Source organism: Methylobacterium sp. 17Sr1-1 (genome assembly GCF_003173775.1).
Taxonomy (GTDB): domain Bacteria; phylum Pseudomonadota; class Alphaproteobacteria; order Rhizobiales; family Beijerinckiaceae; genus Methylobacterium.
The window spans coordinates 1,854,423-1,909,716 of sequence record NZ_CP029552.1 but is presented as its reverse complement, the minus strand read 5'-3'; the positions used below and the strand labels follow the sequence as shown (position 1 = coordinate 1,909,716).

General features: G+C 72.0%; 53 protein-coding genes, 1 tRNA gene and 1 riboswitch (1 of these 55 running past the window's edge). Of the genes, 29 read left to right on the top strand and 25 right to left on the bottom strand.

Annotated features, from left to right (window positions below):
- The first annotated feature begins 34 nt into the window (after positions 1 to 34).
- From DK412_RS30590 to map, 6 genes are all read left to right on the top strand, one after another.
- Complete coding sequence (locus DK412_RS30590) at positions 35 to 868, top strand: enoyl-CoA hydratase family protein (protein WP_204165594.1); 834 nt, start codon at positions 35 to 37, stop codon at positions 866 to 868.
- A gap of 214 nt (positions 869 to 1,082) precedes the next feature.
- The gene (locus DK412_RS08600) at positions 1,083 to 2,228 is read left to right on the top strand and encodes an acyl-CoA dehydrogenase family protein (protein WP_109971611.1); all 1,146 of its coding nucleotides are present in this window, start codon (positions 1,083 to 1,085) and stop codon (positions 2,226 to 2,228) included.
- 186 nt (positions 2,229 to 2,414) lie between these two features.
- Positions 2,415 to 4,001 (top strand): AMP-binding protein, encoded by a 1,587-nt coding sequence (locus DK412_RS08595; protein ID WP_245447720.1) that lies wholly within the window; start codon positions 2,415 to 2,417, stop codon positions 3,999 to 4,001.
- On the top strand, positions 3,998 to 4,441 hold the full coding sequence (locus tag DK412_RS08590) for a RidA family protein (RefSeq protein ID WP_109971609.1): 444 nt from the start codon (positions 3,998 to 4,000) through the stop codon (positions 4,439 to 4,441). Before DK412_RS08595 ends, DK412_RS08590 begins: the two co-directional genes overlap by 4 nt.
- Positions 4,441 to 5,283, top strand: coding sequence for an alpha/beta hydrolase (locus tag DK412_RS08585; protein ID WP_109971608.1), 843 nt, complete (start codon positions 4,441 to 4,443; stop codon positions 5,281 to 5,283). The genes DK412_RS08590 and DK412_RS08585 overlap by 1 nt, the downstream gene beginning before the upstream one ends.
- Before the next feature lie 69 nt (positions 5,284 to 5,352).
- Positions 5,353 to 6,105 carry a type I methionyl aminopeptidase gene (gene map / locus DK412_RS08580; protein ID WP_109975146.1) on the top strand — a complete coding sequence of 251 codons (753 nt, stop codon included), beginning with the start codon at positions 5,353 to 5,355 and terminating at the stop codon, positions 6,103 to 6,105.
- Positions 6,106 to 6,269: 164 nt separating this feature from the next.
- Here map and DK412_RS08575 read toward each other — a convergent pair whose 3' ends face one another.
- From DK412_RS08575 to DK412_RS08560, 4 genes are all read right to left on the bottom strand, one after another.
- A complete protein-coding gene (locus DK412_RS08575) occupies positions 6,270 to 7,196 on the bottom strand; it encodes a bestrophin family protein (protein WP_109971607.1) in 927 nt (308 codons plus the stop codon).
- An 88-nt stretch (positions 7,197 to 7,284) separates the two neighbouring features.
- A complete protein-coding gene (gene argE, locus DK412_RS08570; RefSeq protein ID WP_109971606.1) occupies positions 7,285 to 8,460 on the bottom strand; it encodes an acetylornithine deacetylase in 1,176 nt (391 codons plus the stop codon).
- A 223-nt stretch (positions 8,461 to 8,683) separates the two neighbouring features.
- Positions 8,684 to 9,025, bottom strand: a complete 342-nt coding sequence (locus DK412_RS08565; protein WP_093570852.1) for a DUF1491 family protein — start codon at positions 9,023 to 9,025, stop codon at positions 8,684 to 8,686.
- A 103-nt stretch (positions 9,026 to 9,128) separates the two neighbouring features.
- Positions 9,129 to 9,329, bottom strand: coding sequence for a hypothetical protein (locus DK412_RS08560; RefSeq protein ID WP_109971605.1), 201 nt, complete (start codon positions 9,327 to 9,329; stop codon positions 9,129 to 9,131).
- A gap of 446 nt (positions 9,330 to 9,775) precedes the next feature.
- Between DK412_RS08560 and DK412_RS08555 the strand changes: the two genes are divergently transcribed.
- On the top strand, positions 9,776 to 10,942 hold the full coding sequence (locus tag DK412_RS08555) for an MFS transporter (RefSeq protein WP_204165530.1): 1,167 nt from the start codon (positions 9,776 to 9,778) through the stop codon (positions 10,940 to 10,942).
- Positions 10,939 to 12,033, top strand: coding sequence for a spore photoproduct lyase family protein (locus tag DK412_RS08550; RefSeq protein ID WP_245447487.1), 1,095 nt, complete (start codon positions 10,939 to 10,941; stop codon positions 12,031 to 12,033). The genes DK412_RS08555 and DK412_RS08550 overlap by 4 nt, the downstream gene beginning before the upstream one ends.
- Before the next feature lie 16 nt (positions 12,034 to 12,049).
- Here DK412_RS08550 and DK412_RS08545 read toward each other — a convergent pair whose 3' ends face one another.
- Positions 12,050 to 12,358, bottom strand: a complete 309-nt coding sequence (locus DK412_RS08545; RefSeq protein WP_093570849.1) for an ETC complex I subunit — start codon at positions 12,356 to 12,358, stop codon at positions 12,050 to 12,052.
- Positions 12,359 to 12,382: 24 nt separating this feature from the next.
- Positions 12,383 to 12,459, bottom strand: a tRNA-Pro gene (locus DK412_RS08540).
- Positions 12,460 to 13,037: 578 nt separating this feature from the next.
- Here DK412_RS08540 and DK412_RS08535 point away from each other — a divergent pair.
- Both DK412_RS08535 and ruvA read left to right on the top strand, forming a co-directional pair.
- Positions 13,038 to 13,643, top strand: coding sequence for a PAS domain-containing protein (locus DK412_RS08535; protein ID WP_162596155.1), 606 nt, complete (start codon positions 13,038 to 13,040; stop codon positions 13,641 to 13,643).
- A gap of 109 nt (positions 13,644 to 13,752) precedes the next feature.
- Complete coding sequence (gene ruvA, locus DK412_RS08530; RefSeq protein WP_109971602.1) at positions 13,753 to 14,379, top strand: Holliday junction branch migration protein RuvA; 627 nt, start codon at positions 13,753 to 13,755, stop codon at positions 14,377 to 14,379.
- Between the two features lie 4 nt (positions 14,380 to 14,383).
- On the opposite strand, the gene DK412_RS08525 is transcribed toward ruvA, so the two are convergent.
- The 3 genes from DK412_RS08525 to DK412_RS08515 form a co-directional block, all read right to left on the bottom strand.
- A complete protein-coding gene (locus tag DK412_RS08525; RefSeq protein WP_109971601.1) occupies positions 14,384 to 14,983 on the bottom strand; it encodes a hypothetical protein in 600 nt (199 codons plus the stop codon).
- A 253-nt stretch (positions 14,984 to 15,236) separates the two neighbouring features.
- Positions 15,237 to 16,628 carry an ATP-binding protein gene (locus DK412_RS08520; protein WP_109971600.1) on the bottom strand — a complete coding sequence of 464 codons (1,392 nt, stop codon included), beginning with the start codon at positions 16,626 to 16,628 and terminating at the stop codon, positions 15,237 to 15,239.
- 13 nt (positions 16,629 to 16,641) lie between these two features.
- Positions 16,642 to 17,358: a response regulator gene (locus DK412_RS08515; RefSeq protein ID WP_109971599.1), complete on the bottom strand. Its 717-nt coding sequence runs from the start codon at positions 17,356 to 17,358 to the stop codon at positions 16,642 to 16,644.
- 222 nt (positions 17,359 to 17,580) lie between these two features.
- Between DK412_RS08515 and DK412_RS08510 the strand changes: the two genes are divergently transcribed.
- From DK412_RS08510 to DK412_RS08485, 7 genes are all read left to right on the top strand, one after another.
- Entirely contained in the window at positions 17,581 to 17,859 is a 279-nt protein-coding gene (locus DK412_RS08510) for an accessory factor UbiK family protein (protein ID WP_109971598.1), read from the top strand.
- A 280-nt stretch (positions 17,860 to 18,139) separates the two neighbouring features.
- Entirely contained in the window at positions 18,140 to 18,643 is a 504-nt protein-coding gene (locus tag DK412_RS30905; RefSeq protein WP_048466719.1) for a YbjN domain-containing protein, read from the top strand.
- The gene (gene proC / locus DK412_RS30900; protein WP_280953978.1) at positions 18,640 to 19,455 is read left to right on the top strand and encodes a pyrroline-5-carboxylate reductase; all 816 of its coding nucleotides are present in this window, start codon (positions 18,640 to 18,642) and stop codon (positions 19,453 to 19,455) included. Before DK412_RS30905 ends, proC begins: the two co-directional genes overlap by 4 nt.
- Positions 19,456 to 19,617: 162 nt before the next feature.
- Positions 19,618 to 20,430 (top strand): TetR/AcrR family transcriptional regulator, encoded by an 813-nt coding sequence (locus tag DK412_RS08500; protein WP_204165529.1) that lies wholly within the window; start codon positions 19,618 to 19,620, stop codon positions 20,428 to 20,430.
- Positions 20,431 to 20,549: 119 nt separating this feature from the next.
- Positions 20,550 to 21,128, top strand: coding sequence for a cytochrome b (locus DK412_RS08495; protein WP_109971596.1), 579 nt, complete (start codon positions 20,550 to 20,552; stop codon positions 21,126 to 21,128).
- A 19-nt stretch (positions 21,129 to 21,147) separates the two neighbouring features.
- Complete coding sequence (locus DK412_RS08490; protein ID WP_109975143.1) at positions 21,148 to 21,492, top strand: DUF3088 domain-containing protein; 345 nt, start codon at positions 21,148 to 21,150, stop codon at positions 21,490 to 21,492.
- Between the two features lie 127 nt (positions 21,493 to 21,619).
- Positions 21,620 to 23,101 (top strand): HWE histidine kinase domain-containing protein, encoded by a 1,482-nt coding sequence (locus tag DK412_RS08485; protein WP_109971595.1) that lies wholly within the window; start codon positions 21,620 to 21,622, stop codon positions 23,099 to 23,101.
- A gap of 262 nt (positions 23,102 to 23,363) precedes the next feature.
- Here DK412_RS08485 and DK412_RS08480 read toward each other — a convergent pair whose 3' ends face one another.
- Positions 23,364 to 23,771, bottom strand: coding sequence for a VOC family protein (locus tag DK412_RS08480; protein ID WP_109975142.1), 408 nt, complete (start codon positions 23,769 to 23,771; stop codon positions 23,364 to 23,366).
- Between the two features lie 91 nt (positions 23,772 to 23,862).
- Here DK412_RS08480 and DK412_RS08475 point away from each other — a divergent pair, with 91 nt between their 5' ends.
- Positions 23,863 to 24,564: a YafY family protein gene (locus DK412_RS08475; RefSeq protein WP_109971594.1), complete on the top strand. Its 702-nt coding sequence runs from the start codon at positions 23,863 to 23,865 to the stop codon at positions 24,562 to 24,564.
- 102 nt (positions 24,565 to 24,666) lie between these two features.
- On the opposite strand, the gene DK412_RS08470 is transcribed toward DK412_RS08475, so the two are convergent.
- A complete protein-coding gene (locus DK412_RS08470) occupies positions 24,667 to 25,578 on the bottom strand; it encodes a LysR family transcriptional regulator (RefSeq protein ID WP_109971593.1) in 912 nt (303 codons plus the stop codon).
- A 147-nt stretch (positions 25,579 to 25,725) separates the two neighbouring features.
- Between DK412_RS08470 and glyA the strand changes: the two genes are divergently transcribed.
- Positions 25,726 to 26,994 (top strand): serine hydroxymethyltransferase, encoded by a 1,269-nt coding sequence (glyA, locus tag DK412_RS08465; RefSeq protein ID WP_109971592.1) that lies wholly within the window; start codon positions 25,726 to 25,728, stop codon positions 26,992 to 26,994.
- Positions 26,995 to 27,198: 204 nt separating this feature from the next.
- On the opposite strand, the gene DK412_RS08460 is transcribed toward glyA, so the two are convergent.
- Positions 27,199 to 27,960, bottom strand: coding sequence for a 5-oxoprolinase subunit PxpA (locus DK412_RS08460; RefSeq protein ID WP_109971591.1), 762 nt, complete (start codon positions 27,958 to 27,960; stop codon positions 27,199 to 27,201).
- Positions 27,961 to 28,083: 123 nt separating this feature from the next.
- Complete coding sequence (locus DK412_RS08455) at positions 28,084 to 28,293, bottom strand: hypothetical protein (protein ID WP_245447485.1); 210 nt, start codon at positions 28,291 to 28,293, stop codon at positions 28,084 to 28,086.
- A 326-nt stretch (positions 28,294 to 28,619) separates the two neighbouring features.
- Here DK412_RS08455 and DK412_RS08450 point away from each other — a divergent pair, with 326 nt between their 5' ends.
- Positions 28,620 to 29,177, top strand: coding sequence for a hypothetical protein (locus DK412_RS08450; RefSeq protein WP_162596154.1), 558 nt, complete (start codon positions 28,620 to 28,622; stop codon positions 29,175 to 29,177).
- A gap of 7 nt (positions 29,178 to 29,184) precedes the next feature.
- On the opposite strand, the gene DK412_RS08445 is transcribed toward DK412_RS08450, so the two are convergent.
- The 6 genes from DK412_RS08445 to DK412_RS08420 form a co-directional block, all read right to left on the bottom strand.
- The gene (locus tag DK412_RS08445; RefSeq protein ID WP_245447483.1) at positions 29,185 to 29,949 is read right to left on the bottom strand and encodes a sulfite exporter TauE/SafE family protein; all 765 of its coding nucleotides are present in this window, start codon (positions 29,947 to 29,949) and stop codon (positions 29,185 to 29,187) included.
- Positions 29,950 to 29,970: 21 nt separating this feature from the next.
- Positions 29,971 to 30,234: a hypothetical protein gene (locus tag DK412_RS08440; RefSeq protein WP_109971589.1), complete on the bottom strand. Its 264-nt coding sequence runs from the start codon at positions 30,232 to 30,234 to the stop codon at positions 29,971 to 29,973.
- A 108-nt stretch (positions 30,235 to 30,342) separates the two neighbouring features.
- Positions 30,343 to 30,747 carry an ACT domain-containing protein gene (locus tag DK412_RS08435; RefSeq protein ID WP_109971588.1) on the bottom strand — a complete coding sequence of 135 codons (405 nt, stop codon included), beginning with the start codon at positions 30,745 to 30,747 and terminating at the stop codon, positions 30,343 to 30,345.
- Complete coding sequence (locus DK412_RS08430; protein WP_109971587.1) at positions 30,744 to 31,190, bottom strand: thioesterase family protein; 447 nt, start codon at positions 31,188 to 31,190, stop codon at positions 30,744 to 30,746. Before DK412_RS08430 ends, DK412_RS08435 begins: the two co-directional genes overlap by 4 nt.
- 91 nt (positions 31,191 to 31,281) lie before the next feature.
- Positions 31,282 to 32,109 (bottom strand): aldo/keto reductase, encoded by an 828-nt coding sequence (locus DK412_RS08425; RefSeq protein ID WP_109971586.1) that lies wholly within the window; start codon positions 32,107 to 32,109, stop codon positions 31,282 to 31,284.
- An 88-nt stretch (positions 32,110 to 32,197) separates the two neighbouring features.
- Positions 32,198 to 33,412 (bottom strand): ABC transporter substrate-binding protein, encoded by a 1,215-nt coding sequence (locus DK412_RS08420; RefSeq protein ID WP_109971585.1) that lies wholly within the window; start codon positions 33,410 to 33,412, stop codon positions 32,198 to 32,200.
- 428 nt (positions 33,413 to 33,840) lie between these two features.
- On the opposite strand from DK412_RS08420, the gene DK412_RS08415 reads away from it, so the two are divergent.
- The 4 genes from DK412_RS08415 (at position 33,841) to DK412_RS08400 (ending at position 42,210) form a co-directional block, all read left to right on the top strand.
- Positions 33,841 to 35,187: an IS4 family transposase gene (locus tag DK412_RS08415; RefSeq protein WP_109971307.1), complete on the top strand. Its 1,347-nt coding sequence runs from the start codon at positions 33,841 to 33,843 to the stop codon at positions 35,185 to 35,187.
- An 84-nt stretch (positions 35,188 to 35,271) separates the two neighbouring features.
- Positions 35,272 to 35,475: riboswitch (cobalamin riboswitch) on the top strand.
- A gap of 239 nt (positions 35,476 to 35,714) precedes the next feature.
- Entirely contained in the window at positions 35,715 to 37,853 is a 2,139-nt protein-coding gene (locus DK412_RS08410) for a TonB-dependent siderophore receptor (protein WP_109971584.1), read from the top strand.
- Entirely contained in the window at positions 37,853 to 39,271 is a 1,419-nt protein-coding gene (locus DK412_RS08405; protein WP_109971583.1) for a peptidase, read from the top strand. Before DK412_RS08410 ends, DK412_RS08405 begins: the two co-directional genes overlap by 1 nt.
- Positions 39,272 to 39,921: 650 nt before the next feature.
- The gene (locus tag DK412_RS08400) at positions 39,922 to 42,210 is read left to right on the top strand and encodes an EAL domain-containing protein (RefSeq protein WP_109971582.1); all 2,289 of its coding nucleotides are present in this window, start codon (positions 39,922 to 39,924) and stop codon (positions 42,208 to 42,210) included.
- A 248-nt stretch (positions 42,211 to 42,458) separates the two neighbouring features.
- Here DK412_RS08400 and DK412_RS08395 read toward each other — a convergent pair whose 3' ends face one another.
- Both DK412_RS08395 and DK412_RS08390 read right to left on the bottom strand, forming a co-directional pair.
- A complete protein-coding gene (locus DK412_RS08395) occupies positions 42,459 to 43,493 on the bottom strand; it encodes a DMT family transporter (protein ID WP_109971581.1) in 1,035 nt (344 codons plus the stop codon).
- A gap of 122 nt (positions 43,494 to 43,615) precedes the next feature.
- Positions 43,616 to 44,326 carry a hypothetical protein gene (locus DK412_RS08390; RefSeq protein ID WP_162596153.1) on the bottom strand — a complete coding sequence of 237 codons (711 nt, stop codon included), beginning with the start codon at positions 44,324 to 44,326 and terminating at the stop codon, positions 43,616 to 43,618.
- A 465-nt stretch (positions 44,327 to 44,791) separates the two neighbouring features.
- Between DK412_RS08390 and DK412_RS08385 the strand changes: the two genes are divergently transcribed.
- The 4 genes from DK412_RS08385 to DK412_RS08370 all read left to right on the top strand — a co-directional run bounded on the left by DK412_RS08385 (position 44,792) and on the right by DK412_RS08370 (position 51,065).
- Positions 44,792 to 45,616, top strand: coding sequence for an FAD binding domain-containing protein (locus DK412_RS08385; RefSeq protein ID WP_109971579.1), 825 nt, complete (start codon positions 44,792 to 44,794; stop codon positions 45,614 to 45,616).
- Positions 45,613 to 48,342 carry a molybdopterin cofactor-binding domain-containing protein gene (locus tag DK412_RS08380; RefSeq protein ID WP_109971578.1) on the top strand — a complete coding sequence of 910 codons (2,730 nt, stop codon included), beginning with the start codon at positions 45,613 to 45,615 and terminating at the stop codon, positions 48,340 to 48,342. The genes DK412_RS08385 and DK412_RS08380 overlap by 4 nt, the downstream gene beginning before the upstream one ends.
- Complete coding sequence (locus DK412_RS08375) at positions 48,333 to 49,688, top strand: NCS2 family permease (RefSeq protein ID WP_109971577.1); 1,356 nt, start codon at positions 48,333 to 48,335, stop codon at positions 49,686 to 49,688. Before DK412_RS08380 ends, DK412_RS08375 begins: the two co-directional genes overlap by 10 nt.
- Before the next feature lie 192 nt (positions 49,689 to 49,880).
- Positions 49,881 to 51,065, top strand: a complete 1,185-nt coding sequence (locus DK412_RS08370; protein WP_109971576.1) for a cupin domain-containing protein — start codon at positions 49,881 to 49,883, stop codon at positions 51,063 to 51,065.
- Positions 51,066 to 51,139: 74 nt separating this feature from the next.
- Here DK412_RS08370 and lexA read toward each other — a convergent pair whose 3' ends face one another.
- The 4 genes from lexA to rpsT all read right to left on the bottom strand — a co-directional run bounded on the left by lexA (position 51,140) and on the right by rpsT (position 54,881).
- Entirely contained in the window at positions 51,140 to 51,907 is a 768-nt protein-coding gene (gene lexA / locus DK412_RS08365) for a transcriptional repressor LexA (protein WP_109971575.1), read from the bottom strand.
- 188 nt (positions 51,908 to 52,095) lie between these two features.
- The gene (locus DK412_RS08360; RefSeq protein ID WP_109971574.1) at positions 52,096 to 52,374 is read right to left on the bottom strand and encodes a hypothetical protein; all 279 of its coding nucleotides are present in this window, start codon (positions 52,372 to 52,374) and stop codon (positions 52,096 to 52,098) included.
- Between the two features lie 298 nt (positions 52,375 to 52,672).
- On the bottom strand, positions 52,673 to 53,842 hold the full coding sequence (locus DK412_RS08355) for a tlde1 domain-containing protein (RefSeq protein ID WP_245447481.1): 1,170 nt from the start codon (positions 53,840 to 53,842) through the stop codon (positions 52,673 to 52,675).
- A gap of 763 nt (positions 53,843 to 54,605) precedes the next feature.
- On the bottom strand, positions 54,606 to 54,881 hold the full coding sequence (rpsT, locus tag DK412_RS08350) for a 30S ribosomal protein S20 (RefSeq protein WP_093567557.1): 276 nt from the start codon (positions 54,879 to 54,881) through the stop codon (positions 54,606 to 54,608).
- A 229-nt stretch (positions 54,882 to 55,110) separates the two neighbouring features.
- Between rpsT and DK412_RS08345 the strand changes: the two genes are divergently transcribed.
- On the top strand, positions 55,111 to 55,294 hold the 5' portion of the coding sequence (locus tag DK412_RS08345; RefSeq protein WP_093567558.1) for a hypothetical protein. 32 nt of this gene lie beyond the right edge of the window; only the first 184 of its 216 coding nucleotides appear in the window; its start codon is at positions 55,111 to 55,113; the stop codon falls past the right edge of the window.

Genomic DNA, 55,294 nt, shown 5'->3' with positions numbered 1-55,294 from the left:
GGCCAAACCCAAACCGAAACGCCAGGGAGGCACCATGAGGCGCCAGAACGCCATCGCGGCCCCGCTCGAAAGATTCACGCCGCAGCATTTCGGCTTCGCGATCCAGGACGGCATCGCGACCGTGACGCTGAACCGGCCGGAGAAGAAGAACCCGCTCACCTTCGAGAGCTACGCGGAACTGCGCGACACCTTCCGGGCCCTGCGCTTCGAGGAGACCGTGACGGCCGTCGTCGTCACGGGCGCGGGCGGCAATTTTTCCAGCGGTGGCGACGTGTTCGAGATCATCGAGCCCTTGACCACGATGGGTGCCGCCGACCTCCACGCCTTCACGACGATGACCGGCGACCTCGTCAAGGAGATGCGGGCCTGCCCGCAGCCGGTGGTGGCGGCGGTCGAGGGCGTCTGCGCGGGGGCGGGCGCGATCATCGCCATGGCCTCCGACCTGCGGGTGGCGGGCGCGGGCGCCAAGGTGGCGTTCCTGTTCAACCGGGTCGGCCTCGCCGGCTGCGACATGGGCGCCTGCGCGATCCTGCCCCGGATCGTCGGCCAGGGCCGGGCCTCCGAGCTCCTCTACACCGGCCGCTTCATGAGCGCCGAGGAGGGCGAGCGCTGGGGCTTCTTCAACCGCCTGGTGCCGGCGGGCGAGTCCCTGACCGCGGCCCGCGAGACCGCCCGGGCGCTCGTGCAGGGCCCGGCCTACGCCAACGGCCTGACCAAGCGGATGCTGCACATGGAATGGGCGATGGGGGTGGACGCCGCCATCGACGCCGAGGCGATGGCGCAGGCGCTCTGCATGAAGACCCAGGATTTCCGCCGCGCCTTCGAGGCCTTCGCCGGCAAGACGAAGCCGGTCTTCGAGGGGAATTGAGGGATGATCCTCGCCGTCCCCACTCCTCCCACCCGCGACCTCATCCTGAGGTGCCGGCCGATTGAAGATCGGTTGGCCTCGAAGGAGGCCTCCAGGGATCTCAGGGCCATCTGGAGCCCTCCTTCGAGGCTCCCTCCGGTCGCCCCTCAGGATGAGGGTGTGGGTGGGACGGGTGAAGCTGCGGGCCAGTCAGCTCAGGCGGGAGGTCGCTGACATGCCGGACCAAACCTTCCTCGACTGGCCGTTCTTCGAGCCCCGCCACCGCGACCTCGCGGCGGAGGCCGAGGCCTGGGCCGCCCGCACGGTCCCGGACCTCGTCGATCACCACGACGTCGACGGCTCGTGCCGGCGCCTCGTTTCGGCGCTGGGCGAGGCGGGGTTCCTGCGCTTCGCCGCCCCCGAGGACGGGGTGTTCGACGTGCGCGCCCTGTGCCTCCTGCGCGAGACCTTCGCCCGCCACGACGGCCTCGCCGACTTCGCCTTCGCCATGCAGGGCCTCGGCACCGGGGCGCTGACGCTCGAAGGCACGGCGGCGCAGCGCGAGGCGGTGCTGCCCGGGGTGCGCGCCGGGCGCCGCATCGCCGCCTTCGCGCTGACCGAGCCGGAGGCCGGCTCGGACGTCGCCGAGATCGCGCTTGCAGCGGTGCCGGCCGACGGCGGCATGGTGCGGCTCGACGGCGAGAAGACCTGGATCTCGAATGGCGGCATCGCCGACACCTACGTCGTCTTCGCCCGCAGCGGCGAGGCGCCGGGGGCACGGGGCCTCTCGGCCTACCTCGTGCCGGCCGATACGCCCGGCCTGACGATACCTGAGCGTCTCGACACCATCGCCCCCCACCCGCTCGCGCGCCTGCGCTTCGAGGATTGCCGCGTGCCGGCGGAGAACCGCATCGGCGCGGCCGGGGCCGGGTTCAAGGTCGCGATGGCGACGCTCGACGTCTTCCGCGCGACCGTCGGCGCCGCGGCTTTGGGCTTTGCCCGCCGCGCCCTCGACGCCTCGCTCCGGCGGGCGCAATCGCGAAACCTGTTCGGCGCGCCGCTTTCCGCGATGCAGCTGACCCAGACCAGCCTCGCCGAGATGGCGACGGCGATCGATACCGCGGCGCTCCACGTCTACCGCGCCGCCTGGACCCGCGATTCGGGGGCGCCCCGCATCACCCGCGAGGCCGCGATGGCCAAGATGGTGGCGACGGAAGCCGCGCAGGGGGTGATCGACCGGGCGGTGCAACTCCATGGCGGCGAGGGCGTCCGCTCCGGCTCGGTGCCGGAGACGCTCTACCGCGAGATCCGCGCGCTGCGGATCTACGAGGGCGCCACCGAGGTCCAGAAGCTCGTCATCGCCCGCCAGATTCTCGCCTGAGGGCCGGGTCCCGCCTGAGAGGAGTGTCCGATGGAGGCTGCCGTGTCGAAGACCCAGGACATCCCGGTATCCGAGGCTCCCGTACCGGGGATCGTCGCGGTTCCGGCTCCCGCCGGGGCCGGGGCCAGCCCGTGGGCGCGGGCTCCCGACACCTTCGTGCGGGACAACCTGCCGCCGCCGGACCGGATGCCGGACTTCGTCAACCTCGACCGGCTCGGCTATCCCGAGCACCTGAACGCTACCGTCGAGCTGGTCGACCGCCACGTCGCGGAGGGGCGCGGCGACCGGGTGGCCCTCGTCGGCGAGCACGTCACCTGGACCTATGCCGCGCTGAAGCGGCAGATCGACCGGATGGCGAACGTCCTCGTCGACCGCCTCGGCCTGGTGCCGGGGGGCCGGGTGCTGCTGCGCTCGGCCAACAACCCGACCAAGGTCGCTTTGTACCTCGCCATCATCAAGGCCGGCGGGATCGTGGTGGCGACGATGCCGCTCTTGCGGGCGCGCGAGCTGACCCAGATCCTCGACAAGGCCCGCATCCCGCTCGCGCTCTGCGATGCCGGGCTGATCGACGAGATGGCGAAAGCCGTCGACGGCCGGGCCGAGCCGGTGCGGGTCGTCACCTGGCGCGGCACCGCCGGGGGCGAGCTCGGCGACCTCCTCGACGGCGCCTCCGACCGGTTCGAGCCGCCCCCGACCCGGGCCGACGATCCGTGCCTCCTCGGCTTCACCTCCGGCACCACCGGCCTGCCGAAGGCGACGATCCATTACCAGCGCGACCTCCTGGTGATCTGCGACTGCTACGCCCGCGAGGTCCTGCGGGCGAACGAGGACGACGTGTTCATCGGCTCGCCGCCGCTCGCCTTCACCTTCGGCCTCGGGGGGCTGGTGCTGTTCCCGTTCCGGGTCGGCGCCCGGGCGGTTCTGCTCGAGAAGGCCGGGCCGGCGGACCTCGCCGCCGCGATCACCCGCCACCGCGCCACGATCCTGTTCACGGCGCCGACCGCCTACCGGGCGATGCTCGGGCTGATCGGGCAAGCCGACCTGTCGTCCTTGCGAAAATGCGTCTCGGCCGGCGAGACCCTGCCGGCGCCGACCTTCCATGCCTGGTTGAAGGCGACCGGCCTGAAGCTCATGGACGGCATCGGCGCGACCGAGATGCTGCACATCTTCATCGCTTCGCCCGAGGGCGAGATCCGCCCCGGCGCCACCGGCAAGCCGGTGCCGGGCTACGAGGCAAGGGTGATCGACGAGGCCGGCCGGCCCTGCCCGCCCGGCGTGCCGGGGCGCCTCGCGGTGCGCGGGCCGATCGGCTGCCGCTACCTCGCCGACGAGCGCCAGACCGTCTACGTGCAGGACGGCTGGAACGTCACCGGCGACACCTACCTCCAGGACGAGGACGGGTATTTCTGGTTCCAGGCCCGCAACGACGACATGATCGTCTCGGCCGGCTACAACATCGCCGGGCCGGAGGTGGAGGCGAGCCTGCTCGCCCACCCGGCGGTGGCCGAATGCGGCGTCGTCGCGGCGCCCTGCCCGGAGCGCGGCCGCATCGTCACGGCCTACGTGGTGCTGAATGCAGGCTTCACCGGCGACGCGGCGATGACGAAGGCGTTGCAGGAGCACGTGAAGCACGACCTCGCGCCCTATAAGTATCCGCGGGCGGTACACTACGTGCCGGCCCTGCCGAAGACCGAATCCGGCAAGCTGCAACGCTTCGCCCTGCGCCGGCAGGCCGAGGCGGAGGCGGCGACCGTCCAGGGAGACTCTGCATGACCGCCAGCCCGATCCCGCTCCGCCCCGACACCGAGGCGCCTGCCCTGACCACCCTCCAGCCGCCGAGCTGGAAGAAGCCGAAGGGCTACGCCAACGGCATGGCCGGCCGCGGCACCGTGGTGATGACCGGCGGTCTGATCGGCTGGGACGCGGACGAGGTGCTGGCCGAGGGTTTCGTGCCCCAGGTCGAGCAGATTCTTCGCAATATCCTCGCCGTGCTCGCCGAGGCCGGCGCCGGGCCGGAGCACGTCGCCCGGCTGACCTGGTACGTGCGCAGCGTCGACACCTACCGCGCGTCGCTCGCCGAACTCGGCCCGGTCTACCGCCGGGTGATGGGCCGGCACTTTCCCGCCATGGCCCTCGTCGGGGTCGCCGACCTCGTCGAGCCGGGCGCGCTGGTCGAGATCGAGGCGACCGCGATCGTGCCGGACGAAGCGTGATGCGACCGGCATCCTGGACCACCGGCGACGCCCTCGGGGATATCGACCGCGCCTACGACAATGTCGGGGCGATCCCCGATGCCAAGAGCTATCCGGCCCGCTGGAGCGAGGCGGCGGCCGCCTTCCGCGCGCGGCTGTCGGGGCAGGGCCGCGCCCGTCTCGGCCTGCCCTACGGCACCGGGCCGCGCCACGCCTACGACCTGTTCCTGCCCGAGGGCGCGCCGCGGGGCCTCGCGGTGTTCGTTCATGGCGGCTACTGGAAGGCGTTCGACCGTTCGGTCTGGTCGCACCTTGCCGCGGGCCCCCTCGCTCACGGCCTCGCCGTCGCGCTGCCGAGCTACACGCTCTGCCCGGAGGCGCGCATCGCCGGCATCACCGCCGAGATCGCCGCCTTCCTCGACTGCGCGAGCGCCGAGGTGGCGGGGCCGATCCATCTCTCCGGCCACTCCGCCGGCGGCCACCTCGTCAGCCGGATGCTGTGCGCCGACGTCGCCCTCGCCTGCGCGGATCGCCTCGCCCGGACGGTGTCGATCAGCGGCGTCCACGACCTGCGCCCGCTCCTCGGCACGGGGATGAACGAGACCCTGCGCCTCGATCCCGCCGAGGCCCGGGCCGAGAGCCCCGCCCTCCTCGCCCCGCGCCCGGGCGCCCGGCTGGTCGCCGTCGCAGGGGGCGACGAATTGCCGGAATTCCTGCGCCAGAACCTGCTGCTGCCGACGGTCTGGCACGGGCTGGAGGCCGAGACGCGGGCGTTCGAGATCGCCGGGCGCCACCATTTCAGCGTCATCGAGGACCTGACCGATCCCGGAAGCGCCCTGACGCGGGCCCTGGCCGGCGTCTGACGCTTGGCCGCGACCCCGCCGCGATGGCACAAGCACCCCCGCAAGGGGCCCGCGGCGAAGGACGACGAGATGACGGTTTCGAGCGACGACGAGCTGGAGGGCCTGCGCCGGATCGGGCGCATCGTCGCCGAGGCGCTGGAGGCGATGGGCCGGGCGATCGAGCCCGGCATGACCACCCTCGACCTCGACGCGATCGGGCGGGACGTCCTGGAGCGGGCGGGCGCCCGGCCGGCGCCCGAGATGGTCTACGGCTTTCCCGGCGCGACCTGCATCAGCGTCAACGAGGAGGTCGCGCACGGCATCCCGGGCGAGCGCCGGATCGCCCCCGGCGACCTCGTCAACATCGACGTCTCGGCGGAGAAGGACGGCTGGTTCTCCGATACCGGCGCCTCCTTCGCGGTGCCGCCGGTGACCCGCGCGGTCGAGCGGCTGTGCCGCGACGGGCGCCGGGCGATGTGGACGGGCCTGCGCCAGGTCGGGGCCGGCAAGCCGCTCTCCGGCATCGGCCGGGCGGTCGGCGCCTTCGCCAAGAAGAACGGCTACACCCTGGTGCGCAACCTCGCGAGCCACGGCGTCGGCGCCGCGCTGCACGAGGAGCCGACCGAGATCGCGACCTGGCCCGACGCTTCCGAGCGCCGGATCATGGCCGAGGGGCTGGTCTTCACCGTCGAGCCTTTCCTGTCGCTCGGCGCCGACTATGCCGAGAACGGCGACGATCCCTGGACCCTCTACAGCCGGCCGCGGGCGCTAACAGTGCAGTACGAGCACACGGTGGTGGCGACCCGCAACGGGCCGCTCGTCCTCACCGTGCCGGGGCAGTAATACCAACGGTCGTTGAAGACGACCTTTGGTGCCGTTCTCGAATTTTTGCCAAGCCTCTGGCTTGGGGTCGGAAATGCGAAATGGGTCAACGGCCTCGCCGGTCTCGGGCCTGCCCGAGATCGACGTTGATGCGTCAGCATCTTGGGCCGTTGGTATAACGTCGTTCAGCGCAGCCAGTAGCGCTCCGGCGCCAGCGGCGGCGGCACCGGCGCGCCGAGGGCGTCCTGCACCACGCCGTCGACGGTGCGCAGGAGCGCGTCGAGGGGCAGGTCGTTGGCGGCCGAGCCGAACGGCTCCTCCAGCTCGTCGCCGAGCGCGTCGAGGCCGAAGAAGGTGTAGGCGACGAGCGCCGTCGCCACCGGCGTGCCCCAGCCGAGGGAGGCCGCGAGCCCGAAGGGCAGCAGCAGGCAGTAGAGCCACGCGGTGCGGTAGAGGAGCAGCGTGTAGGCGAACGGCAGGGGCGTGCCCTGGATGCGCTCGCAGGCCGCCTGCACCCCCGACAACCCGGCGAGCTTCTGCTCGAACAGGCCGAACGACACGTCGCTCAAGGTCCCCTCCCGGAGCGCCGCCCCGAGATCGGCGGCGAGGTTCGACAACGCCGCATCCACCGGGCTGGCGCAGGCCGGCAGCCGCCCGCGCTCGGCTTCCGGCAGGAAGGGGGCGGCCGCCGCGGCGGCGTCGCGCCCTCGCAGGCGGGCATGGAGCGCGTGGGCGAAGCCCGCGAGGCGGTTGAGGCAGCGCCGGCGCAGGTCCGCGTTCTCCGCCCCGTCGGTGGGCAGCAGCGCCCCGAGCAGCCGGGCGAGGCCCCGGGCCTCGACGATCAGGGCGCCCCACACCTTCCGGGCCTCCCACCAGCGGTCGTAGCAGGCGTTGTTGCGGAAGCTGAGGAAGATCGAGAGGGCGAGGCCGATCAGCGTGAACGGCCCGATCCCGGCATTGAGCGGGATCGCGTGAGCCCAGCGCTGCTCCGTCGCCACCACCAGGCAGGACACGGCGGTGAGGGCGATCACCTGCGGGGCGATCTGCGGCAGGATCGACCCGCGCAGCGCGAACAGGATCGCGAGGGCGCCGGGCCGGGGACGGACGATCATGGACGCGCACGCTGGGCGGAACTGGGCGCGCGGTCATCCGCCTCGGCGAGGCCGCGGTCAAGCGCCGGCCGACGGACCATCATGGCCTCTACGCGCAGCTCTCGGCGATCAGCCGGCGCAGGAAGGCGCCGCATTCCGCGAGTTCGCCCGTCTCGACATACTCGTCGGCCTTGTGGGCGCGGGCGATGTCGCCGGGGCCGATCACCACCGAGGGGATGTCGCCGAGGCTCTGGAACAGGCCGGCCTCGGTGCCGTAGGACACCTTGGCGTGGGCGTTGCGGCCGGCGAGGCGCTTGGCCAGGGTGACGAGGGGCGCGTCGGGGGCGATGTCGAGGCCCGGATAGTCGATCACCGGCTCGACCGTGAGGCCGCAAGCCGGATCGCGGGCCTGCATCTCCGGCACCAGCACGTCGCGGGCGTAGGCCAGCACCGTCTCGGCGAGGGCGCGGGGATCGTCGGCGGCGATGCCCCGGAACTCGAACCCGACGGTGCAGCGGTCGGGCACGATGTTGAGCGCCGTGCCGCCCTGGACCAGGGCGGTGAGCCCGGTCGTGTGGGGCACGTCGTAGAGGTCGTCCCGGGCGCCGTCCTTCGCGAGCCCCTCGGCGGTCAGCCGCACCCGGTCGATGAAGCGCGCCGCGTACTCGATCGCGTTGACCCCCGTCGGCGCCAGCGCCGAGTGGCAGGCCCGGCCCCGGAAGGTCGCCTTCGCGCCGTACTTCCCCTTGTGGCCGATCACCACCGCCATGCCGGTCGGCTCGCCGACGAAGCAGCCCAGGGGCTGAATCCGCTGCTCGCGGAGATGGGCGATGAGCGGCCGGACGCCGAGGCAGCCGATCTCCTCGTCGTAGGAGATCGCGAGGTGGAGCGGGCGGGTGAGGGGCGCTGCCGCCATCTCGGGCAGGAGCGCCAGGCAGACGGCGAGGAAGCCCTTCATGTCGGAGGTGCCGCGGCCGTAGAGGCGCCCGTCGATCTCGGTCAGCCGGAACGGGTCGTGCGTCCAGTCCTGGCCCTCCACCGGCACCACGTCGCTGTGGCCCGACAGCACGTAGCCCGGCCGGTCCGCCGGCCCGACGGTGACCCACAGGGCCGCCTTCTCGCCGGTCGCGTCGACCACCCGCTCGACCGCGGCGCCGTGGCGGCGGCAATACGCCTCGACGTGATCGACGAGGGGCAGGTTGCTCGCCGAGCTGACCGTCTCGAAGCCCACGAGGGTGGCGAGGAGGTCCTTGATGACGGGGAGCGTGGAATCGGAGGACGTCATGGGAAGCGTACGGGCCTGACGGGGTGGTGCGAGAAGGGGCGGTGCAAGAACCTGGAGCCAAGAACCTGGAGCCAAGAACCTGGAGCCAAGAACCTGGAGCCAAGAACCTGGAGCCAAAAACCTGGAGCCCCGCGACGCTTGCAGGGCCGATGCCACCGCCTCGCGGGCGGTCCCCCCTTATGCCGCGTTCCGGCGCCGGCGGACAGCCGACCGGCCGACGACCCTAGGCGGACAGGTCCAGGAAATGCCGGCCCTCCCGGTCGTCGATCTCGACGATCCAGAGATCGGAATCGAACCGGATTTCCTTGGCGAGCCGGGCCTCGACGTCCGGCGGCAGGGCCTCGCGCATCAGGGCCTCGAAGCGGCGCCCGCCCTCCTCGTTGCCCTCGAACAGGGCCTGAGGCGCCGGGCCGTAGAGGTCGGCGCTCCCGTCGAGGCGGTCGACCTTCACGAAGATCGCCCCCGCCTCCGGCGCGCCGCGGCGGCGCTGCACCGCGCTCACCCCCTCGACCGCGCAGCGGCGCAGGTGGGCGGCGACCCAGAAATCGGAGCGCAGGCGGGCCATCGGGCGGGGCGTCCTCGGAGGAGTCGGGTCGGCCCCTCATAGGACAGCGCCCGATCGCGGGGCAATCGGGCGCTGCATCGAACCGTGGGTGCGGGGGCGCCGGTCAGGCGGGCTGGGCCGCCCCGTCGAGCGCGGCCACGTCGGCCCGCTCGCGCCAATCCTCGACGCCGTGCTGACGGGCGAAGCGCAGGGCGGCGGCGCGCACCGCCCGCTCCGGATCGCGGGCACGGGTGATCTCGACGGTCCCGACGGTGAACGGGACTCCGAGGATCTGCTTGGCGAACAGTACGCGGTACTGCGACATCGTCCGTCTCCTTAGGCGATGGATCGCGTCGATGGCGGGATTCATCACCGCTCATAGTCCCCCGGAGGAACCCGGTTCCCGGAGCGCCCGCGCCGCGGCCATCGGCCGGGTCCGGGACGAGGTGCACCTCCGCACTCCGTCCGACATCGCGTTTCGCCCATCGGGGAACCGATCGACTGCGATCGGGAAAGAGTATCGGCGCGTCCCGCGCCGAGGCAAGCCGGTTCTTCCGATCTGCTCACTTCCCCATGTGGCGATGATCTCCGCTCACGGAAGGTGCCTCACGGGCGTGTGATCGCGCCTTTCGCCCGAGGCGTTTCCCTTGCGGCGGCATGCCCGCAGGGCGGACCTCCCGTGCGGGCAGCTCCCGTGCCGCAGCGCGAAAACCCGCTATGTCGGGCACCGACAAGCGCTCATGCAGGCAGCGCTCACGCAGGACCACGTCCATGTCGCCCCTCTCCGCCGCGACCCGCCTGAGCCTCAGCTTGATCGCCGGCGGGGCGGTCGCCAACATCTACTACAACCAGCCGCTGCTCGGCCTCCTGGTCCAGGCCTTCGGCCACGACGCCTCGGTGCTGGTGCCGACCGCGACGCTCGCCGGCTACGGGGTCGGCATCCTCGGCCTCGTGCCGCTCGGCGACAAGCTGGCGCGGCGCAGCCTGATCGTCGGCCAGCTCCTGCTCCTCGCCGGCGTGCTGGTGCTGGCCGCCGCGAGCACCAGCCTCTCCGTCCTGGTGCTGGCGAGCTTCCTGATCGGGGTGCTCTCGACCGCCGCCCAGCAGGCGGTGCCCTTCGCCGCCGAGCTGGCGCCCGACGCGGTGCGCGGCCGGATGGTCGGCCAGGTGATGACCGGCCTGCTGCTCGGCATCCTGCTCGCCCGCACCGTGAGCGGCTTCGTCGGCGCCTGGGCGGGCTGGCGGGCGGTGTTCGTCGGGGCGGCCGGGCTGTCGGTGGCGCTCGCCGGCCTCGCCTGGGCCGGGCTGCCGCGGACGCCGCCCGCCGCGCGTCTCGGCTACGGCGCGCTGATGGGCTCGATCCTCGACCTCGTGCGCACCCAGCCGGTCCTGCGGCGTGCCGCCCTCGCCCAGGCGCTGCTGTTTGCCGCCTTCAACGCGTTCTGGACCACGCTGGCGCTCCTCGTCGAGGCGCCGCCCTTCGGGCTCGATCCGGCCGGCGCCGGCCTGTTCGGGCTGATCGGCGCGGCGGGCGCACTCTGCGCCCCCCTCGCCGGGCGCTTCGCCGACACGCGCAGCCCGCGCCCGGTGCTGATCGGCGGCGCCGTCTTGACGCTCGCCGCCTTTGCGGTGTTCGGCCTGTTCGGCGGCCACTCGCTCGTCGCCCTCGCGATCGGGGTCCTGCTCATCGACATCGGCATCAACACCGCGCTGATCGCCAACCAGACCCGGGTCTATGCCCTCGCCCCCGGCGCCCGCGGGCGGATCAACACGGTGTTCTTCACCGCGATCTTCGTCGGCGGGGCGCTCGGCGCCTCGGCCGGCACCCGGGCCTTCGCGGCCGGCGGCTGGCCGGCGCTCTGCGCGGTCGGCGGCGCCTTCGCGGCGGCGAGCCTGCTGGTGCCCCTGCTGGAGCCCCGCGACCGCCCTAGATCGTGACGAGTCCCCCCGCGCCTCCCCCGAGCCCGCCCCTGTCGAACCTGCTCGCCATCGACACGATCTACCACGAGCCCGCGGTGGAGGACTTTCCCCGCGGCCGCGAGGTCCTGGAGCGTTTTCCGGATGCGCGGCGCATCGTAGTGCCCTCGCACTGGAACATCCCGGAGCTGCACGGCAATGCCGGCTCGGTCGAGGACTGGGTGCGGATCAAGCGCTCGACCCTGGTGCTCGGGATCAAGAAGGGCCTGACCTCGCGGCCGAACGGCCGCAGCGCCCACTTCATCGCGCCGTCGAGCTCCAACGGCTGCGCCATGGCCTGCGCCTACTGCTACGTGCCGCGCCGCAAGGGCTACGCCAACCCGATCACCCTGTTCGTCAACACCGAGGCCGTCGGCCGGGCGATCCGGCGCCACGCCGCCGCGCAAGGCCCCCTCCCCGCGCCCGACCAGATCGACGACCGGTTCTGGGTCTACGACATCGGCGAGAACGGCGACCTCTCGGTCGATGCGCTCGCCTGCGACAGCGTGCGCGACCTCGTCGGGCTATTCCGTGACATTCCGAACGCCAAGGCGTCGTTCGCCACCAAGTTCGTCAACCGCGACCTGCTCGCCTACGCGCCCGAGGGCAAGACCCGGATCCGCTTCTCGCTGATGCCCGAGCGCATCGCCCGGGTGGTCGACGTGCGCACCTCGCCGATGGCGGAGCGCATCGCGGCAATCGACGCCTTCGTGGCGGCGGGCTACGAGGTCCACGTCAACTTCTCGCCGGTGATCCTCTACGAGGGCTGGGAGGAGGATTGGCGGGCGCTGTTCCGCGCGCTCGATGCCGGCATCGGCCCCGCCGTGAGGGCGCAGCTGAAGGCCGAGATCATCTTCCTCACCCACAACGCCGCGTTGCACGACGTGAACCTGCGCTGGCACCCGAAGGCCGAGGCGCTCTTGTGGCGCCCCGACATCCAGGAGAGCAAGCGCTCCGAGGGCGGGATGGAGAACCTGCGCTACCGCAGCGGCTGGAAGGGCCGCTGGCTCGCCCGGTTCAAGGCGCTCCTCGCCGAGGAGCTGCCCTATTGCGGCGTGCGCTACGCGTTCTGAGGCGCGAGGCCGGAACTCAGTGCGTCCAGGGCGCGGTGCGGTTGTACTTGAAATTGTCGGAATAGGAGAGGCCGCGGCGCAGGGGCAGCTGCGGCTCCTCGACCCGGTAGGCGATGCCCTCGCGGGTCGCGTAGGCGATCGCCTCCTCCTTGGTGTCGAACTCGAGCCGCACCTGCTGCAGCATGTCCGAGGACGAGGTCCAGCCCATCAGCGGCTCGGTCTCCCGCGGGCTCGTCTGGTCGAACTCCAGCGTCCACTGCTTGGTCCGGGCGAGGCCGGACTGGGTCGGGTCCTTGGCAGGGCGGAAGATGCGGGCGGTCGACATCGCGGGCTCTGGTCCATGGAGTGATGGTCGGGGCGGCCGGATTCGAACCAGCGACCCTCTGGTCCCAAACCAGATGCGCTACCAGACTGCGCTACGCCCCGATGCCCTGGTTCCTAGTGAAAATCCCTGTGGGGCGCAAGCCGAGGCCGGGTCGCGGGCGGCCCGGTGCGCCCTGGCGGATGGCAGGATGGGGTCCGGCACGGCGCCGCGCCGTCAGAACCATTCATGACGCTGGGTTCGCCTGTGGATGTCCCGACAACGGGAGGAATTCACACCGATCCACGGCTGGATAAGGCCGCCCACGACGAGATCGAATCCCTCACTTTCGCCCGCAATACTTCTGATAAAGAAAATATTTCACGCCCGGCAGACCGATAATAGAAAAAATCACTCGACGATATTTTGAAAATGCAAATAAGTAAAAGCTGCTCCTGGCAAAGGACCACCCCAAGGGTGACGCGGTCGACGACGGCTGCAATGGCTTCGCTGGACGTTCGGGCGCCCGGCCTCGTGATCCGGTTGCCGTCACGAGGCGCCAGACATCGCGCCCGACGAAGCTCGGCCGGCCCAGCCACCGGAAATTGACTGCATTGACCGGCCTCACCGGCGAAGCGCACAAGGCCGGGACAGGCCCGACCATCGGGGGGTGTCGAGCGAGGCGAAGGGGCTGCGGACCATCATGATCGGGGACGTCGAGGGAAGACGCGGCGCCGGAAGGGTGCGGCCGGCCCCGCCGATGACGGCGGACATGGTCGGCACCTGGTCGTGGGACATCGCCGCCGACCGGATGCATGCCGACGACGTCGCCGGCAGCCTGTTCGGGGCCGATCTCGACCGCCTGGCCAAGGGCGCGCCCCTGCGGGTCTTCGCCGCCTGCATCCACCCCGACGACCGCGACGCCGTCATCGCCCGGATGCAGCACGGCGCGGCGGAAGGCGGCTCGTTCGTCGCCGAGTTCCGGGTGCGGGACGCCGCCGGCCGGACCCTGTGGGTGCTCTCCCGCGCCCGCTACGAGCGCGACGGCGACGGCCGCCCGGCCCGGGCGCACGGCATCCTGGTCGACATGACCGGCAGCGCCCTGAGCGACACGGCCTACGACCACTGCGTCGATGCACGGCCGGACTGCCCGCTGGAGCAGGCCGCCGAGGCCTGCATCGCCGCCCGCGAGGCCCTGGCGACGGCGGACCGGCCGTTCCTCCTGAAGATCGTCGACATGCTGCTCCTCGAGCTCGGCCGCGAGATCGGCAAGAGCCTGCGCCGGGCCTATCTGCGCCGCCTGAGCTGAGCGCCGTCGACGGGGCGACGCGCCGCATCGCGCCGCCTTGTGGGCCGGGGCCGGGCTGGGTATGGCCCGGGATCCGGGCCCTGTCGGCCCGCCGGAGATCCGACGGGCGATGATCGGCAAGCTGAAGGGCGTGGTGGATTCCTACGGCGAGGATTTCGTGATCCTCGACGTGCACGGCGTCGGCTACGTGGTGCATTGCTCGGCCCGGACGCTGCAGCGCCTGCCGCCCACCGGCGAGGCGGCGGAGCTGGCGATCGAGACCCACGTCCGCGAGGACATGATCCGCCTCTACGGCTTCCGGGCCGATGCGGAGCGCGAGTGGTTCCGCCTCCTCCAGACCGTGCAGGGCGTCGGCACGCGGGTGGCCCTCGGCGTGCTCTCGGTGATGGAGCCGGGCGACCTCGCCACCGCCATCGCCACCGGCGACAAGGGCGCGGTCGCCCGCGCTCCCGGCGTCGGCCCGCGGCTGGCCGCCCGGCTGGTGGCCGAGCTGAAGGACAAGGCCCCGGCCTTCTCCCCCGTCGATCCGGCCCTGATCCAGCTCACCGGGGCGGTGGAGGACAGGACCGCGCCCCAGCCCGTCGCCGACGCGATCTCGGCGCTGGTCAATCTCGGCTACGCCCAGGTCCAGGCCTCGGCGGCGGTGGCCGCGGCGCTCAAGGGCGCCGGCGAGGGCGCGGCGGCGATGGAGGCCAAGACCCTGATCCGCCTCGGCCTGCGCGAGCTGGCGCGGTGAGCGCCTACACCGTGAAGTCGAACACTGCCGCCTGGCTGCCCTTCGGCGTCCCGCTGCCGCTCGCGCCATAGCCGCTCGCCTGGCTCTGCGCCTGCGCGGTCTGAAGCTGCTTGAGGAAGCCCGCGAGCAGGTCGCTGGCGCTCGTGGCCGCGTCGGCCGTGGACGTGGCATCCGTCGAACCTGTCGCATCGGCCGCGCCGGAGGGCGGCGGACCGGGGGGAGGACCGCCCGCGCCGCCGACGCCGCCACGCTCCCCGCCCTGGCCGCCCTTCTGCGACGACAGCAGGGACTTGAGCGTCGTCGCCTGGTCGCTCGTCAGGGTGCCCTTGGTGACCTCGGCGCCGATGAGGTCGTCCATCCGGCTCTTGGCCTGGGCCGGGTCGAGGCGGGTGCCGCTCGTCCCGGAACCGGACGTGCCGGACATCGCCTGGTCGATGTCCTGAACCGCGCTCGTCAGCGCGCTCGCGTCGGTGGCGCTCAGGCTGCCGGCCTGCGCTTGCGCCGAGATCTGGTCGAGGAGCCGCTGCTTGTGCGCGCCGGCCTTCGGCTCGACCTTGGGCGGGTTGACCAGCTGGGCGGCGCTGGAGGCGGAGACGGTCGTCATGGGGGCGTGAGACCTCGCGTGTGGGCGGGGACGATCCGTCGTCCCCGACGCGAGGCAGGTTGCGGCCGGCGCCGCTTAAGAGATCTTTCGCCGCCGCGGGAGAACGGTTTCCGCCTGTTGCGCTGCGGCAAGCCGCAATGAGAGGTTACATCTTCGCCAAGTATGTCTCTTCGCCGAGCATCTCTCGGCCGAATCTCTCGGCCAAGTATCTCTTTGCCAAGCATGTCCGCGCGAGCCGGCCCGGCGCGCCGGCTCAGGCGGCCCGGGCCGCCGGCGGCCGCGGCACCGCGCCGGCCGCCCGCGGCAGCTCGAGGCGGACGCACAGGCCCTGCGGCACCCGGTTCTTCAGGCTGAACGTGCCGCCGTGCGACTGCGCGATGGCGCTGGCGATCGACAGGCCGAGGCCGAAGCCGCCGGCCTCGTTGAGGGTGCGGGCGCGGTCGCCGCGCACGAAGGGCTGGAGCATCAGGGCACGCTCCTCCTCCGGGATGCCCGGCCCCTCGTCGAGGATCTCGACCGCGACGCGGCCCGGCCCGGCCTCGACGAGGCGCACGGTGGCGCCGCCGGCATATTTCACCGCGTTGTCGATGAGGTTGGTGAGCGCCCGCTGCAGCTCGCCCGACGAGGCGCGCACCAGGGCCGGCCGCAGGTCCTCGTCCCGGACTTCCTCGGCCCGTACCGCCTCGCCGATGTCGGCGAAGCCGTCGCAGACCGTCTGCACCACCGAGGCGAGGTCGACGAGGCCGAGATCCGCCCGGGGCTGGCCCTCGCGGGGCTGGCCGTCGCGCACGAAGGAGAGCGCCGCCTCGACGAGCGCGTTCATCTGGTCGAGGTCGCGCAGGAACTGCCGGCGCAGCCCCTCGTCCTCCAGGAACTCCGCCCGGAGGCGCAGGCGGGTGATCGGCGTGCGCAGGTCGTGGCTGATCGCCGCCAGCATGTGGGTGCGGTCGTCGAGGAGCCGCAAGACCCGGTCGCGCATCCGGCCGAGCGCCCGGGAGACCGCCAGCACCTCCTCCGGCCCGCGCTGCGGCAGCGGCCGCGCCTCGGTGGCGGTGCCGAAGGCCTCCGCCGCCTCGGCCAGCCGCGCGAGCGGCGCGGTGAGCGCCCGCGTCGCCCAGATCGACAGGAGCGTCAGCGAGAGCGCGAGGAAGACCAGGGTGATCAGCACCGCGCTGGTCAGCGGCGGGTGCGGCAGCGGCAGCGGCGGCAGGTCGGCGGCGAGCTGGAGGCCGCCCGGCCCGGCGATGCGCAGGTGCAGCGCGCCGGCGGGCTGGTGCTCGGCCGAGACGCCGTAGCCGGGCCCGAGCGCCGCCCGCAGTCCGGTGATCTCCGGCACGTCGGCGCTCGACGGGCCGGGCGCGTTCGGCTCGTTGGCGGGCAAGAGGGTCAGGTGGAGCGCCGAGGCGCTGTGGCGCGCCGCCGCCACCACGTCGGCCCGGTCGTCCGCCGGGGCCGCCGCCACCATGTGGACGACGGTGACGAGGCGGTTGGCCAGCGCGCTCGGGCGCTCGTCGGAGCGGCGCAGCTCCGGGCGCAGCAGCAGGAAGGCCACGGTCACGACGACGTGGGTGACGACGATCGCCGCCACCACCAGCAGGGCGAGCTGCCCGGCGATGCGGCCCGGCAGAGGCCCCTTGCCCGTCATGGCGAGACGCCCGTCATGTCGAGACCACCTCCGGCGTGAACAGGTAGCCGCCGGAGCGGATGGTCTTGATCATCTCCGGGTTGCGGGGATCGCGCTCGATCTTCTGGCGGATGCGGCTCACCAGCACGTCGATGCTGCGCTCGAACGGCCCCGGCGCGCGCCCCTGCGTCAGGTCGAGGAGCTGGTCGCGGGAGAGCACCCGGCCCGGCCGCAGGCACATCGCGTGCAGCAGGTCGAACTCGGCGCCGGTGAGCGACACCTGCGCGCCCTCCGGGTTGAGGAGCTGGCGCAGGCCCGCATCGAGCACGAAACCCGCGAAGGCGTGGCGGCGCACGCCCTCGTCGTCGCGGCCAGGCGCCGCGGCGCCGCGGCGCAGGATCGCCCGGATGCGGGCGAGCAGTTCGCGCGGGTTGAACGGCTTGGCCAGGTAGTCGTCGGCCCCGATCTCGAGCCCGACGATCCGGTCGATCTCCTCGCTCTTCGCGGTGAGCATCAGGATCGGCATGCCGGAGGCGGCGCGCAGGCGCCGGCAGATCGACAGGCCGTCCTCGCCCGGCAGCATCAGGTCGAGGACGATCAGGTCGACGCGGGAATCGGCCAAGAGCCGGTCCATCTCGCGGCCGTCGCCGGCGATCGAGACCCGGCAATCGTTGCCACGGAGATAGCGGGCGATCAGCGTGCTGATCTCGCGATCGTCCTCGACGATCAGGATGTGCGGTGTCGTGCTCACGGGTTCGCCTTATGCCCGAGACCGGGTTTTGCTTGAAGCCACCATTGTGCAACCGTCTGTTGCTGGGCCCCATCCGCGACACCGTCGCGCAACCGAAGCGGCCACAAGCGGTCCGATCGCGATGGTGCCGCATTTTCGCGCGACGGGGAGCCCGGACCGGGGCCCATTCCGGGTTGAAATGCATTAGGGCTGTGCATCACGGACCAGCCCCGGAGTTTTTCCATGCAGCAGAACCGCCTGTTCGACGACTTCGCCCGCCTGATGACCGACGCCGCCGGCGCGGCCCAGGGCGTGCGCCGCGAGGCCGAGACCATGGTCAAGGCGCAGATCGAGCGCATGCTGCGGGACATGGACGTCGCCACCCGCGAGGAGGTCGAGGTGCTGCGCGATCTCGTCGCGTCCTTACGCGCCCAGAACGATGCGCTGACCGCCCGCGTCGCGGCGCTGGAGGCCGCCCCCGGCGCCAAGAGCACATCGACGGGCGGCACGGCGACCGCCTGACTCGTCGTCCCGACGCGTCCCGCTTGTGCACAGGAAGCTTCGGTGGATAGCCGGCGGCACGCCGCCGCCACCGCGGCTTTCCGCTTTGAGTCCCTCGACTCGCCCGGGCTATAGTGGGTCACGCCCTGATTCGCAGCCGCTCTGGGGAGACAAGTCGGAACTTAAGCTTTTCGCCTGCACGTCCTGACCGTGCCCGGGTCGCGATCTGCCTTGAAGACGACACTCGCCGCGTTCGCTGACGCAGCTGTTTCCCGCTCGGACGAGCCAAACTTGGATCGCCATGACCCAGCTCAACATCGACGACCTGAACCGCGCCGAGCACCCGCTCGATGTCGTCGAGCGCCTCGCCTCCCTCCGGGACTGGATCTTCGATCGTGCCGAGACCGACGAGATGTCGGTGGCGGTGGCGGGCCGATGGGCCGAGTACCACGTCGCCTTCACGTGGATCGAGGACGTGGAGGCGCTGCACGTCGCCTCCGCCTTCGACCTGAAGGTGCCGGAGCGGCGGCGCAACGAGGTGCTGCGGCTCGTCTCGCTCGTCAACGAGCAGCTCTGGGTCGGCCATTTCGACCTCTGGAACAGCGAGCACGTGGTGATGTTCCGCCACGCGCTCCTGCTCACCGGCGGCGCCGAGCCGACGCACGGCCAGTGCGAGACCATGCTGAAGACCGCGGTCGAGGCCTGCGAGCGCTACTTCCAGGCGTTCCAGTTCGTGATCTGGGCCGGCAAGAGCGCCCGCGAGGCCCTCGACGCCGTGCTGTTCGAGACCGAGGGCGAGGCGTGAGCGGGGCCCTGCCCGCCTCGCTGATCCTGGTCGGCGCCGGCAAGATGGGCGGATCGATGCTGGAGGGCTGGCTCGCCGACGGGCTGCCGGGCGCCCGCGTCACCGTCGTCGATCCGAACCCCGCCCCCGCAATGGCGGCGCTCTGCGCCGCCCACGGGATCGCCCTCAATCCGGACAAGCCGGCCGAGCCCGAGGCCCTGGTCCTGGCGATCAAGCCGCAGGGCCTGGAGGCCGCCGCCGCGACGGTGGCCCCGCTCGCCGGGCCGGACACGGTCGTGGTCTCGGTGCTCGCCGGCAAGACCATCGCCAACCTCAAGGACCGCCTGCCCCGCGCCCGCGCGGTGGTGCGGGCGATGCCGAACCTCCCGGCGAGCATCCGCCGGGGCGCCACCGGCGCCGCGGCCTCGCCGGAGACCACCGAGGACCAGCGCCGCACGGCGCACGCGCTCCTCTCGGGCATCGGCCTCGTCGAGTGGCTGGACAGCGAGGACCTGATCGACGCCGTGACGGCGGTCTCAGGGTCCGGCCCGGCCTACGTCTTCCTGCTGGCCGAAGCCCTGGCGAGTGCGGGCGTCGCCGCCGGGCTGCCGGCCGAGGTGGCGGCGCGCCTCGCCCGCCAGACCGTGGCGGGGGCGGGCGAGCTGCTCGGGCAGAGCCCCGAGGAGCCGGCGACGTTGCGCCGGAACGTGACCTCGCCGGGCGGCACCACCGCGGCGGCGCTCGGCGTGCTGATGGCCGAGGACGGGTTGAGCCCCCTGATGCGCGCGGCCGTGGCGGCGGCCAAGAACCGGGCCGGGGAACTGGCGGGCTGAAATCCCCCCTATCGCGTCACCTCTCCCTCACCCGGGCGCGACGCCGCGGCCCCCTGCCCGGCGGCCGGGCCGATCCCTAGATACGCGGTCGAGGCGGTGATCCGCCTCGGGGAGGCGCCGCAGCGCTCCCTCTCAGCCTCACCGGTATCGGAGCGTCCATCCATGGCCCGCACCCCCAAGGCGTCCGACGGCAAGCCGTCCGGCAGCACGACCTCCGGCGCGTCGCACGACGCCGGGGCTGCGCCGGAAGCCGCCCGCCTGCCGCCGCGGGAGGCGATCGTCGAGGCGCTGATGCGGCTTGCCGCCGAGCAGCCCTGGAACGACATCGAGGTCGGCGACATCGCCCGCGAAGCCGGGGTGAGCCTGGCGGAGTTTCGCGACGCCTACCCGTCGAAGGGCGCGGTGCTCGGGGGCTTCGCCCGCATGATCGACAAGCAGGTGCTCGAGGGCGCCAGCGACGACCTCGACGACGAGCCGACCCGCGAACGGCTGTTCGACGTGCTGATGCGCCGCCTCGACGCGATGGATCCCTACAAGCCGGCCCTGCGCCGCATCGCCTTCGCGCTGCGCGGCGATCCCCTGTCGCTCGCCGCCCTCAACCAGGTCGCGCTCAACTCGCAGCGCTTCATGCTGGCCTCGGCCGGCATCAGCACCGAGGGGCCGCTCGGCCGCGTCAAGCTCCAGGGCGTGGTGATCGCCTTCGCGCGCGTCATGGAGGTGTGGTTCGAGGACGACGACCCGGCGCTCGCCCGCACCATGGCGGCGCTCGACCGCGAGATCCGCAACGGCGAGCGCTTCATGGAGCGGGCCGAGGACGTGCGCCGCCTGACCGCGCCGTTCCGGGCGCTGGCCCAGTCCCTCGCCGAGGGCGGACGCCGCCGGCGGCGCCGCGAGCGCCGGGACGATGACCGCCAGGACGACCGCAACGAGGACGAGGGCAATCCCCTCGGGGGCGATCCGGCGGCGGCGATCTGACGCCGCGTCCGTCCCCGGCATTTCGAGCGATTCCAGGGTGACCATGCGTCGCGGAGTGTCTAGCCTGCGGGGGTAGACCAGCCCCCGCCGCGACGGCGGCCCTGTGAGGACCATCCCGGATGCTCGACCTGTCCACCCGCGCGCCGGTCCCGATCGCTCGCGTCGAGCAGCCGCGCTACTCGGCCATGGCGCAGGGTCTGCACTGGCTCACCGCCGCTCTGGTGCTGGCGGTGCTGCCGCTGGCCTGGATCGCCACGAGCCTGCCGGCGAGCCCGGCCAAGGGCTTCTACTTCCAGCTCCACAAGTCCGTCGGCATCACGATCTTCGCCATCGTCGCGATCCGCATCCTGTGGCGGGCCTGGCACCCGGCCCCGCCGGAGGTCTTCGTGCCGAAGGGCCTGGCCGTGCTCGGCCGGATCAACCACTGGCTGCTCTACCTCGTGTTCCTGCTGATGCCACTGAGCGGCTTCGTGATGTCGGCCGCCGCCGGCAACACCACGCAGTACTTCTTCCTCTTCCCGATCCCGCCCTTCATGGCGAAGAACGAGGCGGTGGCGAAGCTCGCCGACCAGATCCACCTGGCCGGCCAGTACGCGGTCTACGCCCTGGTGGCGTTGCACGTGCTGGCGACCGCGTGGCATCTGATCGCCCGGCGCGACGCCCTGCTCGACCGGATGCTGCCGCGCCAGGACGTGTGAACTCCGGAGCGTGACGGTCTTGCGCGACCACCTCTACCTGCTGGCGCCGGACTTCACCGACCCGGCCTATCCGGGCCGGCGCTTCTACTGCTGGCACTGCGCCCTGATCGAGGGCGTGCTCGCGGGTTTTCCCGCCCTCGCCGAACGCCTCGCCGTGACGCGCCTGCCCTGGCCGCGCCCGCGGCAGGCGCTGATCGACCGCCTCGGTGAGAACCACCAGTCGCTGCCGCTCCTGGTCTTCGCCCCCGACGCGCCGGAGGCGCTCGCCACCGGCCGCCACGACGACCTGCGCTTCACCGACGACAAGGACGCGATCCTGCGGGCCCTGCACGCGCGCCACGGCTTTCCGGAGCCGCATCCGTAGACGCGGCCTCGGATGCGCGCTTTTGCAGCAATCGCGGGCATTGCGTGAAGCCGGGCCGTTGGCGATGACACAATAGGCGTGGAGACGAGACGTCTCACCCCGTCCCCGCGCAGGAGGCGACGCAAGCGTGACCGAGCGCCGCGACGACAGCCGCATCGCGACCGAGCTGATCCGGACCGGCGCCAGTCCCGATCCGTTCGCGGCCGCCGTGCGGGCGACGCGCATGCCGATGGTGATCACCGACCCGCACCAGCCCGACAACCCGATCGTCTTCGTCAACGACGCCTTCACGCGGCTGACCGGCTACGCCCGGGACGAGATCGTCGGCCGCAACTGCCGCTTCCTGCAAGGACCCGAGACCAACCCCGCGGACGTCGCGCGCATCCGCGACGCGATCGAGCGCCGGGTCCCGGTCGAGATCGACCTCCTCAACCACAAGAAGACCGGCGAGGCGTTCTGGAACCGCCTGCTGGTCTCGCCGGTCTTCGGCGAGGACGGGCAGCTCACCTACTTCTTCGCCTCGCAGTTCGACGTGACGCTGGAGCGCGACCGGCTGGTGCGCCTTCAGCGCGACCGCGACGCCCTGGAGCGGGAGATCGAGCGGCGCCCGCTCGCCCTGCGGCGGAGCGAGGAGCGGCTCCACTTCATCCTCAAGGCCTCCCGCCTCGGCTCGTGGACCCTCGATCTCGACGGCATGCGGCTGATGGCGTCGGAGAGCTGCAAGCGCATTCTCGGCCGCGATCCGGCCGAGCCGTTCACCTTCGATGACCTGATCGCCGCGATCCTGCCGGAGGACCGCGAGCGGATGCAGGCGGCCGTCCGGGGGTCGATCGAGACCCGGAGCGACTACGACATCGAGTACCGGATCCGCACGCCGACCGGCGAGGTGCGCTGGCTGCAGATCCGCGGCCAGACCTTCTACGACGCGGACGGCGCGCCCCTGAGCATGGCCGGCGTGACCCTCGACGTGACCGAGCGCAAGCGCGGCGACGAGCACCGGGCGCTGCTCGCCGAGGAATTGAACCACCGGGTGAAGAACTCGATGGCGACGATCCAGTCGATCGCCAACCAGACCCTGACCCACGCTTCCTCGCTCTCCGAGGCGCGCACGGCCTTCAACGCCCGCCTGCAATCGCTCTCGGCCGCCCACGACGTCCTGACCCGCGAGAGCTGGGAGGGTGCGACCCTGGCGGAGATCGCGGACGAGGCCCTGCGCCCGTTCCGCACCGGCGCGGGCCTGCGCTTCGCCATCGACGGCCCGCCGGTCCGCCTGCCGCCCCGGCTGGCGCTCGCCTTCGTGATGGCCCTGCATGAACTGGCGACCAACGCGGTCAAGTACGGCGCGCTCTCGACCGAGGCGGGCCGGGTGCTGCTGACCTGGGAGGTAACCTTCGACGGTCGCCTGCGGCTGCGCTGGGAGGAGACGGACGGCCCGCCGGTCTCGGCCCCGGCCCGGCGCGGCTTCGGCTCGCGGATGATCGAGCGGGTGCTCGCCGCCGAGATCGGCGGCACGGCGGAGGTGGAGTACCGGCCGGGCGGGGTGGTGGCGCAGGTGGAGGCGCCGTTGCCGGTGGTGGGGGTTGTGGTGGGTGGGAACGCTGGCGGTTGAGGGCCATCGGGCCGGCCCTGGAGGGCTGCTTTCGATCCATCTCATTACCGACGGTCGTTGAAAACGACCTTTGGTGCCGTTCTCGAATTTTCGCCAAGCCTTCGGCTTGGGGTCGAAAATTCGAGATGGGTCAACGGCCTCGTCGATCTCGGTCCTGCCCGAGGTCGACGTTGCTGCGTCAGCATCTTAGGCCGTTGGTATCTGACGGTGCGATCGTCCGCTACAGACCTGTAGGATGCGGACGATCTAACCTCGATTGAGATTATGGCTGGTCGAGGCGCTGCTCGGCTTCCGCCGTCACCGGGGCGAACAGATTGACGAGCGTGCCGTCCGGGTCGCGCAGCAGCAGCGAGCGGTTGCCCCATGGCATCGTCGTCGGCGGCTGCACCAGCGCCGAACCAAGGTCGGGCGCGAGCCGTGCGTATTCCGTGTCTACATCGCCGACCCGGAACTCGATAATCGCGCTGCGGTTGGCCGCCGCCTGGGCGACGGCGTCACCGCCGAACAGGGCCAGGGTGCGCGTGCTGCCGACCGCCAGCGTCGCGCCCGTCGTGCGCAACTCGGCGAAGTCAGGCGTGTAGCGGGTGGCGGAGAGCCCAGTCACCGCCTCGTAGAACGCGACAAGACGATCAACGTCAGCGGTGATGATGCGGGTCGAGGCGAGATGCATGCTGTCCTCCGGAACGGCCGCGGCATTGACGCCGCGGAGCATGGGCGTAACCGAACCCTCCTGACACCGTCCTGTCAGCAAGGATGAGCCGATGCGTCGTGCCGATCGCCTGTTCCAGATCATCCAGATCCTGCGCCGCTCGGCGCGACCGATCACGGCCTCGATGCTGGCGTCCGAACTCGAAGTGACGGTCCGCACCGTCTACCGCGACGTGGCGGACCTGATCGCGCAGCGCGTGCCGATCCGGGGTGAAGCAGGGGTGGGCTACGTCATCGACCGCAACTACGACATGCCGCCGTTGATGCTCAGCACTGACGAGTTGGAGGCGGCGGTGCTGGGCGCGCAGTGGGTCGCAGACCGCGGCGATCCAGGGCTGGCGAACGCGGCGCGCGATCTGCTCGCCAAGATCGCCAACGTCGTTCCCGACCATCTGCGCCCGTTCGTTGCCGATCCGGGCATCGGCGCTGCTCCCAGCCGCGCCACGTCCGTCGATGGCCTCGACATGGCGCGGCTGCGTGCCGCGATCCGCACGGGGTGCAAGGTGCGCATCCGTTACCGCGATGAGACTGGCCGCGTGAGCGAGCGCGTCGTCTGGCCGGTGATCGTCGGCTACGCCGACACCGTCCGCTTGCTTGCCGCGTGGTGTGAACTCCGACAAGCCTTCCGTCACTTCCGCGCCGACCGCATCGAGGCCGCGGTCTTTCTCGATGAACGTTTCGAGCGACGGCCCGCCGATCTGCGGCGGGATTGGAAGTGCCACTTCGAGGCCGAGCGCGGCGTGCGCTTGCCCTGAAGGGCTGACTGACCGTGGATCGTGGGACATCCAGAGCGGCGAGGCTGGGTCGGATGCGGAACGTCCGCTCCCGAGCAAAGAGCCAAGGTCTGCTACCCACGCTCAGCAGCGGTCCACGCGGTCGAGCAGCCCGCCTCGCGGCGCGTCCCCGCTCAACCACCGGATCACCCCCGCCAGCCGCTCCCCCTCCCCGCCCTCCGGCACGATCAGCCGCAGCGGCGCCCCCGCCACCACCCGGTCCCCGAACGGCGCGACGAGGCGCCCGGCCGCCAGCGCCTCGCCCACCAGCGCGCTGTGCCCGATGAGCACGCCGTGTCCGGCGAGCGCGGCGTCCAGCGCGATGCCGTAGAGCGAGAACGCCGCCTCCCGGGCCGGGCGCAGGGCCCCGGTGCCGTGGTGGGCAAGCCAGCGCGGCCAGTCCTCGCGCCAGACCGAATCGTGCAGGAGCGTCGCTGCGCTCAAGTCCCGCGGGTGGCGCAACGCCGCCGCCAGCGAAGGCGAGCAGACCGGAAACAGGTTGTCTTGCGCCAGAACCACGCCGGTGCAGCCGGCGGGCGCCTCGCCGAAATACAGGCCGAGATCGACCCGCTCGCGGGCATAGTCGGGCGGGTCGTCCCGGGTCAGGATCGCGACGTCGAGGTCGAAGGCGGCCTGCAGGCCTGGGAGTCGGGGGGCGAGCCAGAGCTGGGCGATGCAGGGCAGGGCCGCGAGCGTCAGGCTGCGCGGCCTCGCGACCGCGCGCATCACCCGCACCGCCTGGTTCACCGCATCGAAGGCCGTCGTCAGGGACGGCAGCACCGCCCTGCCCTCCGGGGTCAGGCACAGGCCGTTCGGCCGGCGGTGGAAGAGCGGCCGGCCGAGCCAGGCCTCGAGCCCCTTCACCTGGGCGCCGATCGCCGCCGGGGTGACGTGCAGCTCCCGGGCCGCCGCCACGTAGCCGCCGTGACGCGCCGCCGCCTCGAAGGCCCGCAGGGCGTTGAGGGAGGGCGGGGCCGCCCGGCCGGCCGGATCCATCGCGAGGCCTCAGCGTGCGAGGCCAAGAAAAGCTTGGCCGGAGCCGCAGCTTATCCCGTTTGCGGGCCGATCGGGCAAGACCGACACTCAAGCCCGACACTCGGGACGCCCGACCCTCGGGCCCTGCGACCGACGGGATCCTCGACCATGCGCCTCCTCCACGACGGCTATTTCGACCGCGGCCTCGACGCCGACCCGGAGCTCGCCGCCTCGATCCGCGGCGAGCTCGCCCGGCAGCGGGACGGGATCGAGCTGATCGCCTCGGAGAACATCGTCTCGCGGCTGGTGCTGGAGGCGCAGGGCTCGGTGCTGACCAACAAGACCGTCGAGGGCCTGCCCTACCGGCGCTATTACGGCGGCGCCGCGCATGCCGACGCGATCGAGGCCCTGGCGGTGACCCGGGCGACGCGGCTGTTCGGCTGCCGGTTCGCCAACGTGCAGCCGCATTCGGGCTCGAACGCCAATGCGGGCGTCTTCCTCGGCCTGCTGGCGCTCGGCGACACGATCCTGTCGATGGGCGTCGAGGCCGGCGGCCATATCAGCCACGGCCATCCGGCGACCCTGACGGGCCGCGACTACCGGATCGTCCGCTACGGCGTGGAGCGCGACAGCGAGCGCGTCGAACTGGAATCGGTGGCAAAGCTCGCCCGCGAGCACCGGCCGAAGATGATCGTCGCCGGCGGCTCGGCCTATGCCCGCGCTCTCGATTTCGCGGGGTTGCGCGCCATCGCCGACGAGGTCGGGGCGCTGCTGATGGTCGACATGGCGCATTTCGCCGGCCTCGTCGCCACCGGGCTCTATCCGCATCCGTTCCCGCACGCCCACGTGGTCACCTCGACCACCTACAAGTCCCTGCGCGGCGCCCGCGGCGGGCTGGTGCTGTGGAACGATCCCGCCCTGTCGGACAGGATCAATGACGGGATCTTCCCGGGCGTGCAGGGCTCGGTGATGATGCACGCCGTCGCCGCCAAGGCGGCCTGCTTCGGCGAGGCCCTGCGGCCGGAATTCCGCGCCTACAACCAGGCGGTCCTCGACAATGCCCGGGCGCTCGCCGCGAGCGTCGCCGAGGCCGGGATGCGCCTCGTCGCCGGCGGCACCGATTGCGGGCTGATGCTGGTCGACCTCTCGCCGCAGGGCATCACCGGGGACGTGGCCGCCGAGGCGCTGGAAGCGGCGGGCCTCGCGGTCAACAAGAACCAGATCCCGTTCGACACCCGCCCGCCCGAGGCTCCCTCGGGCCTGCGCCTGTCCTCGAATGCCGGCACGGCGCGGGGCTTCGGGGTGGAGGAGTTCGGCCAGGTCGGCCGCTGGATCGGCCGGGTGGTCGCGGCGCCCCGTGACGAGGCCGGGCTGGCGGTCGTGCGGGAGGAGGTGCTGGCCCTGTGCCGGCGCTTCCCGATCTATGACGGGGCGTGAGGCTGGTCAAAACAAGATTCGGAGAGCCTGTTCGATTGGATCCACGGATGTGACACCCTCCACGGTCAGTCCGGGGCCGCGCAGCGGAGCCCGGACTGACGTGGAGGGTGTTGAGACGGTCAAGCAAGCCAAACTGGCTCTAAGGAATCCGGTAGAGGCCCCAACGGCGCATGCGCCCCAGCCCCGTCCCCACCCCCGATCGGCTCACGCCCGGAACGAGGCGAGCCTTACGCCCGCGCCTTCGAGGCGGGCGCGGACGGCCCGGGCGAGCGCGACCGCGTGGGCGGAATCGCCGTGGACGCAGACCGAGCGGACCGGCGTCGGCAGGCGCTTCCCGCTCGCCGCGATGATCGCCCCCTCCTGCACCATGGCGAGCACGCGCTCGGCGGCCTCCGCCTCGTCGGTGATCATCGCGCCGGGCTGGTTGCGGGGGATCAGGAACCCGGCCTCGGTGTAGCCGCGATCGGCGAAGATCTCCTGGTGCACGTCGAGGCCCTGCGCCTCGCCCGCCGCGACCTGGGCGGTGAGCGCGATGGCGAGCAGCGACAGCGAGGGATCGACGGCCTTGACCGCGCGCGCGATGGCATCCGCCATCTCCCGCTCCACCGCCGCGAGGTTGGCGAGCGCCCCGTGCGCCTTGACGTAGGTGAGGCGGTGGCCGGCATAGGCCGCGAGGCCCGCGGCGGCACCGACCTGGTAGGCGACGAGCCGCTCGACCTCGCCGGGGGTGAAGGGCAGGATCCGGCGGCCGAAGCCCCACCGGTCCGGATAGCCCGGATGGGCGCCGACCGCGACGCCGCGGTCCCGCGCGATGGCGAAGGTGCGGGCCATGATCTCGGGATCGCCCGCATGCAGGCCGCAGGCGACGTTGGCCGAGGTCACGACCTCCAGCATCGCCGCGTCGTCGCCGCAGCGGTAATCGCCGAAACCCTCGCCGAGGTCCGAATTGAGGTCGATGGACAGCATGGCGGGCACCCCGAGCAGTGGAAGCGGATGCCTGTTCCTGGCACCGCCCAGGCGCCCCCGCAACCCGCGGGCCGCGCCGCGCCGGGTTGTTTCCCAGGCTGTCCTGCCGCGCCGCCCCGCGGCTCAGAGCGCCAGGACGCTCACCGACAGGTCGAGCGCGCTCCGGGCGAGCCAGAGCACGCCCCAGCCGATCAGGCCGAACCAGGCGAGCACCAGCGGGACGCCGACCGCCAGGGTGACCATCATCGCGGCCCGGCGCAACCTGGTCTCGTATGAAGCGGCGAAGGTTGCGGCCCGTCCCATCGCGAACGCCTTCGTGTCGAACTGGATCATCGTTGCCGGTTCCGGAGAGGTTGTGCCGTCGCGGTGGCAAGGGGCGGGCCCGACAGACACGTGCGAGGAGCAGGCGCTGGAACGCCGAATGGTTAATAGAGTTCCGACGGCACTCTGCGACATGCTGGCGCAGGCCGGTCCGACGCGGATCGCGCCGAACTGAGACAGCGCAGTGAATTCCTAAACCTCGCGCGTGGACGCCTGTGCCCCGCGCGACTACCTTCCTCGACACGGTCAGGTTGCGACGACCGCCGCGCGGCCCAGCGTCTGGGCCGCGACGACCGAGGAGCCGGGCAGGCCGCCCCTGCCGATCCGGAGGTGCGATCATGCGTGACGGGATGCGCCGCTCGGTCGGCCTCGCCCTGTTGCTCGGCATCCTGTGCGCGCCGCCGGCGCGGGCGCAGGATCCCGCCGCCCCGCGCCCGTGGAGCGATCCGCCCTCGCGGCCGGCCGAGGTCCCGGCTGTGACGGAAGCGAGGAAGCCCGCCTCCCCGGCCGTCGAACCCGCCGCCGCGACGCCCGCGCGACCGGCCCCGAAGCCGGCGCGGACCGCCGCGCGGCAGCGTAAGGCCGAGCGCCCGGTCGCCGTGCGGCGCGCGCCCGAGCGGCGCGAGCGCGTCGCGGCGCGCCCGATCCGGCGGCCGGTCGCCGAGGCGCCGCGCCGCGCCGCCTTCCGGCCGGAGCCGCGGCCGGTGCGGGTCGCCCGCCCACTGCCGCCGGAGATGGCCGGCTACCGCGACGTCGACCTCCTGGTCGATGCCCGCGCCGACCGGATCCGCCGCGCCCAGGACGGCGGCTTCCTGGTCATGCGCCGCACCACCATCGAGGATCCGATGGGCCGGCGGATGCAGATCCTGCGGCCCATCGACGACGACGAGGAGTAGTGTCCTCTCACAGCCACGGCCGCAGGGCCAGGTGGGCGCCGAGCAGCAGAAGGCCGATCAGGAAAGCGCGCCGGAAGGTCGGCGCCGAGACCCGGCCGCGCAGCCACTGCCCGGCCGCCATGCCGAGGAGCGCCGGCGCCAGGGTGGCGAGGGAGGCGGCCCCGGCGGCGAGCGGCAGCGCGCCCTCCCGCGCGAGGCCGGCGGCCAGCGCCACGGTCGAGACCGTGAAGGACAGGCCGAGGGCCTGGATCAGCGCGTCCCGGTCGAGCTGAAGCGCCTGGAGGTAGGGCACCGCGGGAATCACGAAGACCCCGGTCGCCCCGGTGACGAGGCCGGTGGCGAGGCCGACGACCGGCGACAGCCACGGCTCGGCGCCGGCCGGCACCCGGACGGAGAGGCCGGCGAGCCCGATCACCGCGTAGGCCACCAGCGCGATGCCGAGTGCGCTCGCCGGGCCCGGCCCCTGGCCGCCGGCGATCAGCCCGGCGCTCGCTACCGTGCCGACGGCGACCGCCGCCATCATCGGCCACAGCCGCCGCAGCAGGGCGCTGGAGCGCGGCCCGGCGAGGAGCTGCCAGACATTGGTGACGAAGGACGGCACGATCAGGAGCGCCGCGGCCTGGGCCGGGCTCATCACCGTGGCGAGCAGCCCCACCGCCACCGTCGGCAGGCCGAGCCCGATCACGCCCTTGACGAAGCCGGCGAGGAGGAAGGTGGCGAGGATCACCGCCCAGCCGAGCGGGCCGGCGCTGCCGGCGAAGAGGTCGGTCACGGAGTGCGTCGTCTTCGTGCGTCAGTCGCGGCCGGCCAGGTCGCGGAGCATCGTCTCCGAGCTCGGCAGCGGGCGGGTCAGGGCCTCGACCGGCGCGACGTGCGGCGAGACCGAGGCGTCGACCGGGTGGCCTTCGAGGAGGAGGCCGGCGGCCAGGATCGCGAGGGCGAGGGCGACGAGCCCGAGCGGGCCCGCCCCCCGGGACTGAGCGGGATGCGCGGCGGCATGGTGCGGGTCCTCCGGTTGCGATGCCGGCAGCTTGGGCGGCGGCGGAGGGTGCAACAAGCCGTAAGGGGCGAAAGGTTCCTTCGCGGGAGATGGAGGCCGGGGGAGCGATCCGGTGCGTTTCCTTCCCGTGTGGCAGGTCTCTCCAGGGAGACCCGCGCTCGATCTTCAGAGGGTTTCCTGGCCGCCAGGCTCCCGCAGCACCCCCATCGCCTCCTCCGCCCGCGCCGCCGGCACGAACAGGTGGTCGTGGTGGAAGGCCGAGACGGCGTTGACGGCGATCCCCCGTCCGGCGAGGCGCGCCGCCACGGCGGCGAGGAAGCCGACGGCCGCGAGCGAGGAGTGCACCGTCAGCGTGATCCAGCGGCATGGGAATGCACTCGTGAGACCGGCCCGCGCGGCCTCCGCCTCGGGAAGGATCAGGGTCGTGCCCTCCGCCTCGCGAAAGCTCATCACGGGGGCGAGGCCCGCCGGCAGCGCGCCGTCGTCCAGGGTGGCGAAGACGTAGGTGCCGGGACGCAGCTCCGGCCGCATCCGGGCCAGGAGCCTGCCCAGATCGGTTTCGCCGCTCACGGGGCGGCCACGGCGAGCGGCTCCAGCACCCGCCGCAACTCCTCCGGCAGCGGCACCGGGCGCTGCGTCGCCCGGTCGACGTAGACGTGGACGAAGTGGCCCTGCGCCGCGGCCTCCTCGTCGTCGTTGCGAAACAGCCCGACCTCGTAGCGCACGCTCGACGTGCCGCGATGCGCGACCCGGATCCCGGCGGTGACCCGGTCGGGAAACGCCATCGAGCGGAAGTAGCGGCACCCGGTCTCGACCACGAGGCCGATCACCGGGCTCTTCGAAATATCGAGGGCGCCCTCCGCGATCAGCACGCTGTTCACCGCCGTGTCGAAGAACGCGTAATAGACCACGTTGTTGACGTGGCCGTAGACGTCGTTGTCGGCCCAGCGGGTGGTGATCGGGACGAAGCGCCGGTAGGCGGCGCGGGTCTCGGGGGGCGTACGGCCGCTCAACGGACAAGCCTCGCGAACAGGACGGGAGGCCTCAAGCCTAGGCCGGCCCGGCTCCGGCGATCAAGCCGGGCTCACGCCTCGCGCGCCGGACTCACACCCCGAAGGTCTCCGGATCCGGCCCCATCCGCCCGGCCGGATCGTCGAGGGCGTTTATGCGGGCGAGATCCTCGGCGTCGAGGGTGAAGCCGTCGAGCTCCCGGTTCTCGCGGATGCGGGCGGGCGTGGCGGATTTCGGGATCGCGACGGTGCCGCCGTCCAGGTGCCAGCGCAGCACGATCTGGGCCGGGGTGCGGCCGTGCTTCGCGGCGATGGCCTGGATCGCCGGGTCGTCCAGCAGGCCGCCGCGGCCGAGCGGCGCCCAGGCCTCGGTGACGATGCCGGCCTCCTGGTGGAAGGCCCGCAAGGCCTTCTGCTGGAAGCGCGGATGCAGCTCGACCTGGTTGACCGAGGGAGTCGAGCCGGTGGCGTCGATCACGCGCTTGAGGTGCTCGACCGTGAAGTTGCAGACGCCGATCGAGCGGGCGCGGCCATCCTCGCGCAGGCGCATCAGGGCGCGCCAGGTGTCGACGTAAGCCCCGCGCTGCGGCACCGGCCAGTGGACGAGGTAGAGGTCGACGTAGTCGAGGCCGAGGCGGCTCAAGGATTCCTCGCAGGCCCGCAGGGTCTCGTCGTAGCCGTGGCGGTCGTTCCAGACCTTGGTGGCGACGAAGATCTCCTCCCGCTTCAGGCTCGATGCGGCGACGGCGCGGCCGATGCCGGCCTCGTTGCCGTACATCGCCGCGGTGTCGATCAGGCGGTACCCGGCCTCCAGCGCGGTGCCGACGACCGCCGGGGCCTCCTCGTCGGAGAGCCGCCACACCCCGAAGCCGAGCTGGGGGATGCGCTTCCCGTCGTTGAGGGTCAGGACGGCGTCGGACATGAGGAACACTTTCGGCGGGGTCTGACAGGGGTGAACCCCTGATCTGGGTCGGGCCCCGCCGATGTCGAGCAGGATGGGCTTCGGCGCGTTACTTCACCAGCGGGCAGCCGCCTTCGGCCATCGGCCGGAACGCCTGGTCGCCCGGCACGGTGTCGAGGAGCTTGTAGTAGTCGTACGGGCCCTTGCTGTCGGCCGGGGCCTTCACCTCGTAGAGGAACAGGTCGTGCACCGCGCGGCCGTCCTGGCGCACCGTGACGGTGCCGAAGAGCGGATCGTTGATCGGCTTCTCGCGCAAGGCCGCCACGACCTTCTCGCCCTCGATGGTGCCGGTGTCGCGCACCGCCCGCAGGTAGGCCAGCGTCGAGGAATAGACGCCGGCATGGTTCTCGGTCGGCATGCGGCCGTTCATCCGCTCGCCGAAGCGCTTGGCGAAGGCGCGGGTGCCGTCGGTGCGGTCCCAGTAGAAGGCGCTGGCGAGCTGGAGCCCCTGCGCCGCCTTGAGGCCGAGCGCGTGGGTGTCGGAGAGCTGCACGAACAGCGCCGCGAGGCGCATCTCGGGCATCACGCCGAACTCCGCCGCCTGCTTGACGGCGTTGATCATGTCGGCGCCCGTGTCCGCGAGCGCCAGCACCTGCGCGCCCGAGCCCTGCGCCGAGAGCAGCGGCGAGGCGAAGTCGCCGGCATTGAGCGGGTGCTTGCTCGACCCCTTCACGGTGCCGCCGGCGGCCTTCAGCGCGACGGTGGCGTCGCGCTCCAGCGCGTGACCGAGGGCGTAATCGACGGTGACGAAGTACCAGGACTTGAGGCCGCGGCCGGCGATGGCCCGCGCGGTGGCCGAGCCTTGCGCCCAGGTATCCGAGACCCACTGCACGGTGGTCGGCGCGCAGGCCTTGCCGGTGAGGTCGGAGGTGAGCGCACTCGAGGCGAGCGCCACCCGGTGGCGCTCGCGCATCAGGTTGGACACCGCCAGCGCGACCGCCGAGTTCGGCAGGTCGACGATGGTCGAGACGCCCTCCTGGTCGAGCCAGCGCCGGGCGGTGGCGAGCCCGATATCGGGCTTGTTCTGGTGGTCGGCCGAGACGACCTCGACCTTCAGCTCGCCGGCCTCCTTGGCGAAATCCTCGACGGCGAGCTGCGCGGCCGCGACCGAGCCGGTGCCCGCCTGGTCGGCGAAGGGCCCGCTCATGTCGCTGAGCACGCCGATCTTGATCGGCGCCTTGGCGTCCTGGGCGAGGGCGGGGGCACTCAAGGCCAGCGACAGGGCGAGGCCGGCGGCGCCGGCGGCCGTTGAGCGGAACGACATCGGGGGACCTCCCAGGGGGCTTTTTGTCAGATCTTATGCACGGCCCGGGCGGGCCGGTTCGGGGTCCTGTATGTCAGGGGTGCGGGGCGGCGTCGATGCGGGATCGCGCGGCGTGGTTGAGAAAGCTGGGGTCTGCCATCGGCGGCGGGGAGCGGGTGGGATCGTCGCCCGACATCGATCGAGGCGCGCCCGCGAACCCTCCCCCCTCTGCGGGGGAGGGTGGTCCCTGCATCAGCAGGGGCCGGGAGAGGGGCAGCGCGACGCTGATCCAGATGGCGCCCTTCACAACGGTTCAGGCTTTTCCGGAACCGTGGTTCCCCTCTCCCGGCCTGCTCCGCAGGCCACCCTCCCCCGCAGAGCTACGGCCTTGACGGAAATGGTTCGGCGTCTGTGAGTTGGGCGTCTTTGCGGTTCAGCGAGGACAACCGATGCGAGGCTTTGGATCGGGCGACGTACGCACCGAGGCCCGGGGGGCGTGGCTGTTTGAGCGGATCGTCACCACCGGCAGCGTGGTGCTGAGCACGGTGGGCGGCAGCGAAGCCGGTACGGCGGCCGCCCATCGCTACCTTTCCTCGCCCTGCGCTGACTGGCAGGGCATCCTGCAGGCTTTTGCAGCCCGCACGGCCCAGGCCTGCGCCGGGCGTCCGATCGTGGCCGTCCAGGACACGAGCGAGATCAACTTCACCCCAGCTGCTGCTGGCCGCCATGGCCTGGGGCCGGCCGGCAACGGCCGCAATCCCGGCTTCTTCCTGCACCCGGTCATCGCCGTCGATGCCGAGGACGAGGCGGTGCTGGGCTTGGTCGACGCCCAGCTCTGGACCCGCGCCGCCCGCCAGACGGCGCCACGTCACCGGCGGCCAGTCGAGGACAAGGAGAGCCAGCGCTGGATCACCGGAGCGGCCGCTGCCGCGACGGCTTTGGCCGACACGGCCCGGAGCTTGATCGTGGTCGCCGACCAGGAGGGCGACATCTACAGCCACTTCGCCCGTCGGCCCGCGGGCAGCGATCTTCTGGTGCGGGCACGCCATGACCGGCCACTGGTTGAAGGGGGCAGCCTTCAGGACAAGGCGTCATGGCCCGTCGCGACAACCGGCACCGTGGAGGTGCCGGCTCGCCCTGGGGTGCCGGCCCGCATCGCCAAGGTGAGGCTGCAGGCCGGACCGGTCGAGGTGGTCCGTCCCTCCGGCCCAGGCGCCCGCGAGCCGGCCAGCCTGAGGCTGCATGGCGTCTGCGTGCAGGAACTCGAGCCGCCTGTGGGCGTGACGCCCTTGTGCTGGCGGCTTCTGACGACGCGGGCGGTGCCGGATGCCGCCGCCGCGCAGGACATGGTGCGGCTGTACCGGTTGAGGTGGCGGATCGAGGAGGTGTTCCGCGCTCTCAAGCGCGACGGGCTCGGCCTGGACGAGACACAGGTGCGGGTGCCAGACAAGCTGTTCCGGCTGAGTGCCTTGGCGCTGGGAGCCGCCGTGCGGATCCTGCAGTTGGTCGATGCCCGCGACGGCAGCCGACGACCGATGCAGGACGTTCTGGATAAGGCGGCTCTGCCAGTGGTCGCGGAACTGGGGCGGGCCTGCGAGGGCAGCACGGACCGCCTGCGCAACCCTCACCCCGTCGGCAACCTGAGCTGGTTAGAGTGGATCGTGGCCCGCCACGGCGGCTGGAACGCTCCCAACTCGCCACCCGGTCCCAAGGTCGTCGCGCGCGGATGGGAGCGCTTCTCGGCCATGCTCGCCGGTGCCCTCCTCGCGAGAGACTCACTTCCGTCAAGGCCGTAGCCCGCAGAGGGGGGAGGGTTGGGGCGCGAGGCTCCCGTGTGTTGATCAAACCGACACCCACCATTGCTCCTTCGTATCCGAACGGCTAAGCTTGCCGTCGACGGTTCCCTCCGGGGATCAAAAGGGAACGCGGTGAGGGTTCGCCCGAAGCCGCGGCTGCCCCCGCAACTGTGAGCGGCGAGCCTTCCATCACTCATGTCACTGGGGACCCCTGAAAAGGTCCCTGGGAAGACGATGGCAGGCGCTGACCCGTGAGCCAGGAGACCTGCCGTCAGCCGTGGTCACACGCGAGCACGTCGGGCGGGGTGTCCTGATGGGTGTCGAGGCGAGGGCGCCAAGCCCCCGTCCCGCTGTCGTTCGCGGTGACGTGCCACAGCCCCGCGCCGTCCCGCCATGCCCGGTCCCGCCCTCCCCCGACCCGCCGACAGGGTGCGCGTCGCAAGGGATGCAAGAAATGTAACTTTATAACGTTACATATGCGACGAGACCGGCTACGGACGGAGTGGAAGCCCATCCCGGATACCACCATGCAAGCGCACCGCGCCCGCCGCGCGACGACCTTCGCCACCGCCCTCGCCGCCCCGCTGCTGGCCGCCGCCCCCGGCACCGCAGAAGAAATCGCCCTCGACCGCATCGAGGTCGCGGGCGTCCGCTCCCGGGAGGAGGCCGCCCCGGGCCTCAATCTCGCGACGCCGTCGCGCTCAGGCAGCCGCCTCGGCCTCACCCCGCTCGAGACCCCGGCGAGCCTCGACATCATCAGCGGCGAGACCGTCCGGGCCCGGGGCCAGAACACGCTCGAGGAGGCGGTGACCCAGAACGCCGTCGGCATCACCAGCATCGCCTCACCCGGCAACGGCAACCACTCCTTCGCCGCCCGCGGCTTCGTCGGGCCGAGCTCGGTGCAGCAGCTCTACGACGGCACCCGGCTCTATGTCGGGGTCGGCACCGTCACCTTCCCGTTCGACACCTGGTCGGCGGAGCGGATCGAGGTGCTGCGCGGCCCGGCCTCGGTGCTCTACGGCGAGGGCGCGATCGGCGGCATCATCAACGTGGTGCCGAAGAAGCCGACCTTCGTCCCGGTCGGCGAGGCGCGGGCGGCGATCGGCTCCGACGGCCTCGCGCGCCTCGCCCTCGATAGCGGCGGGCCGGTCGGCGAGGACCTGGCCTACCGGCTCAACCTCAGCGGCAACCGGGCCGACGGCTGGGTCAAGCCCGACGGCGACTTTCGCAATCTCGCCCTCTCGGCGGCGGTGACCTGGCGGGCGGCCCCCGACCTGAGCGTCACCCTCTCGCACGACCTCGGCCACAACGAGCCGACCCGCTACTGGGGCTCGCCCCTCGTCGACACGCGGGTGCCCGACCGCTTGCGCTTCACCAACTACAACATCCAGGATTCGCAGATCGCCTGGTTCGACAACTGGACGCAATTGCGCGCCGAGTGGAATCCCAGCCCCGACATCACGGTGCGCAACACCGCCTATCGCCTCTCCACCGAGCGGCACTGGCGCGACGTCGAGCAATACACCTACCAGCCGGCGACCGGCCTGATCGGCCGCAGCGACTACATCGAGATCCGCCACCACGAGGAGCAGATCGGCAACCGCCTCGACGCGACCGTCCGCGGCAGCCTGCTCGGCATCAAGAGTGCGACGGTGATCGGCTTCGACGTCAACCACATCGCGTTCCGGCGCGACAGCAATGCGCCGTTCGGGGGCGAGAGCGTCGTCGATCCGTTCGATTTCGCGCAAGGGCGCTTCATCAACCTCGCGGGCACCCGCACCGACATCGTCTCGCGCACCCGCCAGGCCTCGGTCTTCGCCGAGAACCGGCTGGAGCTGACGCCGCACTTCGCCCTGGTGACCGGCCTGCGCTACGACGCGCCGACGGTCGCGGTGAGCCGGCCGCTGGCCGGGACCGCCTTCGAGAAGACCTTCGACTCGGTGAGCACCCGCGCCGCGGCCGTCTATACCCCGACGCCCGATCTCGCCCTCTACGCGCAAGTTGCCACCGCCGCCGATCCGCTCGGCAGCCTGATCACCACCAGCGTGCCGCAGGCGCAGTTCCAGCTCGCCACCGGCGAACAGGTCGAGGCCGGCGCCAAGGGCCTGTTCGACAATGGTCGCGGGGAGTGGACCTTCGCCGCCTATCACATTCGCAAGGACAACCTGCTGAGCCCGATCCCCGGCCGGCCGACGGAGGTCGCCGCAATCGGCAGCCAGTCCTCCCGCGGGATCGAGGTCGCCTTCGCCTACCAGCTCTCGGAGCAGTGGCGCATCGAGGCCAACACCGCCCTGCTGCGGGCCCGCTACGACTCGTTCTCGCAGAATACCGATGCTGGCCTGGTGTCGTTCGCCGGCAAGGTCCCGGTCGACGTGCCGCAACGGGTGACCAATGTCTGGCTCAGCTACGCCTTCGCGCCGGGCTGGGTGGCGCGGCTCGGCATCAACGATGTCGGGCCGGTGTTCAGCGACTTCGCCAACACGGTCAGGCGGCCGGCCTACACGCTCGTGAACGCCACCCTGGACTGGCAGGTGACGCCGACCTCGCGCCTGTCGCTGCGCGGCTACAACCTGACCGACCGGCTCTACGCGATCTCCGGCAACAGCAATTCCTGGCTGCTCGGCCGGCCGCGCTCGGTCGAGCTCGCCTACCACGTCACCTTCTGATGCGCGGATTGCGCAAGCGGCTGAAACGGTGGCTGCATCTCGGCCACCGCTGGCTCGGCATCGCGACCGGGCTCTTCGTCGTCGCCTGGTTCGCCTCCGGGCTGGTGATGCTAACGGTCGGCTTCCCCGTCCTCACGCAGGCCGAGCGGGTCGCGGCGTCCGGCCCGCTCCGCCTCGACGCCGTGCGGCTGACGCCGCAGGCGGCGCTGGAGCGGTCGGGCGCGTCCGCCTTCCCCGATACCCTCACCCTGGCGATGCGTGGACCCGAGCCCGCCTACTGGATCACGCAAGGCGACGGACGGCGCCTCGCGCTCTCGGCCGCGACCGGCGCGCCGTTCCCGCCCCTGACGGCGGAGAGCGCCGCGGCGCTCGCCGCGACCCATCCCCTCGCCCGTCGCGTCGCCGATCTCGGCCCCGTCACGCGCGACCAGTGGACCGTGACGGCGCGCTACGATCCCTTGCGGCCGTTCCGGCGCGTGGCCCTGGGCGACGTGGCCGGGACCGAGCTCTACCTGTCGGTCGCCACGGGCGAGCTCGCCCTCGACACCACCCGGACCGAGCGGGTGTGGAACTGGGCCGGCTCCGTCCTCCACTGGGTCTACCTCACGCCGCTGCGCGCCCGCGCGGGCCTGTGGCAGGACGTGGTGCTGTGGATCTCCGGGATCACGCTCGCGGGGGCCGCGAGCGGCTACGCCCTCGGCTTCGTCCGGCTGATGCGCGGCCGGCTGACGCCCTACCGGGGCTTCGCCGCCTGGCACCACCTCGCGGGGGTGGCGGGCGGGCTCGTCGTCGTCACCTTCCTCTTCAGCGGTTGGCTGTCGATGAACCCGCGCGGCTGGTTCGGGCCGCGGGCGCCCGACGCCGCCATGCGGGCGGCCTATGCGGGGCAGGCGGCGCCGGTCTTCCCCCTCGGCCTCGACGACCTCGCAGGTGCGCCCGCCGGCAGCGTCGCGCTCGACTTGGCGTGGATCGGCGGCCGGCCCGTCGTCGTCGCCGCCGGTCCCGGCGGCACGGCCGCGTGCTGCGGTACGGTGCCGGCGCCCGCGACCATCCTGGCCGCGGCCGGCGCGATGCTGCCGGGGGCGAGGCTCGGCGCGGTGACCCGCCTCACGGCGCCGGACGCCTACTGGTACGACCGCCACGGCGCCCCGCCCCTGCCCACCTTACGCCTCGCCTTCGACGACCCGGCGGGAACCTGGTTCCACATCGATCCGGCGACCGGGGCGATCCTCGGGCGGACCGACCGCAGCGGGCGGGCCAATCGCTGGCTGTTCGATGCCCTCCACACCCTCGATGCCGGGCCCCTGGCGCAGAACCCGGCGGCGCGGCTGACGGTCATCGTCGCGTTCAGTGCCCTCGGCCTGGTGATCGCCGCCTCGGGCACCGTCCTCGGCTGGCGCCGCCTGCGCCGCGCCTGAGCTCGACAGCTTTTTTCCGCCCACCCGCACCGTGACCGAGCACAAGGCTGATCAAAGCAGACCGATCCCGCTGGCGGCGGGGTGGCATATCGGCCGACTCAGCTTGGCCGGTGACCGGACCGACGACCACGCTCCATTGCCGGCTCAGCCACAGACGTCTCGAATACGCTGCTTCATCTCGCCGCGGCGCCCGGGAAGACGCCGGCAGGACGTGGGCGGCCGAGGCCGCGGAGGACGCGGCAGCCGGAACAGGCCCGTCGATCAATTCGAGCACGATCGACTACGTCGACAACTCGACCCCCAGTTGTGGGGCGCCTCACACGTGCAGGATCGACCTGCAACATCGATGAGTCGATCGGAGTTTCCGCCACCTTCGGTTGTATGACCCTGCATCGACTTGCATCGGCGGTGAACGCCAGGTGATTTGTCGTGCGGTGATCCGCCGGCAGGCTCTCACGGCACGATCTCGACCAGGCTATACAAGCAACAAACCGTCCGGACCTCCAAGACGATCATCAGTCGAGGCGCTGAAATCCCAAGCTATGCCATTGTCTCGGCACCCGGAATCGTCGGAATGGTGCGGCGAGATTCAGATAGCGATAACTTTCGCATTGCATAGTGCGGCGACCGAAGCCGCTGGACGAGCCGGGATGACCCTGCACCTCAAGCAATTTCCTCGATTCCTGGCGGAGCGCCGCGGGCCCGTGATCCTCGGCCTGGTCGTGGTGGCGCTGCTGTGGATCGGCGTCGCGGTCAAGCACCGGGGCGACGTCCGGGACGCGGTGCAGGACTCCGAGCGCACCACGCACAACTTCGCGATGGTGTTCGAGGAGAACGTGCTGCGCTCGATCGGTGAGATCGACAAGTCCCTGCTCTACATGCGCCGCAGCATCGAGAACCGCGCCGGCCGGGAGGATTACGGCACGATCGTCAACACGACCGACCTCCTGAGCGAGATCATCGTGCAGGTGGCGATCATCGGGCCGGACGGGGTGATGCGGGCGACCAATGCCGGGCCCCAACCGCCGCCGGCGACCGATCTCAGCGACCGCGACCACTTCCGGATCCACGTCGAGAGCCCCGACGACGTGCTCTACATCAGCCGCCCGGTGATCGGGCGAGCGAGCGGCCGGGTCTCGGTCCAGTTCAGCCGGCGCTTCCTCGGGCCGGACGGGCGCTTCGGCGGCGTGGTCGTGGCCTCGCTCAACCCCAGCCACCTGACCCAGTTCTACGACAAGATCGACCTCGGCACCCCGGCCTCGATCTCGCTCATCGGCAGCGACGGGGTGGTGCGTTCGAGCGGCGGCGTCGGCGGCGGCTTCGGGGTCGGCGCCGACCTCACCCGGACCGAGACCTACCAGAAGATCCGCTCGGGCCGGTCCGGCACCTTCACCCTCGAGATGCCGGACGGGGCCGAGAGCCGGCTGGTGACGATCCGCAAGGTGCGCGAGCAGCCCCTGTGGGTGAGCGTCAGCGTGCCGGAAGCCGAGATCTTCAAGGACGCCCGCGCCACCCTGCGGACCGACGCCCTTCTGGCGGCCCTGCTGACGCTCCTCGTCGGGATCGCGGTGGAGAAGCTCCTGCGCATCGAGGCCAAGCGTTCCGAGGCCGAGGCCCGGGTCGTGCGCCTGGCCTCCCTCGATCCCCTGACCGACCTGCCGAACCGCCGGGTGTTCCGCGCCTCCCTCGAGGCGCGGGCCGAGGCCGCGCGGGCGGCGCCGGGGGCGCCCTACGCGGTGATGTTCCTCGACCTCGACCGCTTCAAGCTCGTCAACGACACCCTCGGCCACAAGGTCGGCGACCACCTGCTGCAGGCGGTGGGCGACCGGCTCGCCGCCACCCTCGCCCCCGGCCAGATGCTGGCGCGGCTCGGCGGCGACGAATTCGCGCTGCTCGTGCCCCGCGCCGGCGACCGGCCGGCGCTCGAGGCGATGGCGCAGGCCATCGCCGCGGCGGTCCTGGCGCCCTTCGAGATCGGCAGCCACCAGATCCGCTGCAGCGTCAGCATCGGCATCGCGGTCGGGCCGCAGGACGGCGCAACCGCCGACGACATCCTGATCGCCGCCGACCTCGCGCTCTACGCCGTCAAGGCGGGCAAGCGCGGCACGGTCCGGTTCTACGACCGGCAGATGAGCGAGGGGCTGGAGGAGCGCCGCCAGCTCGAGAGCGACCTGCGCCGGGCGATCGAGCGCGGCGAACTGGAGCTGCACTACCAGCCCTCCGTCGTGCTCAAGACCGGCGAGATCGCCGGGTTCGAGGCGCTGGCGCGCTGGCGCCATCCGGTGCGGGGCAACGTGCCGCCAGCGCTGTTCATCTCCATCGCCGAGGAATGCGGCCTGATCCACGCCATCGGCGAGTGGTCCCTGACCGAGGCCTGCCGCCAGGCCGTGACCTGGCCCGAGCGGCTGAAGATCGCCGTGAACCTGTCGCCGGTGCAGTTCACCGGCCCCGACCTCGTCGGGACGGTGCGCGGGGTGCTGGAGCGGACCGGCCTGCCGGCCCACCGCCTCGAGCTCGAGATCACCGAGCAGATGCTGCTCGACAGCGGCGAGGGCACGCTCGCGATCCTGCGCGACCTCAAGGCGCTCGGCCTGCACGTGGCGATGGACGATTTCGGCACCGGCTACTCCTCGCTGAACTACCTGAGGAGCTTCCCGTTCGACCGCATCAAGGTCGACCGCAGCTTCGTCACCGGGCTCGGCACGGGGGCGCAGAACGCCGCGATCGTCCGGGCGGTCATCGACGTCGCCCGGGTGCTCGGCATGCGCACCACCGCCGAGGGCATCGAGACGGCCGACCAGCAGCGCGTCCTGGCCCTGCTCGGCTGCGACGAGGTCCAGGGCTACCTGTTCAGCCGCCCGGTGCCGGCCGGTGAGACGCAGGCGCTGATCGCGCGCTGGAGCGCCGAGCATCAGAAGGCGAAGACGTTGGCGGCGTGAATGGGGGGCCGGGCGGCGCAGGCAGAACTTGCCGCGTGGCCGTCACGCAACCGGCGGAGCGCTGGCGTCAGATGCCAGGCGGTCCGTTGTCATCAGCCAGCTCCCCCTTTCCCGGACGATTGCAGCGTCAGCGGAAGGAGAGCCGGGAAAGGGCGAGCCTTACGAAGATCCCGCAGCCCGTGCGACATGCGTGAGCCACGGTGTCGTGTACGGCGGGAGAGAGAAGAATCCGCACCTCGTTTGTCTATTCAAGTGCTTGCGGCCGACTGTGAGCCTCGCGCCGCAGAATCCCTCGACAAACCGAGCACCGCGGGCCGGTGCAGGCGGACCACCTCCGGGCGGGCGAGCCGCGGAGGGGCGCTGGCGCGCCGGCGGGTCCAGGTCTCGTGCCAGAGGAGGAGCGCACCGGCCGCCACCACGATCGCGCCGCCGACGACGAGGTGCGGGGTCGGGACCTCGCCGAAGGCGAGGTAGCCGAGCCCCATCCCCCAGACCAGCATCAGGTAGTAGAACGGCGACACCGCGGTCGCCGGGGCCGAGGCGAGCGCCCGGGTCCAGAGATACTGCGCGCCGACGTTGGAGGCGCCGAGCAGCCCGAACAGGGCGGCGTCGGGCCCGCTCGGCCAGCGGAAGCCGAAGACCAGCAGCAGTGCGTGGGCCGCCGCCATCACGGCCATCTGCCAGATCAGCAGCGTGCCGGCCGTCTCGGTCTTGGCCATGCCCCGCACCGCCACCGTGACGGTGCCGTACATCACCGCGTTGCCCAGCGCGAACAGCGCCCCGACCTGGAGCGAGTCGGCGCCCGGATTGGTTACCACCAGCACGCCGAGGAAGCCGACGATCAGCACGCCCCAGCGCACCGGGTCCGACGCCTCCTTGTGCCAGAGGATCGCCACCACGGCCGCGAAGAGCGGGGCCGAGAAGCCGATCGCCGTGACGCCGGCGAGCGGCATCAGCCCGAGCGCCAGCACCGTCAGCGTCTGGGAGACCGCCTGCGACAGCCCGCGGGCGACGTGGGCCCCCGGCCGCTTGGTGCGAAACACCCCGAGCCCCGTCGCCGGCAGCAGGAAGGCGCAGACCAGCCCGAAGGCGATCCCGGAGCGCAGGAACATCACCTCGCCGACCGGGTAATGGCCGACGAGGTGCTTCGAGACCGCGTTCGACAGGGTCAGCAGCACCGTCGCGCCGATCATCAGCGCAATGCCCAGGGGGATGTTGTCGGCGGGGCGGGCGGCCTGCGCCGGCGCCCGATCGGGGGCCGGGGCGCGCGGGGCGCTCTGCATGGGGGGATCTCCGGCGCAAGACGACTCATCCGGCGGAAACGGGCACCCGCCCGCCGCCGGTGCGGCACGATTCGACGAGGTGAGGCGGCGCCCGTGCGTCGGGCGCCGCCCGCGCAGGCGGGTCAGCCGGCCGGCGGCGGGGCGGCGGGGACGGCCTCCGCCTGGGCGCTCATGAACCAGGGCTTCACGCCGACGCCGCGGCGCAGGGAGTACATGTAGAAGATCGGCATGGTGGCCGGGAACAGGTCGCGGAACTCGCTGCCGTTGAAGGTGACGAACACCGCCTCCGGGAAGGCCGCCGCCATGGCGGTCTTCTCGATCATGTTCATGCGGTAATAGTCGAGGGCACCCTGCTCGGTGGAGCCCTCGCCGCGGTACCACTTGGCCGCGCAGGCGATCAGGCTCGCCAGGATCTCGCCGGAGGGCTCCTCCGCGGGCGCGTCCGCCCCGATCTCGCGGGCGAAGGCGACGACGTCGCTGAGCCGGGCGCTCGCGAAGCCGCGGGCCTGCGCGGCGGCATCGATGGCGCCGAAATAGGCATCCGCCGCCGCGGCCGGGTGCCCGTTCAAGGCGGCGTGGGTGTCGGTGAAGACCAGCCGGAACACCGCTCCCGGCGCGTAGGCCTGGCGCACCCGCTCGGCCATCTGCCCGAGATAGTCGAGGCAGGCGAGATCGGGCGCGGCGATCTCGGCCCGCGGGCCCTTGCCCCAGTACAGCACGAATTCGAGCGGGCGCCCGGCCGCGACCGCGGCCGCGACCGCCGGCACCAGCCGCTCGGGATTGCCGGGCTGTTCGCGCTTGAAAGCCCAGGTGTTGAACGACTTAATTATCAACTCAGGATTGAATTGAGGCGCCCGTTTCCCGCCGGGGCGAATTGTCCTTCGCGTCGACGTCAAGTCGAACCGCGGCGCCTCGGACGTGATGAGATCCGCATCGCTTGGAGAAGCCGATCGCATGTCTTTCGTCCCCGTATCTCTCCACAACGTAAAGCCGCAAGTAAACTTTTCTAGCTTCGGCATGACGGCGACCTGTTCATCGTCCCGAGATGCGCGATAAGTGGGTTAACGACTTGCTAAAGTCAATCAAATTGCTAACAAATATTTAAAAGCTCCACAGGGAGACGGTTCGCCGGCTTCATCCGCGCCGCGACCCGGGCCGGGGTGGCGCGCGGCCGGCCCCGGTCCGCCCGGGACACTTTCCGGGACGCTGTCCGGACCCCTGCCCATTGGACGCGATCTTGCCTTAGGGTAGTCGCGGCCCCGTCCGGGGGCGCAGGCGGGAGGCGCGCGCGACGGCTCATGGACCTCAACAGCATCACGGAGGTTGTGGCGCCCCGCGCCCGGGCCGGCCTGCCGGCCTGGCGGCCGGGCGATGCCTGGCTCGCCGGCGGAACCTGGCTCTTTTCCGAGCCGCAGGAGGGGGTGAGCCGGCTGGTCGACCTGCCCTCCCTCGGCTGGGCGCCCTTCACGGTCACCGAGGCGGGCCTGCGGATCGCCGCGACCTGCACCATCGCGGCCCTCGACCGGATCGAGCTGCCGGCCGCCTTCACCGCCGCGCCCCTGGTCGGGCTCTGCTGCCGGGCGCTGCTCGGCTCGTTCAAGGTCTGGAACGCCGCGACCGTCGGCGGCAATCTCTGCCTCGCGCTTCCCGCCGGGCCGATGATCGCCCTCGCGGTCGCCCTCGACGGCCTTGCCCTGATCTGGACGCCGGATGGCGGCGAGCGGACCCTGCCCGTCCGCGACCTGGTGCGCGGGCCGCAGGAGACGGCGCTCGCGCCCGGCGAGATCCTGCGGGAGATTGTTTTGCCCGCGGCGGCCTTGCGGCGGCGCGCCGCCTTCCGGCGCCTCTCCCTCAGTCCCAACGGACGCTCCGGCGCGCTCACCATCGCCACCCTGGACCCGTCCGGCGCCTTCGCCCTCACGGTGACGGCCGCGACCCGGCGCCCGGTGCGGATCGACCGTCCCGCCCTGCCGGAGGCCGGGGCGCTGGCGGCGGCGCTCGATGCCGCGATCCCCGCCGGCCTCTGGTACGACGACGTCCACGGGGCGCCGGACTGGCGCCGCCACGTCACCGGGCTCCTCGCCGAGGAGGCCCGGGCCGAGCTCATGGGGGGCGGCGCATGAGGCTGACGGTCAACGGAACGGTGCACGAGGCCGAACCCCGCCCCGGGCAATGCCTGCGCACCCTGCTGCGCGAGCTCGGCTGGTTCGGGGTCAAGAAGGGCTGCGACGCCGGCGATTGCGGCGCCTGCACGGTGCATGTCGACGGCGAGCCGCTGCATTCCTGCCTGGTGCCCGCCTTCCGGGCGGCGGAGCGCAGCATCACGACAGTCGAGGGGCTCGCCGGCCCCTGCGCGCCGGATAGCGGCGTGCCCGACGCCCTGCACCCCGTGCAGGCGGCCTTCGTCGCCGCGCAAGCGTTCCAGTGCGGCTTCTGCACCTCCGGGATGGTGATGACGGCGGCGGCCCTCGACCAGGGCCAGCGCCGGGATCTGCCGGCGGCGCTGAAGGGCAACCTCTGCCGCTGCACGGGCTACCGGTCGATCGCCGACGCGATCGCGGGGATCGATGGAGTTATCCCACAGGCCTGCGGGCACAGTGCGCCGGCCCCGGCCAGCGCCGCCCTGGTGACCGGCCGGGCGCGCTACACCCTCGACCTCGACGTGCCCGGCGCCCTGCATCTCAAGGTGCTGCGCTCGCCCCACGCCCATGCCCGCGTCCTGCGCATCGACGCCAGCGCCGCCCTGGCGCTCCCCGGGGTGGTGCGGGTGCTCACCCATGCCGACGCGCCGGACCGGCTCTTCTCCACCGCCCGCCACCAGAACCCCGGCGACGATGCCAGCGACACGAGGGTGCTCGATCCCGTGCTGCGCTTCGTCGGCCAGCGCGTCGCGGCGGTGCTCGCCGAGAGCGAGGCGGCGGCCGAGGCCGGCTGCCGGGCCCTGCGCGTCGACTACGCGGTGCTGCCGGCCTGCCTCGACCCCGAGCGCGCCCTCGACCCCGACGCAGCCCTCGTCCACGGCGCACGCCCGACCGGCGAGGACGCGCCGCCGCTCCACCCCCATCCCAACCTCGCCGCCGAGGCCCATGGCGAGGTCGGCGACGTCGCGGCCGGCCTCGCCGCGGCGGAGGTGGTGCACGAGGGCACCTATACCTCGCAGCGGATCCAGCACGCGCATCTCGAGACCCACGCGGCGATCGGCTGGCGCGATCCGGACGGGCGGCTCGTCCTGCGCTCCAGCACCCAGGTGCCGTTCCTCACCCGCGACGCGCTGTGCGCCCTGTTCGATCTCCCGCGCGAGGACGTCCGGGTCGAGTGCGGCCGGGTCGGCGGCGGCTTCGGGGCTAAGCAGGAGATGCTGACCGAGGACCTGGTGGCGCTCGCCGTGCTGGCGACCGGCCGGCCGGTGCGCTGGGAACTGACCCGCGCCGAGCAGTTCGCCGCCACCACCACCCGCCACCCGATGCGGGTGCGGGTGCGCCTCGGCGCGCGCCGCGACGGCACCCTGACGGCGATCGCCCTCGACGTGCTGTCGAATACCGGCGCCTACGGCAACCATGCCGGCGGCGTGCTGCATCACGGCTGCAACGAGGTGATCGCGGTCTATCGCTGCGCCAACAAGCGGGTCGACGGCTACGCCGTCCACACCCACACCCTGCCGGCCGGGGCGTTTCGCGGCTACGGGCTGAGCCAGACCATCTTCGCGGTCGAATCCGCCATGGACGAGCTCGCTCGGGCGCTCGACCTCGATCCGTTCGAGCTGCGGCGGCGCAACGTGATCCGCCCCGGCGACCCGATGGTCTCGACGAGCCTGGAGCCGCACGACGTCCGATACGGCAGCTACGGCCTCGACCAATGCCTCGACCGGGTCGCGGAGGCCCTGTCCGCGTCCCCTCCCCCGGGGAGGCCGGGCTGGCGCACGGGATCCGGCATGGCCTTGTCGATGATCGACACGATCCCGCCCCGCGGTCATTTCGCGCAAAGCCGCATCGCCCTCGGCGAGCACGGGCGCTACGCCTTGAGCGTCGGCACGGTCGAGTTCGGCAACGGCACCTCGACGGTGCACGGCCAGATCGCCGCGGAAGCGTTGGGCACCACGCCGGACCGGATCGCCCTGCGCCAGGGCGACACCGACGCGGTCGGGCACGATACCGGCGCCTATGGCAGCACCGGCATCGTGGTGGCGGGCCAGGCCACCTTGCGCGCCGCGGACAGCTTGGCCGCGACCTTGCGCGAGCGCGCCGCCGCCCGCCTCGGGGTCGATCCCGCCGCCTGCCGGCTCGACGGCGCGTTCGCCGTCTCGGGCGAGGCGCGGGTGCCGCTCGCCGATCTCGGCCCCGCGGAGGCGGTCGGTCACGCCGACGGCACCCCGCGCTCGGTGGCGTTCAACGTCCAGGGCTTCCAGGTCGCGGTGCATCCGGGGACGGGCGAGGTGCGCATCCTCCGGAGCGTCCACGCGGCGGATGCCGGACGGGTGATGAACCCGGTGCAGTGCCGCGGCCAGATCGAGGGCGGCGTCGCCCAGGCGCTCGGCGCGGCGCTCTACGAGGATCTGCGGGTCGACGGCGAGGGCCGCGTCGCGACCCCGTCCTTCCGCACCTACCACATCCCGGCCATCGCCGACGTGCCCCGCACCGAGGTGATCTTCGCCGACACCCACGACGCGATCGGGCCGCTCGGCGCCAAGTCGATGAGCGAGAGCCCGTTCAACCCTGTGGCGGCGGCGCTCGCCAACGCCATCCGGGACGCGACCGGCGCGCGGCTGACCGCGACGCCCTTCGCCCCCGACCGGATCTACCGACAGATCAGCGACGCGACCCAGAGCGGCGAGGAGGAGCAATGGACCTGAAGCGCGACGACCGGCTGACCCGATCGACCGGTCCCTCTCACGAAGGGTTCCTGGAGCGCACCTTCGCGCTCTCGGCCCACGGCACCACCGTGCGCACGGAGCTGCTCGCCGGGCTGACCACCTTCCTGACGATGGCCTACATCATCTTCGTCAACCCCAACATCCTGGGCGATGCCGGGATGCCGAAGGGCGCGGTGTTCGTCGCCACCTGCCTCGTCGCGGCGATCGGCTCGCTGGTGATGGCGTTCTACGCCAACTACCCGATCGCGCTCGCCCCCGGCATGGGGCTCAACGCCTACTTCGCCTACGTGGTGGTGCTCCAGATGGGCTACACCTGGCAGGCGGCGCTCGGGGCGGTGTTCATCTCCGGCCTGCTCTTCATGGTCGTCACCCTGACGGGCCTGCGCCGGATCATCGTCGAAGGCATCCCGCGCTCGATGCGCATCGCCATCACGGTCGGCATCGGACTGTTCCTCGCGATCATCGCGCTCAAGAGCGCCGGCGTGGTGGCGGCGAGCCCGGCGACCTTCGTCACCCTCGGCGACCTGCACAAGCCGAGCACGGTGCTGGCGGTGCTGGGCTTCCTGATCGTCGCCGTGCTCTCGGTGCGCAAGGTGCGGGGCGCGCTGCTGGCCGGCATCCTGACGGTCACGGCGTTGAGCTTCGTCGTCGCCGACAACACCTTCCAGGGCGTCGCGTCGCTGCCGCCCTCGATCGCCCCGACCCTGTTCGCCCTCGACATCACCGGCGCCCTGTCGGGCGGGTTGCTCAACGTGATCCTGGTGTTCTTCCTGGTCGAGCTCTTCGACGCCACCGGCACGCTGATGGGCGTCGCCAACCGGGCGGGCCTCCTCACGGAGGGCAAGATGGAGCGCCTCGACAAGGCCTTGATGGCGGATTCGTCGTCGATCTTCGTCGGCTCGCTGCTGGGCACGTCGAGCACCACGGCGTATCTCGAGAGCGCGTCCGGCGTCGAGGAGGGCGGGCGCACCGGGCTCACCGCCGCGACCGTGGCTTTCCTGTTCCTCGCCTGCCTGTTCTTCGCGCCGCTCGCCGGCTCGGTCCCGGCCTACGCCACGGCGCCGGCCCTGTTCTACGTCGCCTGCCTGATGCTGCACGAGCTGGTCGATCTCGACTGGGACGACCTGACCGAGGTGCTGCCGGCCTGCGTCACCGCGCTGCTCATGCCCTTCACCTACTCGATCGCCAACGGCGTCGCCTTCGGCTTCATCACCTACGCGGTGATCAAGCTGCTCACCGGCCGTTTCCGCGACGTGAAGCCGGTGGTGTGGGTGATCGCGGGCGTATTCCTGTTCAAGTTCGTGGCGACGGGCAGCGCGCATTGAGGGGGGTGGAAGTCGTGACAGCCTCCGGCTCGCCGATCGACTTCCGGAAACCGCCACTGGGAAGTCGAATCACCGGTTAAGTGTCCCTCAAACGAAGGACGCCCAGTCGAGCCGGAACGCTGATCATGCATGCGGGCGCCCGGGCCGAGCGGGACTCGTCGCGACATCGCGCCCTTTCGTCGAGAGGGCTTCATGGACCAGACCAGCCGCCGCGTCTTCCTCGGAACCCTGGCCGCGGGCGGCAGCTTCGCCGTCGGCGGCGCCTTCGCCGCCACGGACGACGGTCACGCCGCCGGCGCCGACGTCGCCCCCGCCGGCACCTTCCTGCGCACGATCCCCCGCAAGGCCGGTGCGCCGCCGGCCTTCACCATCTCGCTCGATGCCGGCCCGATCAAGGCGACCTCGGGCGGCTGGGCCCGGGACGTCACGACGCGCCAGCTCCCCATCGCCACCGGGATCGCCGGCGCGCACCTGTTCCTCAACCCGGGCGGCGTGCGCGAGATGCATTGGCACAGCTCGGCGGAGTGGGGCTACATCGTCGCCGGGCATTGCCAGGCGACGGTGATCGACGCCGCGGGCGAGATGGAGGTCGTCAACTTCGCGCCCGGGGACACCTGGTACTTTCCCGGCGGCCACGCCCACGCGATCCAGGCCCTCGGGACCGATCCGTGCCACGCGATCCTCGCCTTCGACGACGGCCTCTACGGTGAGCACGGCACCTTCGGGCTCTCCGACTGGATGAGCCGCCTCGACCCGGCGATCCTCGGCCACGCCCTCGGCGTGCCGGAGGCGACGCTGGCGGCGCTTCCCCCGGGCGAGACCTACATCATGCAGGGGCCCGTCCTGCCCCTCGACGGCCCGGCCGCGCGGGCCGAGCGGCCTCTCGCGCCGTCACGGTCGCATCGCTACGGGCTGGCGGGGAGCGACACGATCGTGGATGCCGCCGGCAGCACGATGCGGGTGGCGCCCGCGAGCGCCTTCCCGGTCTCGGCGGGGATGACCGGCCTTCTCGTGCGGCTCGCGCCCGGTGCGATCCACACCCCGCACTGGCATCCGGGCGCGAACGAGTGGCACTACGTCCTGCGGGGGCGCACCCGCGTGACCCTGTTCGGGCCGGACAAGCGCCTAGCCGTGGCCGAGCTGGGCCCGGGCGACTGCGCCTACATTCCGCGGGCCTGCGGACACTCCGTCGAGAATATCGGGACCGGAACGGCCGAGCTCGTCGGCGTGCACGACAGCGGGGTCTACAGCGAGTCGTCATTGGCGGGCTGGCTCGCCCAGGCGCCGCGCCACCTGCTCGCCGCCAATCTCGGCCTTGACGAACAGGCCGCCGCCAGCTTCCCGACGGCGTCGCGGGTCTTCAGCCGGACCGTCTGAGCGCGCGGGCGGCTCACGAGGATTGCGAACGCAGGACGGGGCGGACCGGCCTCCGGTCCGCCCCGTCCTGTCCCTCAATATTTCCGGACGAGGCTCACCAGCCGGCCCTGGATCCGCACCCGGTCCGGCCCGAGCACCCGGGTCTCGTAGGCCGGGTTGGCGGCTTCGAGCGCGATCGAGGAGCCGCGGCGACGCAGGCGCTTGAGGGTCGCCTCCTCGTCGTCGATCAGCGCCACGATGATGTCGCCGGTATTGGCGGTCTCCTGGCGGCGGATCACCACGAGGTCGCCGTCGAGGATGCCGGCCTCGATCATCGAGTCGCCGCGCACCTCGAGCGCGTAGTGCTCGCCGCTGGCGAGGAAGTCCGGCGACATCGCCACCGAGCGGCTCTGGCTCTGGATCGCCGAGATCGGCGTACCGGCGGCGATCCGGCCCATCACCGGCACGCTGACCGACTGGCCGTTCTCGTCCGACGCCGTGGCCATCGCGGGGATGCCGGCGGGCCGCTTCGGCTCGTGGGCGCGCCCGCCCTCGACCACGCTGGGGTTGAACCGCAGCACCTCGGCGCCGGATCCAAGGCCTCCGGATCCATGCCCTGCGGGCGCGGCCGCCACGGGCCCGGTCACCGCGTCGGGGATGCGGATCACCTCGATCGCCCGGGCCCGGTTCGGCAGGCGGCGCAGGAAGCCCCGCTCCTCCAGGGCCGTGATCAGGCGGTGGATGCCCGATTTCGACTTGAGATCGAGGGCGTCCTTCATCTCGTCGAAGGACGGGGGGACGCCCGTCTCGCGCATTCTCTGCTGAATGAAGCGGAGCAGGTCCAACTGCTTACGCGTGAGCATGTGACACTCTCATCCCCGCGCTGTCGCGCTCCGGAAACAAACCACGAACATGGTAAGCGTTCCGCAAGTGTTCCGCAAGCGGGTCTCGAACTGCGGCGGGAGAACGCAGCAGAGGGAAGAGATCCGGGTCAATTCGGGCGATGTCGGGCAGGCAAACCGCACCTCGCGAGCAGCGGAACGACGCTCTGCTAGCGCCGGGCGGGCTCCGGCTCGCGGGCGAAGAGCGGGTTCGGCGGCGGCTCCGCGGTCGCGGAGAGCGGCCGGTGGAACGCGTCCGCCAGGGAATCGACGTGGACCGGGGGAGCGACCGCGCCGTCGGTGCTTGCGGCGGGGGCCGGGGGCGGGCCGGCGATGACCTGGGGCAGCCGCAGGCCGCCGGGGCCGACCGTGGTCTGCTGCGCCTGCGCCAGCGCCGGCGCGGGGAGCAGGAGAACCGCCACGATGCCAGCCCCCAGGATCGACTTCATCCGACGCTCTCCTCTCGTTGAGGGGCGTGTACACGCGAGACGCCGACTGGTTCCGCCGGATCCGGCCCGACTCGGGGGAGCTGTTCGAGTCGGCAGGCCGAAGTCAAACCCTCTGCGTCATCCCGGGGCCGCGCAGCGGAACCCGGAAGCCATAGCCGCTAACGAGGCAGGATGATGCGGCGACCGATCCCGTCTCGTTCTCCGATGTCGGCGGTGATGGATCCCGGGTTCCACTGCGTGGCCCCGGGATGACGCGGAGGGTGTCAAGTTCCGTCGAGGGCCGATCGAACTGGCTCTCTCAGCCCCGTGTCGCCCGATCCGACGGCCCGCCCCGCCCGATCCGCGGCAGGTCGCTCGCGCCGCTGCCCGGCACCACGACGAGGCGGCGGACCTCGCCGCGCAGGAAGGCCTGCAAAAAGCGGTCGTAGTTGCGGAACGAGACGCAGCCGTTCGAGGCGCCGCTCGGGCCGAGCATGTAGGTATGGGCGAGCAGCCCGACCCGGTTGTGGATGGCGCCGCTGCCGCCGACCGGGTTGAGCCGGATCGCCCGGACGCCGTGGAACAGCGCCTCGCGCTCGGTGAGATCGTAGGTGCCGGGCGGCGTGGCGCCGCGCATCTTCAGGTGGACGTTGCGCGGATCGTCCATGTGCGGCCCGAGGCCGGAATGCGCCTCCAGCGACTCGCCGCTCGGCAGGGTCACGGTGCGGGCGCTGATGTCGTAGACCGCGATGCCGGGGCTGGCGCTCAGGCGCGGCCGCGGGCTCGGATCGAGGCCGCCGGGGGCCGCGTAGGCGAGGGTCTGCGTCGGGGCGCTCGCCCCCCCTCCCCCGAAGATCCGGTCGAACAGCGACGGCTCCTCCGGCAGCGCGGCCTTGAACACGCTCTGGGTCGAGGCCATGGCCTGCGTGGAACGCCGCGGCACGCGGGTCGCCAGCACGGTCGGCGCGGGCCGCGCCTCGGAGGGGCGCAGCTCGGGCGGGCGCGGCACCGGCAGGGGTACGGCGACGAGCGGCGTGGTGGCGGGCTGCACCGCCGCGGACGGCGCGGCCTCGCGCGGCTCGGCATCGGGGCGCAGGGCCGCGAGCGGCGAGAGGTCCCGCTCGACGAGGGCGGCCGGCGCGGCCTCGGCGAGGCGCTGCGGCGCGGGGACCGGAGTCGCGGCCGCGGCGAGCGGGTGCGACTCGGCCGGACCCTCGCGGGTGAAGCCCGCCGCGTCGCCCCCGAGGGTCGGCACCGGCGCGAGCATCCAGCCGAGCTCGGCCGGGGAGATGCGCGCCTCGCGCAGCGGCGCGACCGGATCCGCCACGAGGCCCGCCACCGGGGGCCGGGCCGCCTCGCGCGGCATCAGGCCGGCGGCGGCGCCGATGCCGCCGAGCACGGCGGCGATGCCGAGAAGCCGCCGGTTGCGGCGGCGGCGGCGGAGGGAGCCCGGGGCGAGGCGACCGGACGAATACGCGACGAGGTCCATGCGGCCTGTACTCGATGGCTTGTCCCGCACGGGCCCGCCCGGCCGGCCGCCGGCGCGCGAGCGCCCGACGGGCCGGTGAGATCGGCCGTTTAGGAAAGGATCAACCTTAAGCCCTCGTATTGAGCGGCCTCTTGGTTAATCCCGGCTAAATGACACCGGCCAAATTCCAAGAATTCGTGGCACGCTGATGGCGAGAAGGGTCGGCGGCTCTCGGGCCGGGCGACCGTCGCCACCCCGCTTCGGTATGCCCCGATGCGAGGCGGGCAAGTCTGTCCGGGGAAAAGGACGAGGCGGGGGAACTCCCCTCTCCCCGACAGATCCCGGGCTTGCCCGGGATCTGCAAGCAACAGACGAAGTCGGGCAAGCCCGACTTCTCGCGGGGAGAGGCCTGAGCTCCGAAGGGGCTCAGGGAGCAGCGAACCGAAGGTTCGCCGCGAGGGTGAGGGGGTCTCGACGCGCGAGGCTCCTCCGGAAACACCCCCTCACCCTCGCTCCGGCTTTCGCCTCCGCTTGCCGTATCGCCTGAACGGCGACACGGCCCTCTCCCCGCCCACGTGGAGAGGTGAAACCCGTGCCACTTCTTTTTCCCGGACAGCAGGGGGGCGTGCGGCAATTTCCTCGGACCACGCGCCCTCGTCGGATGCAGACACGAAAAAGCCCGGCGCGCAGGCCGGGCCATTTCCTCTCGTCTCTCGGACCGGTCACGCCGTGGCGGCGCGGATCCGCGAGGCCGAACGTTCGGCGGTCACTCAGGCACCAGGCGTTACGCCTGGGCGGCCTGCAGGCCCTTCACGCGGGCGGCGAGGCGCGAGACCTTCCGCGAGGCGGTGTTCTTGTGCACGATCCCCTTCTGGGACGCGCGCATGATCTCCGGCTCGGCGGTCCGCAGGGCGGTCAGCGCGATGCCGTGATCGCCGGCCTCGATCGCCTCCTCGACCTTGCGGATGAAGGTGCGCATGCGGCTGCGGCGCGAGCGGTTGACTGCCGTACGCTTGGCAATCTTGCGGGTCATCTTCTTGGCCGACACGGTGTTGGCCATCGGCGTTCCTCATTCAAAAAGGCGAGGCCCGAGCGATCCCGGCGGGATCGTGGCGTCGCGTGTCAGGGCATGGAAGCACGGGCAACCCGCCGGGCGAAAGCCCGCAGGTCCGCGAGCCGCGGTCTATAGACGCGAGCGGCCGGAACGTCAACGCCGGACCCGAAAGCCGGCTTCGGAACGCTCTTCCCGCTCAATGGTTGAGGTTCTAACATCTCCAAGGGAGTTCAGCATGATCCGGTCCGCTTCCCTCCTCGCCGCCGGCCTCCTCGCGGTCTCGTTCGTCGCGGTGCCGCACCAGGCCGAGGCCAAGGGCTGCATCAAGGGCGCGATCGTCGGCGGGCTCGCCGGCAAGGCGGTCGGCCACGGCAAGGCCGGCGCGGCGGCCGGCTGCGCGGTCGGCCACCACAACGCCA

Bases quoted from the DNA above. Each gene is read 5' to 3' on its own strand.
- DK412_RS30590 (WP_204165594.1), top strand. From the start codon at position 35: ATGAGGCGCCAGAACGCCATCGCGGCCCCGCTCGAAAGATTCACGCCG.
- DK412_RS08600 (WP_109971611.1), top strand. From the start codon at position 1,083: ATGCCGGACCAAACCTTCCTCGACTGGCCGTTCTTCGAGCCCCGCCAC.
- DK412_RS08595 (WP_245447720.1), top strand. From the start codon at position 2,415: ATGCCGGACTTCGTCAACCTCGACCGGCTCGGCTATCCCGAGCACCTG.
- DK412_RS08590 (WP_109971609.1), top strand. From the start codon at position 3,998: ATGACCGCCAGCCCGATCCCGCTCCGCCCCGACACCGAGGCGCCTGCC.
- DK412_RS08585 (WP_109971608.1), top strand. From the start codon at position 4,441: ATGCGACCGGCATCCTGGACCACCGGCGACGCCCTCGGGGATATCGAC.
- map (WP_109975146.1), top strand. From the start codon at position 5,353: ATGACGGTTTCGAGCGACGACGAGCTGGAGGGCCTGCGCCGGATCGGG.
- DK412_RS08575 (WP_109971607.1), bottom strand. From the start codon at position 7,196: ATGATCGTCCGTCCCCGGCCCGGCGCCCTCGCGATCCTGTTCGCGCTG.
- argE (WP_109971606.1), bottom strand. From the start codon at position 8,460: ATGACGTCCTCCGATTCCACGCTCCCCGTCATCAAGGACCTCCTCGCC.
- DK412_RS08565 (WP_093570852.1), bottom strand. From the start codon at position 9,025: ATGGCCCGCCTGCGCTCCGATTTCTGGGTCGCCGCCCACCTGCGCCGC.
- DK412_RS08560 (WP_109971605.1), bottom strand. From the start codon at position 9,329: ATGTCGCAGTACCGCGTACTGTTCGCCAAGCAGATCCTCGGAGTCCCG.
- DK412_RS08555 (WP_204165530.1), top strand. From the start codon at position 9,776: ATGTCGCCCCTCTCCGCCGCGACCCGCCTGAGCCTCAGCTTGATCGCC.
- DK412_RS08545 (WP_093570849.1), bottom strand. From the start codon at position 12,358: ATGTCGACCGCCCGCATCTTCCGCCCTGCCAAGGACCCGACCCAGTCC.
- DK412_RS08535 (WP_162596155.1), top strand. From the start codon at position 13,038: ATGATCGGGGACGTCGAGGGAAGACGCGGCGCCGGAAGGGTGCGGCCG.
- ruvA (WP_109971602.1), top strand. From the start codon at position 13,753: ATGATCGGCAAGCTGAAGGGCGTGGTGGATTCCTACGGCGAGGATTTC.
- DK412_RS08525 (WP_109971601.1), bottom strand. From the start codon at position 14,983: ATGACGACCGTCTCCGCCTCCAGCGCCGCCCAGCTGGTCAACCCGCCC.
- DK412_RS08520 (WP_109971600.1), bottom strand. From the start codon at position 16,628: ATGACGGGCAAGGGGCCTCTGCCGGGCCGCATCGCCGGGCAGCTCGCC.
- DK412_RS08510 (WP_109971598.1), top strand. From the start codon at position 17,581: ATGCAGCAGAACCGCCTGTTCGACGACTTCGCCCGCCTGATGACCGAC.
- DK412_RS30905 (WP_048466719.1), top strand. From the start codon at position 18,140: ATGACCCAGCTCAACATCGACGACCTGAACCGCGCCGAGCACCCGCTC.
- DK412_RS08500 (WP_204165529.1), top strand. From the start codon at position 19,618: ATGGCCCGCACCCCCAAGGCGTCCGACGGCAAGCCGTCCGGCAGCACG.
- DK412_RS08495 (WP_109971596.1), top strand. From the start codon at position 20,550: ATGCTCGACCTGTCCACCCGCGCGCCGGTCCCGATCGCTCGCGTCGAG.
- DK412_RS08480 (WP_109975142.1), bottom strand. From the start codon at position 23,771: ATGCATCTCGCCTCGACCCGCATCATCACCGCTGACGTTGATCGTCTT.
- DK412_RS08475 (WP_109971594.1), top strand. From the start codon at position 23,863: ATGCGTCGTGCCGATCGCCTGTTCCAGATCATCCAGATCCTGCGCCGC.
- DK412_RS08470 (WP_109971593.1), bottom strand. From the start codon at position 25,578: ATGGATCCGGCCGGCCGGGCGGCCCCGCCCTCCCTCAACGCCCTGCGG.
- glyA (WP_109971592.1), top strand. From the start codon at position 25,726: ATGCGCCTCCTCCACGACGGCTATTTCGACCGCGGCCTCGACGCCGAC.
- DK412_RS08460 (WP_109971591.1), bottom strand. From the start codon at position 27,960: ATGCTGTCCATCGACCTCAATTCGGACCTCGGCGAGGGTTTCGGCGAT.
- DK412_RS08455 (WP_245447485.1), bottom strand. From the start codon at position 28,293: ATGATCCAGTTCGACACGAAGGCGTTCGCGATGGGACGGGCCGCAACC.
- DK412_RS08450 (WP_162596154.1), top strand. From the start codon at position 28,620: ATGCGTGACGGGATGCGCCGCTCGGTCGGCCTCGCCCTGTTGCTCGGC.
- DK412_RS08425 (WP_109971586.1), bottom strand. From the start codon at position 32,109: ATGTCCGACGCCGTCCTGACCCTCAACGACGGGAAGCGCATCCCCCAG.
- DK412_RS08420 (WP_109971585.1), bottom strand. From the start codon at position 33,412: ATGTCGTTCCGCTCAACGGCCGCCGGCGCCGCCGGCCTCGCCCTGTCG.
- DK412_RS08415 (WP_109971307.1), top strand. From the start codon at position 33,841: ATGCGAGGCTTTGGATCGGGCGACGTACGCACCGAGGCCCGGGGGGCG.
- DK412_RS08410 (WP_109971584.1), top strand. From the start codon at position 35,715: ATGCAAGCGCACCGCGCCCGCCGCGCGACGACCTTCGCCACCGCCCTC.
- DK412_RS08405 (WP_109971583.1), top strand. From the start codon at position 37,853: ATGCGCGGATTGCGCAAGCGGCTGAAACGGTGGCTGCATCTCGGCCAC.
- DK412_RS08400 (WP_109971582.1), top strand. From the start codon at position 39,922: ATGACCCTGCACCTCAAGCAATTTCCTCGATTCCTGGCGGAGCGCCGC.
- DK412_RS08395 (WP_109971581.1), bottom strand. From the start codon at position 43,493: ATGCAGAGCGCCCCGCGCGCCCCGGCCCCCGATCGGGCGCCGGCGCAG.
- DK412_RS08385 (WP_109971579.1), top strand. From the start codon at position 44,792: ATGGACCTCAACAGCATCACGGAGGTTGTGGCGCCCCGCGCCCGGGCC.
- DK412_RS08380 (WP_109971578.1), top strand. From the start codon at position 45,613: ATGAGGCTGACGGTCAACGGAACGGTGCACGAGGCCGAACCCCGCCCC.
- DK412_RS08375 (WP_109971577.1), top strand. From the start codon at position 48,333: ATGGACCTGAAGCGCGACGACCGGCTGACCCGATCGACCGGTCCCTCT.
- DK412_RS08370 (WP_109971576.1), top strand. From the start codon at position 49,881: ATGGACCAGACCAGCCGCCGCGTCTTCCTCGGAACCCTGGCCGCGGGC.
- lexA (WP_109971575.1), bottom strand. From the start codon at position 51,907: ATGCTCACGCGTAAGCAGTTGGACCTGCTCCGCTTCATTCAGCAGAGA.
- DK412_RS08360 (WP_109971574.1), bottom strand. From the start codon at position 52,374: ATGAAGTCGATCCTGGGGGCTGGCATCGTGGCGGTTCTCCTGCTCCCC.
- DK412_RS08355 (WP_245447481.1), bottom strand. From the start codon at position 53,842: ATGGACCTCGTCGCGTATTCGTCCGGTCGCCTCGCCCCGGGCTCCCTC.
- rpsT (WP_093567557.1), bottom strand. From the start codon at position 54,881: ATGGCCAACACCGTGTCGGCCAAGAAGATGACCCGCAAGATTGCCAAG.